This window comes from Magnetospirillum gryphiswaldense MSR-1 v2, assembly GCF_000513295.1.
Lineage (GTDB): Bacteria > Pseudomonadota > Alphaproteobacteria > Rhodospirillales > Magnetospirillaceae > Magnetospirillum > Magnetospirillum gryphiswaldense.
The window spans coordinates 2,595,657-2,651,932 of the sequence record NC_023065.1 but is presented as its reverse complement, the minus strand read 5'-3'; the positions used below and the strand labels follow the sequence as shown (position 1 = coordinate 2,651,932).

The 56,276-nt window shown below is 63.1% G+C and carries 54 protein-coding genes and 1 tRNA gene (2 of these 55 cut by a window edge); 15 read left to right on the top strand and 40 right to left on the bottom strand.

What is annotated here, in order from left to right:
- Positions 1–22, top strand: the 3' end of a protein-coding gene (locus tag MGMSRV2_RS12550) for a hypothetical protein (protein WP_024080719.1). Its footprint begins 707 nt before the window's first position; only the last 22 of its 729 coding nucleotides appear in the window; the start codon falls outside the window, past its left edge; it ends in the stop codon at positions 20–22.
- A 5-nt stretch (positions 23–27) separates the two neighbouring features.
- On the opposite strand, the gene MGMSRV2_RS12545 is transcribed toward MGMSRV2_RS12550, so the two are convergent.
- From MGMSRV2_RS12545 to MGMSRV2_RS12515, 7 genes are read right to left on the bottom strand one after another with little or no spacing between them, the layout of a single operon-like run.
- Positions 28–324 carry a head-tail joining protein gene (locus MGMSRV2_RS12545; RefSeq protein WP_024080718.1) on the bottom strand — a complete coding sequence of 99 codons (297 nt, stop codon included), beginning with the start codon at positions 322–324 and terminating at the stop codon, positions 28–30.
- A gap of 2 nt (positions 325–326) precedes the next feature.
- Positions 327–1,349: a major capsid protein gene (locus tag MGMSRV2_RS12540; protein WP_024080717.1), complete on the bottom strand. Its 1,023-nt coding sequence runs from the start codon at positions 1,347–1,349 to the stop codon at positions 327–329.
- A gap of 14 nt (positions 1,350–1,363) precedes the next feature.
- The gene (locus tag MGMSRV2_RS12535; protein WP_024080716.1) at positions 1,364–1,753 is read right to left on the bottom strand and encodes a head decoration protein; all 390 of its coding nucleotides are present in this window, start codon (positions 1,751–1,753) and stop codon (positions 1,364–1,366) included.
- A gap of 12 nt (positions 1,754–1,765) precedes the next feature.
- The gene (locus MGMSRV2_RS12530; RefSeq protein ID WP_024080715.1) at positions 1,766–2,998 is read right to left on the bottom strand and encodes a S49 family peptidase; all 1,233 of its coding nucleotides are present in this window, start codon (positions 2,996–2,998) and stop codon (positions 1,766–1,768) included.
- Positions 2,999–3,006: 8 nt separating this feature from the next.
- Positions 3,007–4,437 carry a phage portal protein gene (locus MGMSRV2_RS12525; protein WP_024080714.1) on the bottom strand — a complete coding sequence of 477 codons (1,431 nt, stop codon included), beginning with the start codon at positions 4,435–4,437 and terminating at the stop codon, positions 3,007–3,009.
- Positions 4,438–4,439: 2 nt separating this feature from the next.
- Entirely contained in the window at positions 4,440–4,649 is a 210-nt protein-coding gene (locus MGMSRV2_RS12520; protein ID WP_024080713.1) for a phage head-tail joining protein, read from the bottom strand.
- Between the two features lie 2 nt (positions 4,650–4,651).
- A complete protein-coding gene (locus tag MGMSRV2_RS12515; protein WP_024080712.1) occupies positions 4,652–6,571 on the bottom strand; it encodes a phage terminase large subunit family protein in 1,920 nt (639 codons plus the stop codon).
- Between the two features lie 39 nt (positions 6,572–6,610).
- On the opposite strand from MGMSRV2_RS12515, the gene MGMSRV2_RS12510 reads away from it, so the two are divergent.
- The 4 genes from MGMSRV2_RS12510 to MGMSRV2_RS21715 all read left to right on the top strand — a co-directional run bounded on the left by MGMSRV2_RS12510 (position 6,611) and on the right by MGMSRV2_RS21715 (position 10,799).
- Positions 6,611–7,015, top strand: a complete 405-nt coding sequence (locus tag MGMSRV2_RS12510; RefSeq protein ID WP_008617245.1) for a hypothetical protein — start codon at positions 6,611–6,613, stop codon at positions 7,013–7,015.
- Positions 7,016–7,109: 94 nt separating this feature from the next.
- Positions 7,110–7,355 carry a hypothetical protein gene (locus tag MGMSRV2_RS12505; RefSeq protein WP_008615258.1) on the top strand — a complete coding sequence of 82 codons (246 nt, stop codon included), beginning with the start codon at positions 7,110–7,112 and terminating at the stop codon, positions 7,353–7,355.
- Between the two features lie 125 nt (positions 7,356–7,480).
- Positions 7,481–7,648 carry a hypothetical protein gene (locus MGMSRV2_RS21455; RefSeq protein WP_024080711.1) on the top strand — a complete coding sequence of 56 codons (168 nt, stop codon included), beginning with the start codon at positions 7,481–7,483 and terminating at the stop codon, positions 7,646–7,648.
- Positions 7,649–7,979: 331 nt separating this feature from the next.
- Positions 7,980–10,799: an EAL domain-containing protein gene (locus tag MGMSRV2_RS21715; protein WP_242410764.1), complete on the top strand. Its 2,820-nt coding sequence runs from the start codon at positions 7,980–7,982 to the stop codon at positions 10,797–10,799.
- A 138-nt stretch (positions 10,800–10,937) separates the two neighbouring features.
- Here the strand turns inward: MGMSRV2_RS21715 and MGMSRV2_RS12495 are convergent, their stop codons facing one another.
- Positions 10,938–11,846, bottom strand: coding sequence for a GGDEF domain-containing protein (locus MGMSRV2_RS12495; RefSeq protein ID WP_052588968.1), 909 nt, complete (start codon positions 11,844–11,846; stop codon positions 10,938–10,940).
- Positions 11,847–12,086: 240 nt separating this feature from the next.
- Positions 12,087–13,244: a GGDEF domain-containing protein gene (locus tag MGMSRV2_RS12490; RefSeq protein WP_024080708.1), complete on the bottom strand. Its 1,158-nt coding sequence runs from the start codon at positions 13,242–13,244 to the stop codon at positions 12,087–12,089.
- Positions 13,245–13,432: 188 nt separating this feature from the next.
- On the opposite strand from MGMSRV2_RS12490, the gene MGMSRV2_RS12485 reads away from it, so the two are divergent.
- Genes MGMSRV2_RS12485 through MGMSRV2_RS12475 form a run of 3 tightly spaced genes read left to right on the top strand, consistent with a single transcriptional unit; the run spans position 13,433 to position 17,007 of the window.
- On the top strand, positions 13,433–15,577 hold the full coding sequence (locus tag MGMSRV2_RS12485; protein WP_052588967.1) for a PAS domain-containing hybrid sensor histidine kinase/response regulator: 2,145 nt from the start codon (positions 13,433–13,435) through the stop codon (positions 15,575–15,577).
- Complete coding sequence (locus MGMSRV2_RS12480) at positions 15,570–16,628, top strand: HD domain-containing phosphohydrolase (RefSeq protein ID WP_041633605.1); 1,059 nt, start codon at positions 15,570–15,572, stop codon at positions 16,626–16,628. Before MGMSRV2_RS12485 ends, MGMSRV2_RS12480 begins: the two co-directional genes overlap by 8 nt.
- Positions 16,618–17,007: a response regulator gene (locus MGMSRV2_RS12475; RefSeq protein ID WP_024080704.1), complete on the top strand. Its 390-nt coding sequence runs from the start codon at positions 16,618–16,620 to the stop codon at positions 17,005–17,007. Before MGMSRV2_RS12480 ends, MGMSRV2_RS12475 begins: the two co-directional genes overlap by 11 nt.
- A 319-nt stretch (positions 17,008–17,326) precedes the next feature.
- On the opposite strand, the gene MGMSRV2_RS12470 is transcribed toward MGMSRV2_RS12475, so the two are convergent.
- Both MGMSRV2_RS12470 and MGMSRV2_RS12465 read right to left on the bottom strand, forming a co-directional pair.
- A tRNA-Ser gene (locus tag MGMSRV2_RS12470) sits at positions 17,327–17,419 on the bottom strand.
- 76 nt (positions 17,420–17,495) lie between these two features.
- The gene (locus MGMSRV2_RS12465) at positions 17,496–18,113 is read right to left on the bottom strand and encodes a glutathione S-transferase N-terminal domain-containing protein (protein ID WP_024080702.1); all 618 of its coding nucleotides are present in this window, start codon (positions 18,111–18,113) and stop codon (positions 17,496–17,498) included.
- Between the two features lie 369 nt (positions 18,114–18,482).
- Here MGMSRV2_RS12465 and leuA point away from each other — a divergent pair, with 369 nt between their 5' ends.
- Positions 18,483–20,141, top strand: coding sequence for a 2-isopropylmalate synthase (leuA, locus tag MGMSRV2_RS12460; protein ID WP_024080701.1), 1,659 nt, complete (start codon positions 18,483–18,485; stop codon positions 20,139–20,141).
- 49 nt (positions 20,142–20,190) lie between these two features.
- Here the strand turns inward: leuA and MGMSRV2_RS12455 are convergent, their stop codons facing one another.
- The 7 genes from MGMSRV2_RS12455 to gatC all read right to left on the bottom strand — a co-directional run bounded on the left by MGMSRV2_RS12455 (position 20,191) and on the right by gatC (position 25,954).
- Positions 20,191–21,192, bottom strand: a complete 1,002-nt coding sequence (locus MGMSRV2_RS12455; protein ID WP_024080700.1) for an inorganic phosphate transporter — start codon at positions 21,190–21,192, stop codon at positions 20,191–20,193.
- Positions 21,192–21,836, bottom strand: a complete 645-nt coding sequence (locus tag MGMSRV2_RS12450; protein WP_024080699.1) for a DUF47 domain-containing protein — start codon at positions 21,834–21,836, stop codon at positions 21,192–21,194. Before MGMSRV2_RS12450 ends, MGMSRV2_RS12455 begins: the two co-directional genes overlap by 1 nt.
- Before the next feature lie 63 nt (positions 21,837–21,899).
- Positions 21,900–22,325 (bottom strand): NUDIX hydrolase, encoded by a 426-nt coding sequence (locus MGMSRV2_RS12445; RefSeq protein WP_024080698.1) that lies wholly within the window; start codon positions 22,323–22,325, stop codon positions 21,900–21,902.
- A gap of 147 nt (positions 22,326–22,472) precedes the next feature.
- Entirely contained in the window at positions 22,473–22,613 is a 141-nt protein-coding gene (locus MGMSRV2_RS21765) for a hypothetical protein (RefSeq protein WP_158699576.1), read from the bottom strand.
- A gap of 130 nt (positions 22,614–22,743) precedes the next feature.
- A complete protein-coding gene (gatB, locus tag MGMSRV2_RS12440) occupies positions 22,744–24,195 on the bottom strand; it encodes an Asp-tRNA(Asn)/Glu-tRNA(Gln) amidotransferase subunit GatB (protein ID WP_024080696.1) in 1,452 nt (483 codons plus the stop codon).
- Complete coding sequence (gatA, locus tag MGMSRV2_RS12435) at positions 24,195–25,667, bottom strand: Asp-tRNA(Asn)/Glu-tRNA(Gln) amidotransferase subunit GatA (protein WP_024080695.1); 1,473 nt, start codon at positions 25,665–25,667, stop codon at positions 24,195–24,197. The genes gatB and gatA overlap by 1 nt, the downstream gene beginning before the upstream one ends.
- Positions 25,667–25,954, bottom strand: coding sequence for an Asp-tRNA(Asn)/Glu-tRNA(Gln) amidotransferase subunit GatC (gene gatC / locus MGMSRV2_RS12430; RefSeq protein WP_024080694.1), 288 nt, complete (start codon positions 25,952–25,954; stop codon positions 25,667–25,669). The genes gatA and gatC overlap by 1 nt, the downstream gene beginning before the upstream one ends.
- A 113-nt stretch (positions 25,955–26,067) precedes the next feature.
- Between gatC and MGMSRV2_RS12425 the strand changes: the two genes are divergently transcribed.
- Together MGMSRV2_RS12425 and cowN are read left to right on the top strand one after the other, a co-directional pair.
- Positions 26,068–26,763, top strand: a complete 696-nt coding sequence (locus MGMSRV2_RS12425) for a PAS domain-containing transcriptional regulator (protein ID WP_041634456.1) — start codon at positions 26,068–26,070, stop codon at positions 26,761–26,763.
- A gap of 126 nt (positions 26,764–26,889) precedes the next feature.
- Entirely contained in the window at positions 26,890–27,186 is a 297-nt protein-coding gene (gene cowN / locus MGMSRV2_RS12420; protein ID WP_041634455.1) for a N(2)-fixation sustaining protein CowN, read from the top strand.
- Here the strand turns inward: cowN and MGMSRV2_RS12415 are convergent.
- Together MGMSRV2_RS12415 and MGMSRV2_RS12410 are read right to left on the bottom strand one after the other, a co-directional pair.
- Complete coding sequence (locus MGMSRV2_RS12415; protein ID WP_024080691.1) at positions 27,183–29,393, bottom strand: DAHL domain-containing protein; 2,211 nt, start codon at positions 29,391–29,393, stop codon at positions 27,183–27,185. The two genes, cowN and MGMSRV2_RS12415, sit on opposite strands and share 4 nt — an antisense overlap.
- Positions 29,390–30,331, bottom strand: coding sequence for a cytochrome-c peroxidase (locus tag MGMSRV2_RS12410; protein ID WP_041633603.1), 942 nt, complete (start codon positions 30,329–30,331; stop codon positions 29,390–29,392). Before MGMSRV2_RS12410 ends, MGMSRV2_RS12415 begins: the two co-directional genes overlap by 4 nt.
- A 174-nt stretch (positions 30,332–30,505) precedes the next feature.
- Between MGMSRV2_RS12410 and ruvX the strand changes: the two genes are divergently transcribed.
- On the top strand, positions 30,506–30,997 hold the full coding sequence (ruvX, locus tag MGMSRV2_RS12405; protein ID WP_024080689.1) for a Holliday junction resolvase RuvX: 492 nt from the start codon (positions 30,506–30,508) through the stop codon (positions 30,995–30,997).
- Here the strand turns inward: ruvX and MGMSRV2_RS12400 are convergent.
- Positions 30,979–31,434: a hydrogenase maturation protease gene (locus tag MGMSRV2_RS12400; protein ID WP_024080688.1), complete on the bottom strand. Its 456-nt coding sequence runs from the start codon at positions 31,432–31,434 to the stop codon at positions 30,979–30,981. The two genes, ruvX and MGMSRV2_RS12400, sit on opposite strands and share 19 nt — an antisense overlap.
- Positions 31,435–31,695: 261 nt before the next feature.
- Between MGMSRV2_RS12400 and MGMSRV2_RS12395 the strand changes: the two genes are divergently transcribed.
- From MGMSRV2_RS12395 to MGMSRV2_RS12385, 3 genes are all read left to right on the top strand, one after another.
- The gene (locus MGMSRV2_RS12395) at positions 31,696–32,109 is read left to right on the top strand and encodes a bacteriohemerythrin (RefSeq protein ID WP_024080686.1); all 414 of its coding nucleotides are present in this window, start codon (positions 31,696–31,698) and stop codon (positions 32,107–32,109) included.
- Between the two features lie 44 nt (positions 32,110–32,153).
- Positions 32,154–33,326: an EAL domain-containing protein gene (locus MGMSRV2_RS12390; protein WP_024080685.1), complete on the top strand. Its 1,173-nt coding sequence runs from the start codon at positions 32,154–32,156 to the stop codon at positions 33,324–33,326.
- A gap of 73 nt (positions 33,327–33,399) precedes the next feature.
- Positions 33,400–34,251, top strand: coding sequence for a hypothetical protein (locus tag MGMSRV2_RS12385; RefSeq protein ID WP_024080684.1), 852 nt, complete (start codon positions 33,400–33,402; stop codon positions 34,249–34,251).
- 12 nt (positions 34,252–34,263) lie between these two features.
- On the opposite strand, the gene recN is transcribed toward MGMSRV2_RS12385, so the two are convergent.
- The 19 genes from recN to mraZ all read right to left on the bottom strand — a co-directional run.
- The gene (recN, locus tag MGMSRV2_RS12380; RefSeq protein WP_024080683.1) at positions 34,264–35,931 is read right to left on the bottom strand and encodes a DNA repair protein RecN; all 1,668 of its coding nucleotides are present in this window, start codon (positions 35,929–35,931) and stop codon (positions 34,264–34,266) included.
- Between the two features lie 7 nt (positions 35,932–35,938).
- On the bottom strand, positions 35,939–36,754 hold the full coding sequence (locus MGMSRV2_RS12375) for an outer membrane protein assembly factor BamD (RefSeq protein ID WP_024080682.1): 816 nt from the start codon (positions 36,752–36,754) through the stop codon (positions 35,939–35,941).
- A gap of 158 nt (positions 36,755–36,912) precedes the next feature.
- Positions 36,913–37,845, bottom strand: coding sequence for a UDP-3-O-acyl-N-acetylglucosamine deacetylase (gene lpxC, locus MGMSRV2_RS12370; protein ID WP_041634451.1), 933 nt, complete (start codon positions 37,843–37,845; stop codon positions 36,913–36,915).
- A 307-nt stretch (positions 37,846–38,152) separates the two neighbouring features.
- Positions 38,153–39,841: a cell division protein FtsZ gene (ftsZ, locus tag MGMSRV2_RS12365; RefSeq protein WP_024080680.1), complete on the bottom strand. Its 1,689-nt coding sequence runs from the start codon at positions 39,839–39,841 to the stop codon at positions 38,153–38,155.
- Positions 39,842–39,882: 41 nt separating this feature from the next.
- A complete protein-coding gene (ftsA, locus tag MGMSRV2_RS12360) occupies positions 39,883–41,127 on the bottom strand; it encodes a cell division protein FtsA (protein ID WP_041633602.1) in 1,245 nt (414 codons plus the stop codon).
- The gene (locus tag MGMSRV2_RS12355) at positions 41,127–42,116 is read right to left on the bottom strand and encodes a cell division protein FtsQ/DivIB (protein WP_024080678.1); all 990 of its coding nucleotides are present in this window, start codon (positions 42,114–42,116) and stop codon (positions 41,127–41,129) included. Before MGMSRV2_RS12355 ends, ftsA begins: the two co-directional genes overlap by 1 nt.
- The gene (locus MGMSRV2_RS12350; RefSeq protein WP_024080677.1) at positions 42,113–43,033 is read right to left on the bottom strand and encodes a D-alanine--D-alanine ligase; all 921 of its coding nucleotides are present in this window, start codon (positions 43,031–43,033) and stop codon (positions 42,113–42,115) included. Before MGMSRV2_RS12350 ends, MGMSRV2_RS12355 begins: the two co-directional genes overlap by 4 nt.
- Positions 43,030–43,953: a UDP-N-acetylmuramate dehydrogenase gene (gene murB / locus MGMSRV2_RS12345; protein ID WP_422612277.1), complete on the bottom strand. Its 924-nt coding sequence runs from the start codon at positions 43,951–43,953 to the stop codon at positions 43,030–43,032. The genes MGMSRV2_RS12350 and murB overlap by 4 nt, the downstream gene beginning before the upstream one ends.
- On the bottom strand, positions 43,953–45,377 hold the full coding sequence (gene murC / locus MGMSRV2_RS12340; RefSeq protein ID WP_024080675.1) for a UDP-N-acetylmuramate--L-alanine ligase: 1,425 nt from the start codon (positions 45,375–45,377) through the stop codon (positions 43,953–43,955). Before murC ends, murB begins: the two co-directional genes overlap by 1 nt.
- Entirely contained in the window at positions 45,374–46,486 is a 1,113-nt protein-coding gene (murG, locus tag MGMSRV2_RS12335) for an undecaprenyldiphospho-muramoylpentapeptide beta-N-acetylglucosaminyltransferase (protein WP_024080674.1), read from the bottom strand. Before murG ends, murC begins: the two co-directional genes overlap by 4 nt.
- Positions 46,483–47,607: an FtsW/RodA/SpoVE family cell cycle protein gene (locus MGMSRV2_RS12330; RefSeq protein WP_024080673.1), complete on the bottom strand. Its 1,125-nt coding sequence runs from the start codon at positions 47,605–47,607 to the stop codon at positions 46,483–46,485. Before MGMSRV2_RS12330 ends, murG begins: the two co-directional genes overlap by 4 nt.
- Positions 47,604–48,995, bottom strand: coding sequence for a UDP-N-acetylmuramoyl-L-alanine--D-glutamate ligase (gene murD / locus MGMSRV2_RS12325; RefSeq protein WP_024080672.1), 1,392 nt, complete (start codon positions 48,993–48,995; stop codon positions 47,604–47,606). Before murD ends, MGMSRV2_RS12330 begins: the two co-directional genes overlap by 4 nt.
- Positions 48,996–49,000: 5 nt before the next feature.
- A complete protein-coding gene (gene mraY, locus MGMSRV2_RS12320) occupies positions 49,001–50,089 on the bottom strand; it encodes a phospho-N-acetylmuramoyl-pentapeptide-transferase (protein ID WP_024080671.1) in 1,089 nt (362 codons plus the stop codon).
- A 10-nt stretch (positions 50,090–50,099) separates the two neighbouring features.
- The gene (locus tag MGMSRV2_RS12315; protein WP_024080670.1) at positions 50,100–51,488 is read right to left on the bottom strand and encodes a UDP-N-acetylmuramoylalanyl-D-glutamyl-2,6-diaminopimelate--D-alanyl-D-alanine ligase; all 1,389 of its coding nucleotides are present in this window, start codon (positions 51,486–51,488) and stop codon (positions 50,100–50,102) included.
- The gene (locus MGMSRV2_RS12310) at positions 51,485–52,915 is read right to left on the bottom strand and encodes a UDP-N-acetylmuramoyl-L-alanyl-D-glutamate--2,6-diaminopimelate ligase (RefSeq protein ID WP_024080669.1); all 1,431 of its coding nucleotides are present in this window, start codon (positions 52,913–52,915) and stop codon (positions 51,485–51,487) included. The genes MGMSRV2_RS12315 and MGMSRV2_RS12310 overlap by 4 nt, the downstream gene beginning before the upstream one ends.
- Entirely contained in the window at positions 52,899–54,659 is a 1,761-nt protein-coding gene (locus MGMSRV2_RS12305; RefSeq protein ID WP_024080668.1) for a peptidoglycan D,D-transpeptidase FtsI family protein, read from the bottom strand. Before MGMSRV2_RS12305 ends, MGMSRV2_RS12310 begins: the two co-directional genes overlap by 17 nt.
- Entirely contained in the window at positions 54,656–55,036 is a 381-nt protein-coding gene (ftsL, locus tag MGMSRV2_RS12300; RefSeq protein WP_024080667.1) for a cell division protein FtsL, read from the bottom strand. The genes MGMSRV2_RS12305 and ftsL overlap by 4 nt, the downstream gene beginning before the upstream one ends.
- Positions 55,033–56,019 carry a 16S rRNA (cytosine(1402)-N(4))-methyltransferase RsmH gene (gene rsmH, locus MGMSRV2_RS12295; RefSeq protein ID WP_024080666.1) on the bottom strand — a complete coding sequence of 329 codons (987 nt, stop codon included), beginning with the start codon at positions 56,017–56,019 and terminating at the stop codon, positions 55,033–55,035. Before rsmH ends, ftsL begins: the two co-directional genes overlap by 4 nt.
- Positions 56,016–56,276: the 3' portion of a division/cell wall cluster transcriptional repressor MraZ gene (gene mraZ / locus MGMSRV2_RS12290; protein WP_024080665.1), read on the bottom strand. It continues 219 nt past the right edge of the window; the window shows 261 of its 480 coding nt (coding positions 220–480); the start codon falls outside the window, past its right edge; the stop codon is at positions 56,016–56,018. Before mraZ ends, rsmH begins: the two co-directional genes overlap by 4 nt.

The following is a 56,276-nucleotide window of genomic DNA, read 5'->3' as shown; positions in this document are numbered from 1 at the left end:
TCGGATCGAGTTGATACCCTGAATGATTCACCCCGGCCTCGTGTCCAAGGTCCACACCAGCCGTTCGGCATCCAGGCGGGGTTCGCCCTGGACGACGAAACTGCCGCCGTCGTCGATGATCATGTCCCCCGCTTGGGGAGCCGGAACATCCCGTCGCCGGATCTCGAACACCGCCGTGCTGGTCTGCACAGTGATGGCCGAGAATTCCGCTTCGCGGTCGGGCCGCCGCACCAGGGCGCGCACGGGATGGCCCTGGTAGCTGACGGCGACGGCCATGTTCGGGTCGGCGAACAGGTCGTCGATGGCAGCGGCGAAGGCCGTCACGGTCAGTTACCCGAGAACAACCGCACCGCCAGACGCGGGCGCTTGTTGACCGGCAGGATGGACGCCTCGGTCTTGACGTCGATGGCGCTGCCGTCCTGGCGGGCCAACTGGCGGGCATACATGGGCACGCCCAGGGTGTTGACCGTCTCGATCAGGTTGGCCGGGGCGCCATAGGTGACGAAGGTGTCCATGGTGCCGAGCGGGAAGGCGATGCCCTCGCCGGCCGGGATCAGGGTTTCCGTCTCACCGGTGGAAAGAGTGACGGTGGCGCTGTATTCCTCGAACACCATGCCGGCGAAGGGGAAGCGGCGGCGGACGTCCTCCCTGAGCGGCTGGGCGCCGGTCGAGGAATAATACTGGTAGGCCTGCTCGACCTTGGCGTGGCCGATCAGCTTGTCGAAGAATTCCGGGCTGACCAGGGCCAGAACGCTGGTCATGGTCTCGCCCTTCAGTTCGGTCTCCACCTTGCGCAACACGTCGCGGATCTTGGCCTGGACATTGGTGGTGGCGGTGCCCAGGGTGAAATCCACCTGCTGACGGCTCAGGGCGAATTCACTGAAATAGTCGTAGAGGGTGGACCCGGAGCCGTCGCGGATGATGCCGCGGAGCGCATTGACCTCCATGAACTCGCGGGTCTGGGCATGTTTCGAGCGCATGCGAGTCAGCTTGCGCTCCATCACCGTGGCCAGAGGATCGGCGGCATCGGCGACACCGAAGCCGCGCACGCCCTGGACGTCCTGGGGCGTGATGGAATCATCGTGGGGAATCCACGGCACCGTGAACGAGCGCATGCTCCGGGCATCGCGGTTGGCGACGGTGGCGGGGCCGCCCAGGGGCACGGTCGGCAGCAGGTTGAGGACACCCTCGGCCTGCTCGATGATGACGCTGCGCTGGGTCACGCCCTCGAAGCGGAACAGCCCCATCTGGCCGAGCCGGGTGTAGAGGTTGGGCAGGATGTTGATGGCCTGGGTCATCTCGGCGAGCGAATAGCCGCCCGCGTCGAAGGGGTTGATGATGGCGTTCATGGGAAAGGCTCCGATCAGACGGTGGCGCGGGCAACCAGACCCACAGTGGCAAGCTGGACAATTTTGGCGGCCCGTTCGGCGGGCTGGTCGACCGAGGCTTCGAAAATCAGAGCGCCATCGGCCAGGATGACCGGGCCACGGGCGGCGATCAGGCCGGTGGCCACGCCATCGGTGGCGTCCACCGCTTCCAACAGCACGGCGATGGCGGTTTCCGCCCCTTGGTCACCGACCACCTCGGCGGCGGGCGACAGGCGGTATTCGCCGCTGGCGGTGATGCGGCCCAGCACGGAGCCGAGGCGATAGGACGTGCCCGCCTTCAAGGTGACGGTCTCGCGGGTGTAGCTGGCGTTCAGTTCGAACTTCAGCAGATCGCCCAGGGTGGGCGAAGCGGTCAGCACAGGCATGGCAGCGTGTCCTTATTTCCGGGCGGCGGCTTCGCGGGCACGCCGGACGATGGGGCTTTCGGTTTCGGACTTGGGGGCGGCTCCCGCCGGAGCGGCGGCCACCACGTCGGTGGCCTCGGAGCGCTCGGCCAGTTGCTCCAGCACGGTGCGACGCAGCGCCTCGGGGCGGATGCCCTTGGCCATGGCCTCGGCGGGATCGATGGTCACGCCCAGGCGGGCTGCCTGGGCGGCGATGGCGCTGATTTCGGAATATTCGGCGCGCAGGCGCTGTTCCACCTGGGCGGTTACTGCGCCGGGCACCGGAACAATGGCTCCCGGAGTGGAGCGTTCGGTTTCGATGACGGGGATGTCCCCCGCTTGCTCGGACATGGTGGTCTCCTTGGGTTTGGACAGGACGGGGGAACGGATAGAGGAACGCGCCAGGGTGGCGCCGAGATCGGCGAGGGCGACGCGGAGCGTGCCGACCTTGTCGGCCAGCCCGGCGGCCACTGCCTGATCGCCGCGATAGACGGTGGCCTCGGTGGAGCGGATCGCCTCGGGCGGCTGCTTGCGGCATTTGGCCACCAGGGCGACGAACTTCCCGTAGAGGGCATCCACATCGGCCTGAAGACCGGCACGGGCAGAGTCGGACAGCGGCTGGTGGGGATTGCCATCCACCTTGCAGGCCCCGGCATGGACGAAACTCCAGGCCAGCCCCGCCTGGGCATCTGCCCCCGATTCGTCGCGGTGGACAGCTACCACGCCGATGGAGCCGACCTCGCCGGTCTGGGTGACGTAGAGGCGGTCGGCGGTGCAGGCGATGGCATAGGCCGCCGATAGCGCCGCCTCGTCCGCCACCGCCCAGATCGGCTTGCCGCACTGGCTGCGGATGGCCTGGATGTGGTCGACCAGATCGAACAACCCGCCCACCTCGCCACCGGAGGAGTCCACGTCCAGCAGAATGGCGCGAACGCCGGGATCGGTGGCTGCCGCCTCGATGGCATCGGCGATGTCGCCATAACCGGTCAAGCCGCTGGCGGCGCCGAGATAGCCGGAGCGGGCCACCAGGGTTCCCACCACCGGCACGATGGCGATGCCGTCGGGCGTCACCGCCACATCGGCGGATGGAGCCGTATCACCGTCGAAGGAGATGGACTGCCCAGCCAGCCGGGGGCCGAGAGCACCCAGGATCACATCCAGCTTACTGCGGGCGACCAGCAGCGGCGTCCCGTACAGACGAGCCGCGAGATGGGGCAAATCGTGCATGTCCGTCCTTACGATGTCGGTGGGGGCAACAAGAGCGGTGGCGGATCGGAACCGAAGGTCAGCCCCAACCGCTGTTCCCGTTCCCGGTCGGTGGCAATCTCGGCATCGACCTGTTCGGCGTCGTAGCCACGCTCGGCCAGTGCTTGCGTCCTGCTTTTCAGACCCGCCCCGATCTGCTCGATCTCGGCCTTGGCGTCCTTCAGCGGATCGACCCAGTCCCATTTCGGCGGCAGCCAGGAGCAGGCGATGAAGCTGGCGCGTTTGCGCTCGTAGCCGGGAATGTCGAGCGCCCCGGACAGCACCGCCACATCCAGCCAGCGCTGCCACACTTTCCTGCACATCTGGTGGACCATCACCGAGTGCTGCCATGCCTCGACCCGGCGGCGGAATTCCAGCAGCGCCATGCGCGAGTTGGAGTAGTTGGCCTTCAGCATGTCGTTGGACAAATAGGCGTAAGGGATGCCGGTGGCGGCCGAGATCTGCAGCAGCGTCCGATACTCGAATGGCTCATACGATCCGCCCACATCGGCGGGGGCCGAGGTCTGGATCTGCTCGCCCGGCTCCAAGGGCACCACCTGGCCGGGCTGGACCTCGACGATGCGGTCGCCGGAACCATCGTCGGCTGGGGTCACATCGATAATATCGGTTGGTGCCGGCGAGATGACGAACATCGCGTACATGGCCGCGATCTTCTTGCGCTCAAGTTCTGCGTCATCGTACTGGTCGAGCAGGAACAGCTTGACGATGGCCGGGGCCAGCCGGGACACGCCCCGAAGCTGGCCGGATTCCACCGGGTCGATGACATGGATGATTTCGGCGGCCGGAACACGCACCATTTCGCCGACCATGCCGGGATCGGTGAGATCGCCGGGATGGCGGCGCAGGAACCAATATGCCGCCCGCCGCCCGATGCGATCAAACTCGATGCCCTGACGGATCACGTTGCCGTTGGGAAGAACCTCGGTTCGGGTCAGGGGCAGCATCTCGGACGGCAGCATCTGAAGCTGCAACGGCACCGTCAGGCCGTCTTCCGGGCGACGCGGGCGTAGGCGGAAGAACACTTCCCCGGCGATAAACACCTCGCGGGCGGCCCGGCGCTGCTGGCCGAAGAAATCGGTCAGCTCCTCGGCATCGGATTCGTCGGTCCAGGCCAGCCAAAGCTGCTGCACCAGGGTCTTCAGATCCTTGTCAGCGATCAGGGACGACGGCTTGATGCCGGTACCGACGGCGTTTCCGGTCCAGCTCTCAGCGGCATTGAGGGCATAGCCGTTGTTGCGCACCAAATAGCGGGCTCGCGCCGTGATGTCGGAACCGGCAGCAGCGATCAGGGTGTTGACGTGGGCGCGGCTGGGCTGGAAGCCCTTGAGCCGGCGGCTGCCCTGGGCGGCCTCGAAGCCGCCGATCAGGGCGCCGAGGCGACGGCGGAAACTCCCCAGCATGGTCACAGCCCCTTGGTGGCGACGGCGAGGATGCGCCGACGGGGCTTCCTGCCCTCCAGCATGGCGATACGGCGGTCGAGATCGGCCAGAACATGGTTGGCCTGGGTCAGGTCGTATTGGACGGTGCGGTCGCCGACGGTGACGCGAGCCACCAGTGAGTTACGCCGCGCCAGCACCCGCTCGCGCTCAGCCTTCATCTCGTCGAGAGTCATGATCAGTTCAGTCCACTGAATTTGATGATCCGCCGGGGTCGGCGAGCGATCCGGCGGATCTGCCCGGCCTCCGGGTCACTGGCAGAGGCAAAGTCCGTGGCCGCCACCTGCTTCTCGAGATCCCGCCATTTAGCCTCTGACCAGCGATCGGCACCGACGATCCAGGCGGCGGCGCGGGCATAGACCCGACAATCCAGCGCCTCGTTGCGCTCGCGCAGCTTCTGCCATTCCAGCTTGGTGAAGCCGCGCCGGTTTTTGACCGTCACCAGTTGCTCGGCGACGAACTGCTTGCACCACTCCGAGTCTGCCCACGATGGCAGATGCACCGTTCCGGCCGGGAAACGGATTCCCTCGGCCAGTTCCTCGTCGGTGGGCCGCTCCAGGCGCAAGTACCGGTAGGTCTCCGACTTGAAGGTGGACACCGCCACCGTCCAGAGGCGGGCACCACGGCGAATCTTCTTGCCGCCCTCGGTGGCGTCCACATAAGTCGGGCCGGAGACCGGGCTGGAGCGGTTGAAGCCCTCGACGCCCTTGACCGGCGACACGCTGGCGACGCCCATTTTGCGGCCCCAGGTGTAGACCGCCGAAGCCTCGTAGCCGGAGTCGATGGCGAGACGGGCGATCTTCAGGGCGGCACCGTTGGCATGTTGCCAGGTCTTCGCCAGCACCTGCTCCAACGCAGTCCAGGTTTCGGCCTTCTCGGGACCGCCGTCGATGACGATGTGGTCTACCAGCCAGCTTTCCAGGTTGCGGCCCCAGGCCCAGACATCGATCTCGACGCGGTCCTTCTGGACATCGGCCCCGGCGGTGAGGAACAGGGCGCCTTCCGGCACACTGCCATTGGCCCAGGTTTCGCGACGATCGTAGAGCCGCTGCCAGTCGGGGGCCTCGCCGGATTCGGTCCAGGTTTCGCCGAGCACGGTGTTCTTGAACACCCGCAGCGCATCGTCATTTCCTTGTGCCGCTTCCCACAGGCGGACGATGTCGCGCCACGACTGCCAGCCCGGCGGCGAATACAGCGCCGAGATGTGAAAGCCGATGGTACCGGGATCAGTGCCCGTGGCCGTCGCCCGCCAAACGCCTGCTGCCAGCATGGCGCCTTTGTGGTGCTCGGCGATCTCCTGGTCACAGGATTCGCAGTGATAGCGCACCGTCTCGGGGCGGCCCTTGTCCCAGCGTAGCCGCTCGAATTTCAGCCACTGCATGGTCCCGCAATGGGGGCACGGCACGAAGAAGCGGCGTTGGTCGCTGGCCTCGTATTCCCGCTCGATGCGCGACATGCCCCGGATGGTCGGGGTCGAGGCCAGGAACACTTTTCGGCGATGGGCGAAGGTCAGCGAGCGGGCCTCGGCCAGACCGACCGGATCGCCTTCGTCGTCGGCGGAAGCCGGATAGGCGTCGACCTCGTCGAGGAACAGGTAACGGGCCGGCATGGAGCGCAGGCCCACCGCGCTGTTGGCCCCGGTCAGCACCAGGGTGCCGCCGGGAAAATCCTTCGACAGCATGGTATTGCCCGCGTCACGCGACCGGGCCGGTTTGACCCGATCGCGGATAGCCGGGCTTTCCTCGATCAGCGGGTCGATGCGCTGGCGAGACGCCCGTTTCGCCATCTCCACTGTCGGCTGGACGCACAGCATTGGCCCCGGCGCATGGTGGATGACGAAACCGATGAAGCAGCACCCGGCTTCGGTCGCCCCCACCTGGGCCGCCTTCATGAACACCACCCGCTGTACCGGATTGGTAGGCGACAGCGCGTCCATGATGTCGCGCATATAGGGCGTGCGAGCGGTTCGGTACCGGCCCGGTTCGGCCGAGGCCCGGCTCGACAGCATGCGGTGCTGATCGGCCCATTCCGAGACGGTCAGGGCCGGATCGGGACGCAATCCATCGCGCCACGCCTGGAGCAGGACGGCCAGCGTCATCGCCGACATCACCGCCCAGACTGGCGACAGGAGCGCGGCATGACCGCCGACATCCGGATCGACACCCTGACCATCCGTGTGCCGCTGACTCTGCGGCGATATGGCGGCCGCAAGCTGGTGATCGTGCCTGAGGGCGACGGCGTGCCGGTGCGCGCCAAACCCACCCCCGACGACACGCTGCTGAAGGCGCTGGCCCGTGCCCACCGCTGGAAGCGCATGCTTGAATCCGGGAAGGTGGCATCCCTGAACGAATTGTCCGAAGCCGAGAAGATCAATCCGTCTTACCTGACACGCATCTACCGCCTGACCTTGCTGGCCCCCGACATCGTCGAAACCATCCTCGATGGACGCCAGCCGCGGACAATCCAGCTTGCCAACCTGATGGACGACATGCCGGTGGAATGGGACCGGCAGCGGGAAAGGTACGGGATCACGGCGCGGTGACCGGGGGCGCGAATCCCGGCGCGACCATGCATATTGACAAAAGAACGAAATAGAAACACCCTGCGGTAGTCGCCCTTGCCGCAGGAATACCGCCATGGCCCTCGAAACCTTGTTCATCTGCCAGCCGTACATCCTCGGCAAAAGGGGTGGACTGAAACCTCAGCCCCCCATTTCCTACAAGACCGAGCCACAGGCCCTGCAACGCGCCAGCCGCATGATGGAGGGTGGCAGCGTTGCCGGCGTGGATGTCGTCCGTCAGACCGCCGACCCTGAAATGGGCGATTACGACGAGCCTGAATTTCTGCAGCGTCTGGGGTCTGTGCCGAAGGCCGAAAACTGAATTGTGCTTGGCCATCCTGGCTTTGTCGGCTGGGTAGTAATTGTGTGCAAATGTTCACGGACGAGCGGGCGGATGCGGTGTAGACATCAGCCGTCGTCAAGAATAGCAGACCTTGGGAGGGGCAAATGCGGGCGCAAGACTTCGGGCTTGATCGGTGGATATGGGAGCCGTCGCTGGACGATCTCCTCGACGATCCAACCATGCATGCCTTTCTGCGGCGGGATCGCCTTTCCGTCGATCATGTGCGGACCCTCGTCAGGGAAGTCAGGCAGCGTCTCGCCCGCGCGGCGTGAAGGCGGCCGGGGTGTAAGCCATGCCCGGCGACCGGCAGATGCGGGCCGTGCAACTGGCCGACCTGATGGACGACATGCCGGTGGAATGGAACCAGCAGCGGGAGATGTTCGGGGTGGCACGTTGAGCTTCTTCCTGGCGTCGGTCTCGAAGTGCCGGACATGATCCACAGTCGGCATGGCAGACGTTGCCGATGACTGGCGGCTGCCGGGGGCACAGCGGCCACCCACCGCGCCCCACCCAACCGGCCCTTTGTGACCCACTGCGGCCCCACAAGAGCCATTCCAATGAAATAGCCAGTCGGCTATCATTTGTGGATAATTTTTGTTGGACATGCGTGTCGACAAATCGCGCACCACATCTCAAGCAGGCGATGCCATGATCCATGTAAATAGCCAATTGGAAGCGATACGCAGCCGTTTGACAGACAACATCCTAATGATATTGGCGATTTTTGCGCCAATTACCACTGCAGCGAGCGTTTCGAGGTTTACTATAATTGGATTTTTGCCCGTAATGATGCTGCAGATTATTTTGTCTACGTACTTGTGTGCACTATATTATTTTAGAAATAAATTATCAGCAATGACAAAAGCGCTTTCAATGTCATTGGTACTAATAATGGTTGGACTTGGAAGTGTTCTGCAATTTGGCATTCTATCTCCGGCATATACCTTTTTTAATACAGGAGTCTGCATTGCGGCAATTATGATAGGAATGCGAACGGGCTTGATATTGCTGTCATTTGTTGTCTTGTCACTATTTGGCGCTGGCATAAGCATGTATGCCTTTGGCACGGCTCCATCGTTTGATGTCGCAGCCTATCTAATTGCGCCCCAAACTTGGCTTACGGTGGCCCTTGCAGTTGCGATGTGCGTTGGTTTAATGCTTTATGCCATCCAGGCCTATAATAGATCTATTGTAGAGGCGTTAGACTTAGCCATTAATACGGAAACAATTCTCCTTAAGAGAACTTCTGAACTTGAAGAAATGCAGGTAGATAGAGATCTGGTCTTTGCGGACTTACAGAGTAGTGAAGAGTTCAAAACAGTCATTTTAAATTCTGTGCAATCAGAAATTGCTGTGCTTGATGGTCATGGCATCATTGTATCTGTTAATGAAGCTTGGCGAAAATTTGCATTGGAAAATACTTGCGAGGGCGAGCAGCCTCTGCCTAATGCTGGAATTGGGGCCAGCTATTTGGGTATCTGCCGGGCGGGGGACGGCTCAGAAAAGGAGGGTGCTTTAGAAGCGCATAACGGCATCATGGCCGTTTTGAGTGGCAGCTTGCCGATATTCAGTATGGAATATCCCTGCCACTCAAATACGGAGCAGCGTTGGTTCGCGATGACGGTAGCCCCTCTGTGGCACAGAAAGATAAGAGGTGTCGTTATTACGCACACCAATATCACTAATCTAAGGCAAGCCATTTCTGATAGAGAGCAGGCTTTTTCTGACATTCAAATAAGCGAAGCACGCTTGAGAACCATCTTTGACGCAAGTCCAGATGCACTGCTAATTAGCGATGCGCAGGGGGCAATTACCATGGCCAATAGCCGCGTTGAAGAGGTGTTGGGCTATATGGCGGAGGACTTAATCGGCCAATCGATTGAGGCTCTGGTTCCCAAGAGTGTCAACAGCGCCCACTCGGAACATCGGTCTGCTTATATAGAGGCTCCAGATAGAAGGCTTATGTTGGGAGGCCGCACAATTAAGGCTTTACGAAAGGATGGATCAGAATGTGAAGTAGAAATAAATTTAAGCCGGGTTGATACAGATCAAGGAGTAATGATTGCGAGTGCATTGCGCGATATCAGTGAGCGTCGGAGAGCAGAAGGGAAGATTGCTGAATTATCGTTCTTTGACCACTTGACCGGCCTACCAAATCGCACATTGCTGATGGACCGGATGAAGTTGGCAATGACGGCCAGTTATCGCGATGGCAAACATTGTGCCCTGCTTTTCATTGACCTCGATAACTTCAAGGCACTTAACGAAACGCTTGGCCATGAGATCGGCGACCAATTACTGAGAGACATAGCGCCTAGGCTTGTAGCAAGTGTTCGTGAAGACGATACAGTGGCCCGGCTTGGTGGAGATGAGTTTTTGGTGCTGTTGGTTGATCTGGCCAGAACAGAATCTGAAGCTGCCAATCAGGTTGAAGCCATAGGTTTAAAAATTATAGAAGCCCTGAGCCAGCCATACTCCCTCAACAATCAGCACTATGTATGTACACCGAGTATCGGTGCCACATTGTTTTTTGGGCATGTGGTGGCCGATGATCTTTTGAAGCAGTCAGACCTTGCCATGTATAAGGCTAAAGCTGAGGGCGGGGCATCAATTCACTTTTTTGACCCAAAAATGGAAGAAGCCGTTATCAAGAGGGCGAAGATCGAAGCCGACCTTCGTCAGGGCTTAATTAAAAAGCAATTCCTGCTGCACTATCAACCTCAGATTTTTTCCAATGGGCGAATGACTGGCGTTGAAGCGCTGGTGCGGTGGCGGCATCCCGTACGAGGATTGGTGCCCCCTTCAGATTTCATTCCTTTGGCTGAAGAAACGGGCTTGATCCTACAATTAGGGAATTGGGTTTTAGAGGCCGCCTGTAAGCAATTGGCGGAATGGGCGACACGCCCTGAATTGGCCGATCTTACTGTTGCCGTTAATGTCAGCGTACAGCAGTTTCATCAGCCTGAATTTGTTGATCATATTCAAGAAGTTATTAGAGTAACTGGCGCAAATCCTGAGCGACTAAAGCTTGAATTGACTGAAAGTATGCTGGCTGAAAATGTGCAAGACATTATCAAAAAAATGTTTGCCCTGAAGGCTGATGGTATTGGATTTTCTCTTGATGACTTTGGTACAGGCTATTCATCGTTGTCATACCTGAAGCAGCTTCCGCTGGATCAGTTAAAAATTGACCAATCGTTTGTCCGCGATGTGCTAACAGACCCAAGTGATGCGACCATCGCCAAGACCATTGTCAATCTGGCCCAAAGCCTTGGCTTGAGCGTCATAGCCGAGGGCGTTGAAACAGAAGCGCAGAGAAATTTCTTGGAAACATCTGGCTGCCATTCCTGTCAGGGCTATTTCTTTAGTCGCCCATTGCCAATAGAGGAGTTTGAGGAATATGCGAGACGTTGCTGGTCTTAATGGCTGGTTTTGGCACAACGGGAGCGCAGAAACCGTTCTCGCCGAATGGCGGGTATATGGGGGCAAGCGGTCAGCCTCAGCACCGGGGCCAACCTGCCGAGGCTGAGCCAATTCTGTCAATGGGCGGGACAGGAATACTCAGAGGCTGGCGCCCGCAGCCGTCGCGTTGCTGAACCCGCCTCGTCCATTAGCCTTTGCGGCGTACATTGCCTTGTCCGCCTGTTGGATCAAGGTGTCGGGATCGGTGCCGTCGCCTGGAAATACCGCCACGCCGATGCTGGCGCCAATTTCGATTTGTTGATCCTCGATCGTGTAGGGCAGGCCGATAGCGGTAATGATGTTGTCGGCGACCATGGCGGTGGACTCCGGGGATGAGACTGCTTCAAGCACCACCAGAAACTCGTCGCCGCCAAGCCGGGCGACAACATCCGAACCTCTAACACAAGATTTCAGGCGGACGGCGACCTCAACCAGGAGCCGATCGCCGATTTGGTGCCCAAGAGTGTCGTTGACGGGTTTGAAGTGGTCCAAATCGACGAACAACACTGCCAGCTGCCGCCGCTCCTCCGAGGCTTTCTCAATTATCCGTTCAAGTTTGTGAATGAGGTGGCGGCGGTTGGGCAGGTCTGTCAGCGGATCAAAATTGGCCTCGCGGCTAACCTCAGCCATCTGGGCCGACGAGGGCAGGCCGATCGCCTTGGGCACTAACCTGATCAGAATGATCAGGGCCGGTAGTGACGCCGCCGCTGTAACCGCCTTGAGAAGCCCCTGCTCGACGTAGACGGGACGCCACAGCACGACAATGTCGACGATGTGGGTCAGTCCACACAGAAAAAAGACCACGAACAGAGCATTAAATAGGGCGGCAGACCCCATGTCAGGGCGGCGTCTGCCGAATTGGAATATTAAAAAGCCGACTGCCATGTAGCAAACGCCCGTGACTGCGTCTGAAACGGCATGGAGCTCCAACAACCCAGGCGCCCACGACAAGCAGAAGCCATGAGGAGCAAAACTCGACGGATCGAACCATCCTGAGAAGACGCCCATCGCCAGAAACCCCGTCAGATTATCGGGTCCAGTCTGGCATCGGCGCTACAATTAGACCAATGGTAATTGCTGGGTCGATCTGATCGACGAAGACTGTCGCCATCGACGGAATTTGGCACAAGTGGGACGACGGATATCTATCTAAGGGTAGAGCGGTCAGGCAGCACCAGAGTCAATCCGCTGGAACTGACCCATCGCTGACGGTCAATGTTCTGTCGAAGACTGCGGGCCATGTAGCATTTAGTTTGGAATGATCACCTCGTCCGCACCCATGATACCACGGGCCTTTCCGCTCATCTTGGCTTGATACATGCGGGCGTCGGCAAGCTCAATCAGTGCAGGCCAGTCTTGGGCGCTGTCAGCGATGCGTTCGGCGACGCCGATGCTCGCCGTAACTGGGCCGCCGTCCGGGCGGGTGCCTAGCCACTCGTTTACAATTCGCTGGATGGCGATTCGCTGGCCTTCGGCGGAGGCGCTACCTAGGATAACCACAAACTCCTCGCCGCCCCAACGGATGATGGCGTCCGAGCTACGCAGCAGCCGGGTAAGGTTGGTGACCGCGTTCTTGAGCACCCAGTCCCCGGCCTCATGACCATGGGCATCGTTCACGCTCTTGAAGTTGTCTAGATCGATGAAGGCCACGGCGAAAGGAGCGTCCCGCTGGCACGACAGTCGGAAATGCGTGTCGACGATCTCGTTGCCGCTGTGGCGCGTGAAGACATTGGTGAGCGGATCGTGGCTGGCGCGCTGGAGTAGGCTGATCATGTAGTGGAGCTGGATCATGCTCTCCAGAAGATAGACTCCCAAGATCATGCCCAGCACCCACATGGTGGACAACTGACCAACCCAGTCGATCCCGTTGGCCAGAACCGGGCCGAGCGTCGCCGCCACGATCACAGGCAGTGCGTATGACAGTCCCTCGGCAACGGTCAGGGGCATTACCCCCAGACCGGCGACGATGATGATCGGCAGGGCGGCATAGAGGCGCGCATCGATTGCGGCCGCATCATCAAGCGGCAGTCCCGACAGCGAGAACTGCGCCGCCAGAAAAAGAGCCAACGGCAACGCCAGAAGAACCCCCAGCAATGACAAGGCCCGCGCCAGCGTCACTCCGCGATGGGCTGCGACGGCGAGTACGATGAACACGAGCGAAGCGACCAACCTCAACCCGGCCAGCCAGCCCCAGCTTGGCCAAGGCAACACAAGTCTATCGAGGGCGATCCATGCCAGGGTCAGAAGGGAGAAGGCGCCAGCAACTATTCGAATACGTGAGGCAATGGTCTCGGCTCGATGGCGCGTCAGGTAAGGAGGATGGTCAGATGAAATGATCAATTGCCTGACACGGGCGAAACCGATGTCGCGGATTATTGAGGAAAGGCGCTGGCGGAGATTGATCATCCGAGCAGCCTACGCGAGCCTCGTTTTACGATCAATGGAATGGCAAGGGGGGGCGAGGGCGGAAGGTTGCCGTAGCCAAATTAGTCCAAAGAGGCTTGTCTTGCCACTGTCAGAGACTATTTTCTGATTGCTAAGGATCGCAAATTTTCCGCCCTGTAAATCGGAAGAGTTTTGTAGTGAGCTGCAATATGAAAACAAAAGCTGTTCTCGAGACAGAAAATTTGGTGCTGATTAAGGAGATCGATGCGCTGCGTCTTCTGCTTGCTCAAAGCGGGTCATCGCCTAAAGGTGGCGACGATGAGATTCTGCACGACCTACAAGTCCATCAGGAAGAGCTGCGATCCCAAAACGAAGAGCTCCAACAGGCTCAAGAACGCATTGAAGGGATTAGCGCGCAAAATCGCGACCTCTTCGATTACTCACCTGTTGGATATTTTGTCATCAACGAAGGCTTTGCTGTGATTGATGCAAATATTTCCGGCATGAAAATGCTCAATAAGGACAAGGCTAGAGTCGCCGGAAAGCCATTTATGCTCTTCGTTGATAAAAAAAGTCGCAAGGAACTCGATAGCCATTTTCTGCGGACAAAAATTACCGGACGATCATTGACTGAGATATGGCTTTCCCCAGATCAGCGCCCTGCGTTCCCTGTAATTCTGGAAAGCGTCAAGCTTGGAAATGAATGGGGAAGTGGGTGGCGATGCCTGACCATAGCCTTGGACATCACGGAACGGAAGAAGGCAGAGGTTGCCGAAAAGAGCCATTCCTTTGACCTGGAAAGGGCGCGGGATCGGCTCGCTCTCATCATAGACTGTATGTCACAGCATATTGCCGTTCTGGATTGCCAAGGACGCATTGCCATGGTCAACAAGGCATGGCGCAATTTCTCAGTGGCTAATAATGGGCCGCACAACTTCTGCATTGGTGACTTTTACGGATCGGTGTGTGGAGGAGAGGATTCTAGTGAATGCCCTACTGAGCTGACGCCTCAAGCAATTTTGGACGTTATAAATGGGCTTTCGTTAGGAATTTCTCTGGAATACCCATGTCACTCTCCAACTGAAAAGCGTTGGTTCAGGCTGGACATTTCCCCAATTACAGGCCCAGAGCCCGGGGCTGTCGTTTCTCATGCAAATATTACAGCCAGAAAGTTGACGGAAATCCAATTGCAAGAAAGCAAGCTTGCCGCCGAAGCCGCGAACCGGGCTAAGTCGGATTTCCTGTCCAACATGAGTCACGAGCTGCGGACGCCCTTGAACGCCGTCCTTGGTTTCGCAGAGGTGTTGCTCGCGGGTTATGGCTCACCCTTGACCGACAAGCAGCGAGGATACGTTGATCACATCCTGGCTGGCGGCTCCCATCTGCTCGACCTCATCAACGAAGTGCTCGATCTGGCTAAGGTTGAGGCCGGGGCCATGACGCAGGAGGTGACGGCAGTCCATCTTGGGTCGGTGATCGATGAATGCGTGTCACTTTCGACCCCCATCTTTGCCAAATACGAGGTTACACCGGTCAATGAGGCCGCTGAGTGTAATGCGACGATCCTGGCCGATCCTCAGCGTACCAAGCAATTGATCCTCAACCTGCTCTCCAATGCCGCCAAGTACAACCGACGTGGTGGCACGGTGACCATCTCGTGCGAAACCATCGAGGACGGCTTTCACAGGTTGATCATCGCCGATACCGGCAAGGGTATTCCCGACAATATGCAGGATCAGATGTTCAAGCCTTTCAATCGGCTTGGGGCCGATGCAACCGCGACTGAGGGCACTGGTATCGGCCTCGCCTTAACCAAAAGCATCATTGAGGCCATGGGCGGGCGCATTGGCTTTTCCAGCGTGGCTGATAAAGGCTCGTGCTTCTGGTTGGACTTCCCGTTGTGTGACGACAAGGTAGAGCCCCCCCCCGCCGCCGATAGCGGGCCAAATCTCCATTACTGCTTCGAGGATCGTCTCGTTCTCTACATCGAGGATAATGTGTTCAATATGCGCCTGATGGAGGCCCTGTTCGAGCAACTCGCCCCCATGCGGTTGATCACCGCCACCAATGCGGAAGATGGACTGATCCTGGCACGTAGCAGTCAGCCCGATGTGATTCTACTCGACATCAATCTCCCTGGCATAAACGGCTTTGAGGCCGTCGCCCGGCTCAAGCATGATGCCTTGATCCGCCATATCCCCGTGGTTGGCCTCAGCGCCGATGCCACCAGCGCAACCGCCGAGCGGGCGCTGAACAGCGGTTTTGTCGATTACCTCACCAAGCCGGTCAATCTATCCGAGCTTATCCGCACCTTGTCCCGTGCGATGGAGGCCAAGTTTGTCACTCATGAATGATGTCCTTCAAGCCTCCCGCATCCTGATCGTCGATGACGAACCGGCCAATGTGGCGGTTCTGCAAGCCATGCTGGTTGGGGAAGGCTACACCAATCTGATTTCCACCGGTGATCCACGTGAGGTGGTCGGCCTCCACCAGTCCCACGACTTCGATATCATCCTGCTTGATGTTCGCATGCCGCATATGAGCGGCATCGAAGTGTTGGAGAAACTCGCCGCCACTTTGGAGGAGGGCGACTGGCTCCCGGTACTGGTGCTGACCGCCCAGACCGACGATGAGACAAGGTTCCAGGCGCTGACGGCTGGGGCCCGTGACTTCGTCAACAAGCCGTTCAAGCGGTGGGAGGTGATGCTGCGAATCCGCAACATGCTAGAGACACGGCATTTCTTCAAGCGGCAGCGGCTACGTGCTGACGAGTTGGAGGAGATCGTCCACGAGCGCACAAGAGATGTGCGCGTGGCCCAGCTACAGATCATTGAACGCCTCGGTCTGGCTGGGGAGTACCGCGACGAAGAAACGGGTATGCATGTGATGCGCATGAGTCACTCGTGCAAAATGCTGGCATTGGCTGCTGGTATGGGGGCTGCGCGGGCGGAGTTGATCCTTTACGCAACGCCGATGCACGATGTCGGTAAGATCGGTATCCCCGACAAAATTCTACTCAAGCCCGGTCGGCATGACCCCGACGAACGAAAGATTATGGAGACGCATGTTTCGATAGGAGCCAAAATTATTGGCGAGCACAAATCTGAATTACTCATGATGGCCCGCAATGTGGCGTTGTGCCATCACGAGAAATGGGATGGCAGCGGCTATCCTCAGGGTCTCAAGGGTGAGGATATCCCCATAGAGGCCCGTATTGCCGCCATCTGCGACGTGTTCGACGCCCTGACTTCGTCAAGACCCTACAAGGAAGCCTGGCCGCTGGAAAAGGCGGTTGCCCTAGTAAAGGATCAGTCCGGCAAGCACTTTGATCCAAGGCTCGTAGAGATGTTTCTCGGCATATTGCCCGAAATCGTTGCACTAAGGGAGCAGTTTCATGAAGGTTAAGCCCAGGCGCGCTGTTATCGTCGAGGATAATGCCCAGATGAGAGAACTGATCCATATGGTTTTAGGGGCTCTCGGCATTACGGAGATCGTCTCGGCTGCCAATGGTGCCGAGGCCATTTCCGCCCTCCAGGCTGGCGGGGCAGACATCGTCTTCATGGACTGGCAGATGGATGTAATGGACGGACTGGAATGCACCCGTCGAATCCGAGCAGGTGTAGACGGGATCGATCCGAAAACGGTTATCGTTCTGGTAACTGGGATGGTCGGTGAGAAGAATGCCGAGACGGCTTATGCTGCGGGAGTCGATCTATTTCTCGAGAAGCCAGTCTCCGTGAAAATTCTGCACACTGGCGTGGAGAAGGTGCTTGGCCGTGCCTGATGCGGATGGCTCTTTCTGGGCCAGGACGGCTGTTGACCGTCCATTCCACTCCCAGACTCCAGCCCGCGCCAATAATAACAGCGAAAAGGTCAACAGCTTTTGGCGTCACAACGCCTTGAATTACTTGCAACTTTAAATCCCGTACCGTTTGGCGGCAGTCAACAGCTTCCAGAGAAACAGGGCGGGAGAGAAGATAAAATTGGTTAAAAATGCGCCGTCATAAGACCAGAAGGTCAACAGCTACTGGCCGCAAACGGCGCAGAGCCTTGGGCTTTCGCCCAAGGCTCTATGCGTCAGAGAATCTATTCTTTGAAAGTAGTGGCGGAGGGAGCGGGATTCGAACCCGCGCTAAGGGTTAACCCCCTAGGACGGTTTAGCAAACCGTTGGTTTCAGCCACTCACCCATCCCTCCGCAGGAATGATTCTCAGTGGGGTCGCTAACACCCCCGTGGCTGAAGGCACGTTTCTAGCGACTTGTGACGCTTTGGTCAACCGGGAACCGACATCCCTCTTTCAACAGCCGGGCGTTCACTCATGGTTTCCATCCAACGGGCGACGTGCGGGAACGCGTTCAGGTCGATGCCCTGCCAGTCGGCACGTTGGCACCACGGGTAGATGGCCATGTCGGCGATGGAATATTCACCGGCCACGAAGTCGCTTTGCCCCAGCCGCGTGTTCAGCACGCCGTACAGTCGTTTGGTTTCCTTGGAATAGCGTTCGATGGCATAGGGGATCGGTTCGGGGGCGAATTTGCGGAAATGGTGGGTTTGGCCGAACATCGGGCCGATGCCGCCCATCTGGAACATCAGCCATTGCAGGGTTTCAGAGCGCCCACGCGCATCGGCGGGCAGGAACCTGCCGGTCTTTCCCGCCAGATAGATCAGGATCGCCCCCGATTCAAACAGCGAGAACGGGGTGCCGCCGGGGCCGTCCTGGTCGATGATCGCCGGGATCTTGGAATTGGGATTGATGGCGATGAAATCCGGGCTGAACTGGTCGCCCTTCATGATGTCGATGGGGTGGACGCGATATGGCAGGCCGCATTCTTCCAGCATGATGGAAACCTTGCGGCCATTGGGCGTGCCCCAGGTGTACAGGTCGATCATCTTCGTCTCCGCTGTGGTCGCCTCCTTACATAGGGTGACGGATGGGTGTTGACGAGCCCCGGTCGGCTCTGGCATCGTCGTTGTCATGATTACTCGGACTTTCGCCCTGCTGCTGCTTACCGGCCCGGTGTCGTAACTCGACGCCGGGATACGTGTTGGCTGTTGTGCATTTGGGTTTTTCCGAGGGTGTCATGTCTTCCAGCTTCTCCATCATCCGTGTGACCGAAACCGCCTGGGCGGTGCAGGGCGCCTTGCGACTAATGGGCGGTCGTCGGCACTGATCGCGCCCGCGCGCGCTCCGGCGACCGTGACTTGTTCCGCGCTCCACCCCATATCCCTATCCGTGTTTCGCCAAAGGATGATCCGGCCATGAAGACCGCCGCTTCCGACAAGTACCGCCCCTATCCGACCATGAAATTGGCCGCCCGCCGCTGGCCCGATGCCGTCATTGCCGCCGCGCCGCAATGGTGCAGCGTCGATTTGCGCGATGGCAATCAGGCGCTGATCGATCCCATGGACAGCCATCGCAAGATGCGGCTGTGGAACACCTTGGTGGCCATGGGCTTCAAGCAGATCGAGGTGGGCTTTCCCGCCGCCTCGCAGACCGATTACGACTTCATCCGTCATCTGATCGAGGGTGGCCATATCCCCGATGACGTCACCATCCAGATCCTGACCCAGGCGCGCGAGGATTTGATCCGAAAAAGCTTCGAGGCGTTGGAAGGGGCCAACAAGGTCATCGTCCACCTGTACAATTCCACCTCGGAAGTGCAGCGCCGGGTGGTGTTCGGCTTTGACCGCCAGGGCTGCATCGATCTGGCCCTGGCCGGGACCCGGCTGGTGCGCGAGATGTCGGCTCAGCGCAAGGGTGGCGAGGTCACCTTTCAGTACAGCCCGGAAAGCTTCACCGGCACCGAGCCCGATTTCGCCGTCGCCATCGTCGAGGCGGTGGCGGCCGAATGGGGCGCCACACCGGAACGCAAGATGATCGTCAATCTGCCGGCGACGGTGGAGATGAGTACGCCCAACATCTATGCCGACGTCATCGAATGGTTCTGCGCCACTGTGAAGAACCGCGACAGTCTGGTCGTCTCGGTCCATCCGCACAACGACCGCGGTACCGGTGTGGCGGCGGCGGAGCTGGCGGTGATGGCCGGGGCCGACCGGGTTGAGGGCACCTTGTTCGGCAATGGCGAGCGCACCGGCAATGTGGATGTCTGCACCTTGGCCTTGAATCTGTTCACCCAGGGAATCGACCCCCAATTGGATTTGTCGGATATCGATGCCATCCGCCGGGTGGCGGAGGAATGTACCGGCCTGCCGGTGCACCAACGTCACCCCTATGCCGGTGAACTGGTCTACACGGCGTTTTCCGGTTCGCACCAAGATGCCATCAACAAGGGCTTCAAGGCCCGCGACAAGGCCAATTCGCCGGTATGGGAAGTGCCTTATCTGCCCATCGATCCGGCCGATGTGGGCCGCAGCTATGAAGCGGTGATCCGCATCAACAGCCAGTCGGGCAAGGGCGGCGTCGCCTTTGTGCTGGAACGCGACCACGGCCTGGAATTGCCCAAGCCCTTCCAGGCGGAATTCGCCCGCGTGGTGCAGGATCACGCCGACCGCGAGGGGCGTGAATTGGCGCCTGAGGAAATCTGGCTGTTCTTCCAGCGCACCTATCTGGCCGATGGTCGCATCCAGGTTGTCGATTACTCCACCGTGCCGGTGTCCAAGGGCCAGCGCGCCTTGACCGCCACACTGGTGGTCGATGGTAAGGAGCGGATCGTCCAGGGTATCGGCGCCGGCCCGGTGGATGCCTTCGTCCATGCCTTGGAAAAGGATCTGGGCGTGATGGTTAAGATCAAGGATTACCACGAACACGCCATCGGCCAGGGCTCCGAGGCCCAGGCGGCGTCCTATGTGGCGGTGGCGGGCGCTGATGGCGCGGTGGTGCATGGGGCGGCGCTGGATGCGTCGGTTACCATGGCGGCGTTGAAGGCCATCGCTTCGGCCTTGAACCGGGCGAGGTAGGGGTAAGAAGAAAGCGAAGGGGCTTGGCCCCTTCGCGCATCCCATTGGGTTACAGGGCGCTGACCAGCCAATAGCAGCCGGCACTGATGATGCCGGCGGCGGGGATGGTGAAGATCCAGGCCCAGACGATGGTGCCGGCCAAGCCCCAGCGTACCGCCGATTGCCGCTTGACCGCGCCGACACCGACGATGGAGCCGGTGATGGTGTGGGTGGTTGACACCGGAATGCCCAAAGCGGTGGCGCCGAACAGGGTGATGGCCCCGGCGGTTTCGGCGCAGAAACCCTGGAACGGCTTCAAATCGGTGATCTTCGAGCCCATGGTCTTGACGATGCGCCAGCCGCCCATCATGGTGCCCAGGCCCATGGCGGTCTGGGCGGCGATCACCACCCAGAACGGCACATAGAAGGTGTCACCCAGATAGCCCTGGCTGAACAGCAGCACGGCGATGATGCCCATGGTCTTTTGCGCGTCGTTGCCGCCATGGCCCAGCGAATACAAGGCCGCCGACACCAATTGCAGATGGCGGAAGCCGCGATCGACCAGGAACGGCGTCGCCTTGCGCAAGGCCCAGGACAGGCCGATCATGATGGTGACCGCCAGGAAAAAGCCGAACAGCGGCGAGCCGACGATGGCCAGGGCGGTCTTGGTGAAGCCGGCGGTGGCCAGCCCGCCCAGTCCGGCCTTGGCAATGGCCGCACCGGCCAAGCCGCCGATCAGGGCATGAGATGACGACGACGGCAGGCCGAGATACCAAGTGATCAGATTCCACGAAATGGCGCCGATCAGGGCGGCGACGATGACGTAAGGGTCGATCACATGGGGCTGGACGATGCCGGTGCCCACCGTCTTGGCCACGTGCAGGCCGAAGAACAGGAAGGCGATGAAGTTGAAGAAGGCCGCCCACAGCACCGCCCATTTGGGCGGCAGCACCCGGGTAGAGACCACGGTGGCGATGGAATTGGCGGCGTCGTGCAGGCCGTTGATGAAATCGAAGAACAGCGCGATGGCGATGATCGCCACCAAAGCCGGCAGGGCGATCGTCGCTTCCATCACACGTGATCCAGCACGATGCCTTCGATCAGATCGGCGACGTCGTCGCAACGGTCGGTGACCGTTTCAAGCAGGTCATAGACCTCTTTCTTGCCGATGAAGCCGATGGTGTCGGGCTTTTCGGCGATCAGTTCCGACAGCGCCAGACGCAGCACGCGGTCGCCCTCGCTTTCCAGCTTGCCGACCTGTTCGCACAGGGAATTGATCTGGCTGACATTGCGGTTGATGTCGGTGAGCAGCGGGATCAACTGCACCAGCAGCAGGGCGCTTTTCTCGATCATCGCCGCGAATTCCAGCATGCGCGGACCGAAGGTGTCGATCTTGTAAAGCGTGGCGTGCTGGGCCACGTCCTCGATCAGGTCGACGGCGTCGTCCAGCGCGGTGGTCAGCGCATGGATGTCGGAACGGTCGAACGGCGTGATGAAGGCGCGATGCAAAGCGACCAGGGTTTCCTTGGCGATGCCGTCGGCCTTGCTTTCGATGGCGCACACCTTGGTGAAGCAGGCTTCACGTTCAGCGGTGGGGGCTTGCATCATGGCGGCCAGGGCGACGGCGGCATCGGCGATACATTGTGCGTGGGCGGCAAAATGCTCGATGAAGCGCTCTTCCTTGGGCATGAGCGCGCGCAGGAACTTCAAAGCCATGGAAACCCCATCTGCTGTAACGGAAGTGTCATACACTGGGGATACGGCAAGAGTCCATGGGGCTCAAAGCCACTTGGCGCCGAAATCCAGCAATGTTCTGATCAGGCCGGCTTCGGTGGCGACCATGGCCGCTTCGCCGGGGCTGAACCAACGGCGTTCGCGCTCCGATTTTTCCGGCCACGCGTCCAGCACCTTTTTCACCTTCAGCACATAGACCTTGATGGTGCAGGGCAGTTCGGTGCCGTTCTTCAGCCGCTTGGTGCTGGCGAACATGGTCATGGCGTCCTTGTCGACGCTGCCCATGATGCCGGCTTCTTCGTAGGCCTCGGCGGCGGCGACCTCATAGGGCTTCAGCCGCTTTTCCGGCTGACCCTTGGGCAAAATCCACCGCTTGGTCTCGCGCGAGGTGACCAGCATCACTTCCACATGGCCGTCCACCACCCGATATGGTAGGGCGGCATATTGAATGATGGATTTGGGATGGCTCACGGGCTGATGCCCCAAAGGGAAACGAAGGGAGCTTTTGTTACATTTTTATGACATCCGTCAACAGAAATGGCGGGCCGAGGCCCGCCATCACCGTGAAATTAGTATGAATCCATATTGCCCGTGGGGCAATCCTTCAAAGGGCGGGGATTAAAGCCCCAGCACCCAGGCACCCAGGCCGATGGAACCGATCACCGCCACGGTGCCGGCGCACAGCAGGCCCAATCCAACGACAAGGGCGGTCAGGTCGGAACGGAAGGAAGAAGCGGCAACGGTCATCATAGTCTCCATCGGCGGAATATCCGTGATGGGGGGTATGATGACCGCCCGAACGGGTGGCCGCTTTGACCTTGGTCAGGTCTATTCCGTTAGCCGTGAAAAAGTCCCTCGGCTTTGCCTCGGTGTACTTTTCCCCGAGTACCTATTCCTGGAACTTCTTGACGATCAACTCATTGAGCATGCCGGGATTGGCTTTGCCCTGGGTCGCCTTCATCACTTGGCCGACGAACCAGCCGATCAGCTTGTCCTTGCCGGCCTTGACCTCGGCCACCTTGTCGGGGTTGGCGGCCATCACCTCGGCGATGGCTTTTTCGATGGCCCCGGTGTCGGTGACCTGCTTCAGGCCTTTTTCCTCGACGATGATCGCGGGGTCTTTGCCCGATTCGAGCATGAAGATGAACACGTCCTTGGCCAGACGGGTGGAAATGGTGCCGTCCTTGATCAGGTCGATCATCTTGCCCAAATTCTGGGCCGAAACCGGCGGCTTTTCCCACGAATAATCGCCCGAATTCATGGCGGCGAAGAAATCGCCCATGATCCAGTTGGCGGCCATCTTGGCATCACGCCCGGCGGCGACGGCTTCAAAGAAATCGGCGCTGGCGCGTTCGGCCACCAACACCCCGGCATCATAGGCGTTCAGGCCGAAATCGGCCATGAAACGGGCCTTCTTGTCGTCGGGCAGTTCGGGCAAGGTGGCCTGGATGCCGTCGACGAAATCTTGGGCCACCACCAAGGGCAGCAGATCGGGATCGGGGAAATAGCGGTAATCATGCGCATGTTCCTTGCTGCGCATGGAGCGGGTTTCGCCCTTGACCGAATCGAACAGGCGGGTTTCCTGCTTGATCTCGCCACCGTTCTCGTAGACGTCGATGTGGCGCCGGGCCTCGTATTCGATGGCCTGCTGGACGAAGCGGATGGAATTGACGTTCTTGATCTCGCAGCGGGTACGCAATTCGGTGCTGCCCACCGGGCGGACCGAGACGTTGGCGTCGCAGCGCATGCTGCCTTCCTGCATGTTGCCGTCGCAGGTTTCCAGGTAACGCAGGATGGTGCGCAGCTTGGTCAGATAGGCGCCGGCCTCTTCCGGGCTGCGCATATCGGGCTTGGAGACGATTTCCATCAACGCCACGCCCGACCGGTTCAAGTCGATATACGACTTGGATGGATGCATGTCGTGGATGGACTTGCCGGCGTCCTGTTCCAGATGCAGGCGCTCGATGCCGATGGCGCGGCTGGACCCGTCGGCCAGATCGATCAGCAGCGTGCCTTCGCCGACGATGGGCAGGTCGTACTGGCTGATCTGATAACCCTGCGGCAGGTCGGCGTAGAAATAGTTCTTGCGGGCGAAGACCGAGGTCAGGTTGATCTTGGCCTTCAGGCCCAGACCGGTGCGCACCGCCTGTTCCACGCATTTTTCATTGATCACCGGCAGCATGCCGGGGAAGCCGGCATCGACGAAGCTGACCTGATCGTTGGGCTCGGCGCCGAAATCGGTGGCGGCGCCGGAAAACAGCTTGGACTTGGAAATGACCTGGGCGTGCACTTCCAGACCGATGACGATTTCCCAATCGCCGGTGTCGCCTTGAATAATCATCACACACCCTCCGGAACGGCGGTGAACTGGGCGGCGGATTCCATCACGCCGGCCACCTTGAACACGGTTTCCTCGTCGAACGGACGGCCGATCAGTTGCAGGCCCAAGGGCAGACCGCTGGCATTGAGGCCAGCGGGCAACGACAGGCCGGGCAGGCCGGCAAGGCTGGTGGGGATGGTGAACACGTCGTTCAGCCACATGGTCACCGGATCATCGGAGTTCTCGTCCATACCGAACGCCGCCGACGGTGCCGTCGGGGTCAGGATGACGTCGACCTGCTGGAACGCCTTGGTGAAATCCTCGGCGATCAGGCGGCGCACCTTCTGCGCCTTGGAATAATAGGCGTCGTAATAGCCGGCGGAGAGAACATAGGTGCCGATCATGATGCGGCGGCGCACCTCGGCGCCGAAACCGGCGGCGCGGGTCTTCTTGTACATGTCGTCCAGGGTCTTGCCCTCGACCCGAAGGCCGAAGCGCAGGCCATCATAGCGGGCCAGATTGCTGGACGCTTCCGCCGGGGCGACGATGTAATAGGTGGGAAGCGCGTATTTGGTGTGCGGCAGGCTGATCTCCACCGGGGTGGCGCCGGCCTCCTTCAACCACTGGATACCTTGTTCCCACACCGCCTGGATTTCATCCGACAAACCATCGGGGCGGTATTCCTTGGGGATGCCGACCTTGAGGCCACGAATGTCGCCGGTGAGCGCCGCCTCGAAATTGGGCACGGGCATGGGGGCCGAGGTGGAATCCTTGGGGTCATGCCCGGCCATGGCGCCCAGCATGATGGCGCAATCGCGCACATCGCGGGCCATGGGGCCGGCCTGATCGAGCGAGCTGGCGAAGGCGACGATGCCCCAGCGCGAGCAGCGGCCATAGGTCGGCTTGATGCCGGTGATGCCGCAGAAGGCGGCGGGCTGGCGGATCGAGCCGCCGGTATCGGTGCCGGTGGCGCCCATGGCGATGCGGGCGGCGACGGCTGCCGCCGATCCGCCCGAGGAACCGCCGGGGACCAATTGCTTGGCCGGTTCCGATTTGGATTTCCACGGATTGGTGACCTTGCCGTAAGCGCTGGTCATGTTGGACGAACCCATGGCGAATTCGTCCAGGTTGAGCTTGCCCAAGGTGACGGCGCCGGCATCGAGCAGCTTGCCCGACACGGTGCTTTCATAAGGTGGCTTGAAGCCTTGCAGGATGCGGCTGGCGGCGGTGGTCTGGACCCCCTTGGTGCAGAACAGATCCTTGATGCCCAGCGGAATGCCTTCCAGGGCGCCAGCCTTGCCGGCTTGGCGGCGCAGATCCGAGGCCTTGGCCTGCTCGCGCGCCAGATCGGCGGTTTCGGTGATATAGGCGTTCAGGTCGCGCTTGGCTTCCATGGCCCGGATATGGGCCTCGGTCAGCTCGGACGCGGTGAAGGCGCCCTTGGCCATCTGATCGCGGGCCTGGGCGATGGTCAGCTTGGTGAGCTCGGTCATTATTCCACCACCTTGGGAACGGTGAAGAAGCCATCATCGGCAGCGGGGGCGTTGGCCAGCACGGCAGCCACCTGGCCGCCATCGGTGACCTCGTCCTTGCGCATGGGCAAGGTCAGGTCGGCCACCGACGACATGGGGGCGATGCCGGTGGTGTCGACCTCGGCCAATTGCTCGACGAAGTGCAGGATGCCGGAAAGTTCGCCGGCCAGATGATCGAGTTCCTCGTCCGCCACTTCGATGCGGGCCAACTCGGCGATGGCGCGGACGGCTGCTTTGTCCAGGGACATGCGGTGATGTTCTCCGTAAGCCAGAGCAAGATATCTTGCATTTGGATGAAGTTGGCCGGACGTTAGCATTCGCACCCGCCAATCGCAACCCCGCCAAGGCCAAGGCCTCCGTCATGAGCAGCTTCGAATACCGTTTGCAGCGCGTCCCGCAAGGCGTGGTCATCCTGGATCGGGACCGCCGTGTGGTGTCGGCCAACCGGCTGGCCCGGCGCATGCTGGAAACCCAGGGCGGCACCCACGGCGTGGCGGTGATCGGCACCCCCATTCTGGATTTGCACCCGCCCATGGTCCGGCCCAAGGTGCAATGGCTGCTCGATCTGGCCCTGGCCCAGCCGGACGAGCCGGCTTCCATGGCCATGACCCTGCCCCTGGGCACCCTGGTCGCCCGGGTGTCGCTGGTGGAAGGGGCCGATGGTCCCGGCTATTGCCTGGTGTTCCATCTGGTCGAGGCCTTGCCCCAGGCCCCGGTCGAACCGCTGCTGAAGCTGCCGCTCGATGCCCGTCACGGCGTCCGTCTGCTGGATGTGGCCCTGGCGGCGGCCTTGCGGGCCGAGCGGCATTATTCCCGTATCATCGCCACCGACGGCAGCCAGCACCCCTGCACCATGGGTTTCGCCGAGTTGAGCGGGCGGCTGGACCCGGTCACCTTCCTGCAGGTGCATCGGTCGTGGATCGTCAATCTGCGCCGGGCCAAGGCGGTGGAGCGGGCCGACGGCCAGTGGCGCATCGTCCTGGATGTGCCGGGGGCCGAGCCGGTGCCGGTCAGCCGCGGCAAGGTCGAGGTGCTGCGGCAGCGTCTGGCGGTGTGACGCATTTGGGGTGCTCCCGATGCATTTGGGGAAAGCCCCAGTGCCGTTGGCGGGGCCGTGGTTGAGCCGAGGACCGGGCATGGTCATGGTGGCGGTGCTGCCGCCCCACAGCCAAGGTTGAACGTCATGACCAGCATCACTCCGCCCGACCGCTATGTCAGCTTTGGCGGCATCGACTGCGAAGGCCACGCCAAGACGGTGATCGAGCACGTCTTGGCCATCATCGCCGATCCGGCCAAGTCCAACGCGCTTTGGGACCGTTTCGTCGTCCGTCTGGCCGAGGCCGGCAAGGTCGGTTTCCGCAAGGCCGACGAACTGTGTCTGGCGTGCAGTCATACCTATTACATCGAGGAATTGTTCGAGGAACACGGCGACGAGATCGGCCTGAACGCTTTGCGCATGCTGGAAGACGAGTGCTGCTAGGCGTTCTCCGCCGCCGGCAGCCAAACATGCACGGTGGTGCCTTGCCCCGGGATCGAGTCCAGCCACAACCGACCGCCATGAGCCTTGGCGATCTTGTCGCATGATGCCAGCCCCATGCCGGCACCGGGATACTGGGCGCGCGGATGCAGGCGGGCGAACGGTTTGGTCACCTTGTCCAAATAGGCGGCCTCGATGCCGATGCCGTTATCGGTCACATCGATGCGCCAGCCGCTGCCGTCGCGTTCGGCGCTGACCGTGATTTTCGCCGGTACGGCGGGGCGGGCGAACTTGATGGCGTTGGCGAACAGGTTGTGGAACAGCATGACCAGCAGGACCGGGTCGCCGCTGATCACCGGCAGGGTGGTCCAGTGCACCCCCAGGATAGGGGGGGCGCCCAGGGTGTTCTTGCATTCGCTCCATGCCGCCTCGGCGGCTTTGGCGCAATCCACCGGGACGAAGGCGGCCATGGGCCGACCGGATCGGCTGTAGGCGGACAATCCCGACACCAGCAAGCTGATCTGGCGCGCCCCATCGGCAATGGTGCGCATGCTGTCGCGGGCCGCCGCCCCCAGTTCCGCCGGGATTTCCCGTTCCAGTTTCTGGCAATAGATCTGAATCGAGCGCACCGGCTCTTGCAGATCGTGCGAGGTGGCGAACAGCATGCGCTCGATATCGGCATTGGCGTCGAGCAGCAGGTCGGCGTTGCGCTTTTGCTGGGTGATGTCTTCCTTCAAGGCGATGTAATGGGTGATGCGCCCGGCATGGTCGCGGACCGGGGAAATCACCGTGCTTTCCCAGAACAATTCGCCGTTCTTCTTGCGGTTGACCAGATCGCCGCGCCAGGTCAGCCCCGAGGACAGGGTCTTCCACATCTCGCGATAGGTGGCGATATCGACCTCGCCCGATTTCAGCAGGCGCGGGTTTTTGCCGATCACGTCGGCCAGAGTATAGCCGGTGAGCGCCAGGAAGGCCGGGTTGACGTATTCGATGGCGGCGTCGGCATCGGTGATGACCACCGCCACCGGGCTTTGCTCGACCGCCGCCGTCAGCTTGCGCAATTCGATCTCGTTGCGCTTGTCGTCGGTCAGGTCGGTGAACAGGCAGACCAGCCCGCCGGCAGAGGTTTGGCGGCTACGAAACAGATACCAGCGCCCGGTCTGGCGGTCGCGCAACAGCAATTCCTGGGCATGATCGGTGTCGGTGGGGATGACCGGGCGGTTGACCGCCTCCAGCCGTGTTCCCATGGTCCGCATCAATTGGTCGAACGTGCCGATGGGGGCCGGGGTGTCGAGCAGATGATCGTAGCCGTGGTTGGACAGCACCAGATGGCGCTTGTTGTCGAACAGGGCGAAGGCCTCGGACAGCGAGGTTACCGCGTCGATCAACTGGGCGCGGGCGACAAGGGTGGCGTCGTGGGCCTTGGCCTGGCGGTGGATGGCCCAGCCGAGCGCCACGAACAGCAGCACGGTGGAGATTTGCAGCAGGCGGCTCAGGGTCGCGGTGCGATCCTGGCGGATGGCGAAGGCGGCCATGTAATCGTGGCGCGCCGCTTCCATGGTCGCTTGGCTGGGGATGGCGAAATAGGTGTCGATGGCTTGGCGCAGCACGTCCTGCTGTTCCGACAAGGTGCGCATGTGCAAGGCGATGGAGCGCAATTCTTCGTCGGGACTGGCGGCAAAGCGTTCGATCTCGATCGTCAGGCCGGCGGATTGGCTGGTGTCGCCACGGCTTTCGGTGTCAAGGGCGATCAGCGCCGCCTGCACGCGCCGCGCGGTGTCGGGGGCGGCGTGGGCGGCGAAGCCGGTGACGGCGAAGGGCAGGTAGCTGATCTCGCGCCGGACGAAGGCGCTCACCGCCTTGATCTGCTCGGCCGCCTGCATCTTGTCGGTCACATGCTGGCGATAGAGCGCCAGTTGGCCGGTAGGGATGTCACCATGCGGGTTGCCCACTTCCAACGCGTCGAGGCCGTCGCGCAATTGGCGCTCGTAGGCCAACATGGTGTCGTAATGGGGCAGCAAGCCGGCCACCACCCGCAACAGATCGCGGTCGAAATTGGCCTCGATCCGGGATTGGGTATCGAAGCTGGTGACCACCTGGGCATGACGCTCGCTGTCGACGGTGTTGCGGGCGGCGAAGACGATCATCACCCCGGCCATGGCGGCGGCGGCGGCAAAGGCCAGCACCGCCGGGCGCAGCAACGTTCTCATGATCCACCCGGCAGCGTATCGGGCGGCAAGGTGCCCAGGAACTTGACGATCAGGGCGATGTCGGCATCGGGGATGTCGCGCCCCAATTGGTAACGGCCCATGATGCGGATGGCTTCGTCCAGGCTGGCCACCGAACCGTCATGGAAATAAGGCGGTGTCAGCACGGCCAGGCGCAGACTGGGAACCTTGAACACATGGCGGTCCGAGTCGCGACCGGTGACGTTGAAGCGACCCAGGTCGGCAGCGGTCACCGGGCCGCCGCGATCCTTGAACCAGTTGCCGAAAAAACCCAGCTTCTGGAACAGGTTGCCGCCCACATTGGCGCCCTGGTGGCACGAGGCGCAGCCATAGGACTTGAACAGGGCATAGCCTTTCTTCTCGTCGGCCCCCAGTGCCGTTGCCTCGCCCCCCAGCCAGCGGTCGAAACGCGATCCGGTGGCCACCAAAGAACGCTCGAAACCGGCCAGGGCGCGGCGTACCAGTTCGGGGCTGGGGTCGGCGCCGTAGAGGGCGCGAAAGCGCGGGGCATAGTCGCTGCGGCGCAAGCGGGCGATGGTCTCGGGCCAGTCGGAGCCCATTTCCACCGGGTTTTGCAAGGGGCCGTCCACCTGCTGTTCCAGCGTGACGGTGCGACCGTCCCAGAATTGGGCGATGTTGTGGGCGGCGTTGAAGACGGTGGGGGCGTTGACGCTGCCCTTGGCCCCGCCGATCCCGACGGACACCACCATGTTGTCGCTGCCGCCCCGGTCCAGCGGATGGCAAGAGGCGCACGACAACGATCCGTCGCGCGACAGCAAGGCGTCGTGGAACAAGGCGCGGCCCAGCATGATCTCGGCAGGGTCGAGACGCGCTACCGCCGCCAGCGGGCGGATCGGTTCTTGTTGCGCCTGGGCCGGAATCACCGTCGCCATCAGGACCACGGCGACGACAGCCCCCATGTTTCCCAGGCGGTGCGATCTCCGATTTTGTCGATATCCCATGTGTCTCCCCACACCTTTGGGATTTTCTATTGTGCACAGGATGCGCCCGCAGAGCCGGAGTATGCACAGGTTTTTTGTCATGGCGGTGTCGCGTTTGTTGCGCGACGGCGCCGGGCGTGGTGGACTGAGGGCATGCCCATATTGCCCATCGCTGAACTGAAAACCGCCCTGCCGCGCCATGCGCGGCTGATGGGCCTGGATCTGGGGACCAAGACTATCGGTCTGGCCTTGTCGGACGTGCGCTTGTCCATCGCCAGTCCCTTCGACACCATCCGTCGCACCAAGTTCACCAAGGACGCCGAAGCCCTGTTCGCCGCCCTCGACAAGCACGAAGCCGCCGGCATCGTCTTGGGCCTGCCGGTGGAAATGGACGGCACCGAAGGGGCGCGTTGCCAATCCACCCGCGCCTTCGCCCGCAATCTGCTGGGCCTGCGCGACCTGCCTATCGTCTTCTGGGACGAGCGGCTGTCGACGGCGGCGGTCACTCGCACCCTGCTGGAGGCGGATTCCAGCCGGGCCCGGCGGGCGGAAGTGGTCGATAAGATGGCGGCCGCCTATATCCTGCAAGGTGCCCTGGATTTTCTGGGCGGGGACTTCCTGGCCGGTCAGACGGCGGGAGCCTGACTCATCCCCCATTGACGCCACAGCATGGCGCTGGCGGTTTCCACCGCCGCCGCCACCAGAGGCGTCAGCCCGGCGGAAAATGGCACCTGCAACGCCGCCACCGCCCCCAGGATTTCGGTTTTCGGCGGTTTTTGCATCAGCCGGCGCATGGCGGCGACGATGCTGGCCGGACCAGCCCCCAGCGGCCCTTGCGGATCGGCGGGAATCTCTGCCTCGGTCAGCAACAACACCTGCCCCGGCGCCCCCAATCGGCTGGAGAGGGCCGTGATCAGCACCGCTTGGCGGCACTGGTGCAAGATGTCCAACACTCCGCCTTCACTGCCGTCATGCAGGCACACGTGACGGGGCCACGGGCGGGTGGCCAAGCGCCGGTGGACGGCGGTGCCGAAGCCATCGTCGGCATGCAGGGAATTGCCAAGGCAGATCAGACCGATCACGGCGGCTCCATCGGTGTTTGCGCCAGTTTAGGCATTAATGATGCTGCTGGCGAGTGTCAATACTAAGGATATATTTTTGGGCAAAGTGACGATCGTCACTAAAACATTAGTGTAAGATATGTGCGTATTGACTTGATTCCAGTCCAGCTCTCGGTCTAGGGTTTTCTCCATCAAGACCGTCCACCGCTTTGGGGTGTGGCGGCTTTTTTTTTGGCCGGCTACGTCCGGCGGAAACGACCGTGGCAACGGGGGAACAGGGACATGCTGGCCTGGGAACAGGGCTACAAGATCGGGCAATGGGAGATGGATGCCGAGCATCTGATCCTGTTTTCGCTGCTCAATCAGTTGGACATCAACATCAACGCCGATCTGGCGGAGGAATGCGTCCACGATGTGTTGGCGGCGCTCGACGCCTATATCGACTATCACTTCGCCCATGAAGAGGCGCTGATGAAGGCCTGGGGCTATCCCGGCCTGGACCAGCATTCTGCCTTGCATCATCAGTTCATGAACGAGGTGGGGCGCCTGCGCGAAGCGGTCAAGACCGGCGACACGGTCAGGGCGGCGCTGAAGGTCCGTGGTTTCGTGCTGGAATGGTTGCTGAACCACATCATGGAAACCGACGCCGAGTACGCCCGCTTCATCGCTGAAAAGTCGAAGAAGTCCAGCGCCTGACCTGGGTCGGGTTTGCATAAGCATCAGCCAAGGGGTCTGTCGCCATGCGTGTGACGGAAATGGAACGTGCTTTCCTGCACGAATTGCATGCCATCAAGAAGGATCCGCTGGGAAAGCGGGTGATTCACTTCTGTGTCTCGGCCGGGCCGGCGCAAACCGATCAGGCCCGGCGCATTGAAAGTGCCAAGCATTTCATCGGCAAAAGCTTTGCCCGTTCGCCTTATTGCAAGGTGTTCAGCGCCCATAACGGCGATTTGTTCGTCGCCTATTCCCACGTCACCGTATCGGAAGTGCTGGGAATGTGCGCCAAGGTGGAAAAGCTGTTCCTGGACGACGAACCGTTCAGCCGGCGCAATGCTTACGGTGAATATTCGTTCTACAAGATCGCCGATGCGACCAAGGATCTGGACGTGGTCTTCCAGGCCTTCAAGGGCATCATCGCCGTGCAGCCCGAGGCGGCGCGGGCGTTGAAAAAGCCCATGAACGCGGAAAACCTGCACCAATTATCGGAGAAAATCCGCAATCTCGACCTGCGGCACTGCATCTTCAACCAGCCGGTCTATTTCATCGGCGAACAGGTGCCGTCCATCGAATTCCTTGAATTCTTCGTTTCCACCAAGCAGATCGAGGAAAACTTCCTGCCCGAGGCCAGTCTGACCGGATCGCCCTGGCTGTTCCACGCGCTGAAGGAGGATCTGGACCGGGCCACCCTTCGCACCATGGCCAAGGAAATCGCCGAGTACCGGCACAAGGCGTTCAGCGTCAACCTGACCCTGGCCACGGCGAGCTCGAAGGAATTCGAGCAGTTCAACAATGCGTTGCCGGGCCGCCTGGCCGGACGCATCGTCGTCGAGGTACACAAGACCGATGTGGTTCAGCACATGGACCTGTACCGCGACGTGCGCAAATCCACCGCCAAGATGGGGTTGAAACTGTGTATCGATGGCCTGGAATGGCAGGATTTCGACATGCTGTCTCTGGGCCGGCTGCGTCCTGATTTCATCAAGATCGGCTGGAACGAAAGCATGCTGGCGCCGTCGACGGAGGGGCTGCAAGCCCTGGTCGGCGGCCTGAAGGAATTGAACGGTCATGGCCAGGCGGTGCTGGCGCGCTGCGACAATCCCAAGGCCTTTCCCTTTGCCCGCGGGTTGGGTATCCGTTACGTCCAGGGACGACTGGCCGACCAATTCTTCAAGACCGGTATGAAACTGCAATAAATTCCCCCGTGCCGGAAGGTTGCCCCCGGGCGCGCCACCGCGTAATGTGCGCCAAGGGTGTGAAGGGGATTCTATGCGTCACGCTTGGACTTTTCTGATCGGATTGTTCTTTGCCGGCTTCGTCATGATGTGGTCGGCGCCCATAGGCATTGCGGTGGCGGTGTTGGCCGGATTGGGCGGTCAGATCAACCTGTTTCACGCCTTTTCCGGCGAATCGGTGTTCGGCGTCCGCGATGTGGGTGGCCGGTTGCAGGGCCGCATGGTCAATGTCAGCTTCCGCCCGACCATGGTGCCGGTGATTGGCGAGCCGCGACCGCGCCGTCTGTTGCTGCGTCTGGAAGTGATCGATGTGGATGTCTTCGACGGCTCGAACGGTCTGGGCCGGGTCCGCCTGGACGCCTGGCCGCTGGATGGTGCCGTCGATGTGTTGCAGCCGCCGCTTTACACGGTGGTGGCGCCGGGGCGCAAGGCAATCATCGATGACGAAAACGTGCTCAGCGTGGAAAACGGCAATCGCCGCAGCGCCTATTCCCTGGCCACCGGCGAGTGGCTGTACGATGCCGACGGTGCCGTTGTCACCTATACCACCGAAGGCGATCGGCGCCGATTGCTGGCGGCGGCGGCGGCCGATGACGAAATGCCGCCGGGCTCGGTGGCGGTGGTGACCCTGGCCAGTCCGCAAGGGGTGTTGAAGCGCCTGCTGATCGCCGCTTCCGATCCGACCCGCGCCCGGCTGTTGCGCACCTCGGTGTCGCTGATTCGCGCCGGCATCCGGTCCGAACCCGCCGGCCTGCGCTGGGTCGATCTGGCCATGCCCGCCGGCACCATCCGGGTGCCCTTGAGCGGCGACGTTCTCGACCTTGCTCGGGCGGAAGTGCCGGTGGGGCTGAAAATCAGCGAATTCAAGGCGTGGCCGCAGCGGTAAGCGCGGCGGCTTCTATCCGACGATCAGGGCGGCGGCGGCGGCGCGGGCGTGGTCGGTGACGTTCTCGCCAGACAGCATGCGGGCGATTTCCTCGGTCCGGGCGCTTGCCGGCAAGGCGTCGACGCTGGTCAGCACCCGGCCCGGCTCGACCTCGGTCTTGGCGACACGATAATGCGAGGCGCCACGGGCCGCCACCTGGGGCGAGTGGGTGACCACCAGAACCTGCACATCCTTGCCCAAACGGCCCAGCCGTTCGCCGACGGCCGCCGCGACGGCGCCACCGATGCCGGAATCCACCTCGTCGAACACCATGGTCGGCGTGCTCGAGCTTTGCGCCAGCACCACCTTCAAGGCCAGCATGAAGCGCGACAATTCACCGCCCGAGGCAACCTTGCCCAAGGCGGCGGGCGGGGCGCCGGGATTGGTGGCGACCAGGAAGGCCACCTTGTCCAGGCCGTCCGGCCCCCAGTCATTTTCATCGCCCGGCTGCACCTGGGTGGTGAAGCGGGCCTTATCCAGCTTCAACGGCGGCAATTCCGCCGCCACCGCCCGATCCAGGCGGGCGGCGCCCTCGGTCCGGGATTTGGACAGGGCGCGGGCAGCTTCCACATAGGCGGTGCGGGCGGCCTGTTCGGCCTTGGCCAGCTTGGTCAAATCGTTGCCGCCGCCGTCCAACGCCGCCAGTTGCGCCCCCAGACGGTCGCGCAAGCCGGCCAGACCATCGACGTCGATTCCGTGCTTGCGGGCGGCAGCGCGTAGGGCGAACAGCCGTTCCTCGGCTTTTTCCAGGGCGCGCGGGTCCAGATCGATTTCCGACGAGACCCGTTCCAACTGGCCGATGGCCTCGGCTGCTTCGTCGGCGGCGCGGTCGAGGGCGGCGATCACAGGGTTCAGCTTGCCTTCGGCCTTCTCGGCGACCCGTTCGAGGATGCGCTGGGCCGAGCGCAACGAGGCCTCGACGTCGCCCTTTTGCGTCAAGGCCGTCTGTGCCGCGTTCATGGCCTCGATCAGCTTTTCGCTGTGTTGCATGACCGCACGCTTGGCCGCCAACTCGCTTTCCTCGCCCGGCTTGGGCGCCAGGGCATGCAACTCATCATGGGCGTGGCGCAGGGAGTCTTCTTCGGCGCGGGCTTGCTTCAGCGCCGCTTCGGCCGCGGCCCTGGCCTTGGCGGCTTCGCGCCAGACGGTCCAGGCGGCGCGCACGGAACCTCGGCTTTGTCCCAATCCGGCAAAGGCATCCAGCACCGGCAGGTGGGTGGTTTCATCCAGCAGACCGTGGCTTTCGAACTGGCCGTGGATTTCCACCAATTCGTCGCCGACCTTGCGCAGCAGACCGACGCTGACCGCCTGATCGTTGACATAGGCGCGCGAGCGTCCATCGGCGGTGACCACCCGGCGCAGCACCAGGGGGCCGTCCTGGGCATCCATGTCCTGGGCGGCCAACAGCACGCGGGCCGGATGAAAGGGCGGTGGGTCGAATTCGGCGATGACGGTCAATTGCGGGGCGCCGTGGCGCACCAGCCCGGAATCGGCCCTGGCCCCCAGGGTCAGGGACAGGGAATCCAGCAAGATGGACTTGCCGGCACCGGTTTCGCCGGTAAACACCGACAGGCCGCCGGCGAAACTCAGGTCCAGCTTTTCGATCAGGACGACGTCGCGGATCGACAGCGAAGCCAGCATGGCGTGCCTACCACATCCAGCCGAACCAGCCGGAATCCTTCTTTTCCGCCTGGGTGGCGGACTGGCCGGTATTGACCATGGAGAAGGTATCCTCGTACCAGTCGCTGCCGGGGAAGTTATGACCGATGACCGCCGCCGTCTTCTTGGCTTCCTCGGTCAGGCCCAGCGTCAGATAGATTTCCACCATGCGGTGCAGCGCCTCGGGGACGTGGCTGGTGGTCTGGTACTGCTCGACCACGATCTTGTAACGGTTCAGCGCCGCCAGCCATTGGTCGCGCTTTTGGTAATAGCGGGCGATGTTCATTTCCTTGCCGGCAAGGTGGTCGCGGGTCAAATCCACCTTCAGCTTGGCGTCGCGGGCGTAGGAACTGGCGGGATAGCGGTCCACCACCTCTTGCAGCGACTTCAGCGCCATTTCGGTCATCTTCTGGTCGCGGGCGACGTCGGTGACCTGTTCGTAATAGCAAAGCCCCTTCAGGTAATAGGCGTAGGGCGCGTCCTTGTTGCCGGGATGCAACTGGATGAAGCGGTCCAAGGCCACCAGGGCGTCGGGGTATTTGTTGCGCTCGTACAGCACATAGGCGTTCATCAACTGCGCCTTGGTCGCCCATACCGAATAGGGATGCTGGCGGTCCACTTCGTCGAAAGCCAGGGCGGCTTTGTAATATTCGCCCTTTTCGACCAGATCCATGGCCTCGTTGTACAATTCCTCGACCGGGCGCTCGACGTATTCATCCTTTTTGTCCGAGCAGGCGGACAGCAGGAGAGCGGCGGCGATCAGGGTGGCACCGGCAAGGCGGCGGGAGCGGGCGAGGCGAATCATGGAATCCCTTGGGCCTTAAACTGTTGCGCCGGACTATAGCACGCCGCCGGCCCAGGGGAAGAGGGCTGGGAAGCGCCGGGGCATGAAAAAACCCCCGCAGTGCCTTGCGGGCTGCGGGGGTGGAAGGTGTTCGTCCTACGGAAAATCGGCAGAGAGGGTCAGCCGTTGACCACCAGCTTGTCCGGAGCGGCCAGGGCGAGACCCTGGGCGGCGGCGGAACCGGCGGCGATGGTGGTGTAAGCCCAGGCGGTTTGGTCGGCGAACAAGGCGCGCAGCAATTGGTTGTTGAGCGCATGGCCGGAACGAACGCCGTCATAGACGCCCAAGAGCGGGGCGCCGGCCAGGAACAGATCGCCCGCCGCGTCCAAAATCTTGTGGCGGACGAATTCGTCGCCGTAGCGCAGGCCGTCATCATTGAGCACGCGGGTGCCGGTGCTGTCGATGACCACGGCATTGTCGAGCGAGCCGCCACGGGCCAAGCCGTTGGCGCGCAGGTAAGCGACCTCGTGCTCGAAGCCGAAGGTGCGGGCACGGCTGATCTCGGCCTTGAAGGTGCCGCGATTGAGGGCGACGGAAAAGCTTTGCTGGCCGATGGCGGCAGAGGCGAAATCGATGTGGAAGTTGAGGCGGAAGCCGCCGGCGGCGGGGCTCAAGGTGGCGGTCTTGTCGCCGTCGGTGACCGAAACCCGCTTCAACACGCGGATGGCGCGGCGCGGTTCGGTTTGCTCGATGGTGCCGGCGCATTCGATCAGGAACAGGAAGGGAGCGGCGGAACCGTCCATCACCGGCACTTCCGGACCGTTGATCTCGATGACGCAATTGTCGATGCCCGAGCCGGCCAGGGCCGACAGCAGGTGCTCGACGGTGCCGACATGGATGCCGTCCTGATTGGTCAGGCAGGTGTTCATGCGGGTGTCGCCGACGTTCGACCACAAAGCGGGAACATAGGCGCCACGCCCGGCGATGTCGGTGCGGCGGAAGACGATGCCGCTGTCGGCGGCGGCGGGGTGCAGCACCATGGTGACCTTGGCGCCGGAATGCAGGCCAACGCCCGAGCAGCCGATGGCCGTCTTCAAGGTACGCTGGCGAATGACGTTGGTTTCAACGGAAGCCTTGGCTTCGGCAGAAGATTTGAAGGTGGTAACCACGTCGGTCTTGTTGATCTTCACGACTAAACCCCTTCCTCGTCGGACGCCCCTTGGTGAAGTACTCACCAATCTTCCCGGCATCCGGCCCAATTCGATGGTTATCTTCTACTCCCCGGCTCTCAAGCCCTCAAATCAATCATTATTTCGGTTTGTTACATCCGCTTCGGCGGTGCGGTAACTAAGAAAAAGGGGGTCCGGTCCAGCCGGACCGGACCCCAAGGAGATAAACAGCGCGATAACAAACCCGGACTTAATTGGCCTGACGGCGCAAGAAGGCGGGAATGTCCAGATCCTCACCGGCACGGGCCACGCTGGGCTCGCTGCGGGTGGCCATGTTGCCCATGCGGGCCGGTTCCTGGCGCGGTTGCTGCGCCATGGGGGCCGGTTCGTGACGCTGCGGCTGCGGCGCCGGCTGGGCGGCGGCAGGCCGACGCAGCAGGCCGAACAGGCCTCCGCTGCGACGGGCTTCCGGCTCGGGCTGGCGCTGCGGCTGCGGCGCCTGCTGACGCTGGATTTCCGGCTGACGCTGCGGTTGCGGCGCGGCCTGAGCGGTTTCGGCGATGTGCGACACCGCCTGGCTGAGATGACCCATGTCGGGATCGGCGCGGAAATCCGCTTGCAGCGAGGTGGTGGCGGGAACCGGACGCTCCAGCACCGGGTCCAGGCGCAGTTGCGGATCGGGGCGGAAGGTCTCGGCCATGGGCTGCTGGGCCGGACGGGCAGCCGCCGGCTGCACCCGCACCTGAGCGGTGACGACGGGTTGATGCGCCGGTTGCGGGGCCGGCTGGGCGACGGTGCGGGCCTCCATCTGCGGCTGCGCCTGGGCGACGGCGACAGCGGCGGCCGGGGCCGCCTGGGCGGTGACCACGGCGGGGCGGAAGCCGGCGCCGGCAGTGCCGCCGGCGGCGACGCGGGGTTGCGGCTGGGCCTGCGGGGTGTTGAGCGACACCACGGTCGGCTTGGGCTGGGCGGCGGCTTCGCTGGCGATGCCGGTGGCGACCACCGACACGCGCATCTTGCCGTTCAGCTTTTCGTCGAAGGTCGAGCCGAAGATGATGTTGGCTTCCGGGTCGACTTCGTCGCGGATGCGGTTGGCGGCTTCATCGACCTCGAACAAGGTCATGTCCATGCCGCCGGTGATGTTGATGAGCACGCCCTTGGCGCCCTTCATCGAGGTGTCGTCCAACAGCGGGTTGGAGATGGCGGCTTCGGCGGCTTCAATGGCGCGCTTGTCGCCCTCGGCCTCGCCGGTGCCCATCATCGCCTTGCCCATTTCGCTCATCACGGTGCGGATGTCGGCGAAATCCAGATTGATCAGGCCGGGCATGATCATCAGGTCGGTGACGCCGCGCACGCCCGAATACAGCACGTCGTCGGCCATCTTGAAGGCGTCGGCGAAGGTGGTGCGTTCGGTGGCGACGCGGAACAGGTTCTGGTTGGGGATGATGATCAAGGTGTCGACGTATTGCGACAGTTCCTCGATGGCACCCTCGGCGGTGCGCATACGGTGCGCGCCTTCGAAGTGGAACGGCTTGGTCACCACGCCCACGGTCAGGATGCCGTGGTCGCGGGCGGCCCGCGCGATGACCGGGGCGGCGCCGGAACCGGTGCCGCCGCCCATGCCGGCGGTGATGAACACCATGTTGGCGCCGGCGATCTGGCCGATCACCTCTTCCAGGCTTTCCTCGGCGGCGGCGCGGCCGATCTCGGGACGCGATCCGGCACCCAACCCCTGGGCGACGGTGGTGCCCAACTGGACGCGACGCTCGGTGCGCGACTGGTTGATGGCCTGGGCATCGGTGTTGGCGACGATAAATTCAACGCCCTCAAGACGCGACGCGATCATGTTGTTGACCGCGTTGCCGCCGGCTCCACCGACCCCGATGACGGTGATTTTCGGCTTTAGATCCTGGGGGTTCCCCGGAAGAAAGTTAAGCATCTGGTACCTCCGCGCTGTATGGCCGTTTCGGCCTTTTGAACCTAGAAATTTCGCTTCAACCACGATCCGATACGGCCCCAACCGCCCGGACTTTCTTGCTCTTGGATCGCTTTGCGACCGCTTTTGGCCACTGGCTGATGGGCCATGGCATATCGGATCAGGCCGGCGCAGGTGGAAAACGCCGGACCGTTGGTGGATTCGGGCAGACCGTGCAGACCAACCGGACGGCCCAGGCGGACCTGTTTGTCCAGCACCAGTCCGGCCAGATCGCGCACGCCCTGCATCTGGCTGGCGCCGCCGGTGAGGACCACCCGGCGCCCGGCCATCTTGTCGAAGCCGCTTTTCTCCAGGTGCGAGCGCACCAGTTCCAGGGTCTCCTCCAACCGCGGTTGGATGATCTGGATCAGCATGGAGCGCGGCACCTGATTGGAGGCGCCGTCCTCGTCCTCGCCCACCAGCGGCACCTTCAGCATTTCGCGGTCGTCGGACGGCGACGGGATGGCGCTGCCGTACAGCGTCTTCATGCGTTCGGCATAAGACAGCGGCGTCGACAGGCCGCGGGCGATGTCGTTGGTGACGTGGTGGCCGCCCACCGGGATGACGTCGGTGTGCACCAACTGGCCGGCGACGAACACGGCGATCGAGGTGGTGCCGCCGCCCATGTCGATGCAGGTGACGCCCAGTTCCTTTTCGTCGTCGACCAGACAGGCCAGACCGGCGGCGAAGGGGCTGACCACGCGGGCCTCGATGTCCAGATGGCAGCGATGGACCACGGTCATCAGGTTGCGCACCGGCCCGGTGGCGGCGGAAATGACGTGGATGGCCACGCCCAGGCGCTCGCCGTACATGCCGCGCGGATCGCGGATGCCTTCGTTGCCGTCGATGGTGTAATCCACCGGAATGGCATGGATCAGGTCGCGTTCGGCGTTTTCATGATGGGCGCGGCCATGGTCGAGCATGCGGCGGATATCGGCCTCGTTGACCGCATGGCCGTTCATGGACACTTCCACCTTGACGTTGGTGGAGCCCGGGGCGCCGCCCGACAGATTGACCACCACGGCGCGCACCCGTTCATTGGCCATGTCCTCGGCGGCGTCGACGGCGGCGCGGATGGAATGTTCCAGTTCCTCAAGATCGACCACGGCGCCGGCGCGCATGCCGCGCGCCACCTGATGGCCGATGCCGACGATACGGGGCATGCCGTCGTCCTGGACGCGCGCCAGGAAGCAGCACACCTTGGTGCTTCCCACATCCAGCGCTGCGATCAGTCCGTTACGCATGCTCATCAGGCTCCATTATCCTTGCGGCGGGTGGCATCTGGCGGCGTCGCCGCGCGCTCGGTCTTCAGGATCATGCGGTCGGGGACGCGCAGATCGACCATGCGCACCTGACGATTGGTTAGGCCCTGGCTGTTCTCCAACTCGGCCAGTCGCTTCCAGGCGGCGGCGGCCTCGTCTTCCGGCAGGCGCACTTCCAGACCGTCATGGGCATCGTCCAGCATCAGGTTCCAGCGGCGGTTGCCGACGCGGATGGCGGCCTTGACCCGAGGCGCCAGCTTGGGTTCGGTGGCCAGCATGGCCAGCAATTCGCTGGCGCGGCTACCGGCGCCGTCGCCCACCACCATGGGCAGGCCTTCATACCCGGCGACGGAACCGGGAATGACATGGCCGTCCTTATCCACCAGCATGTGGGTGCCGTTGTTTTGCCAGACGGCGATGGGCTGGCGTTCGATGATGGCGATGTGCAATGTGTCGGGCAGACGGCGTTCCACCGCCGCCTGACGCACCGACGGCAAGGCTTCCAGCCGGTCCTTGGCCTGCTCCAGATTGAGCGACAGGATCGGGCTGCCGTGGCCGCTGCCCAAGGCGGCGGCCAGTTGGTCCATGGTGGTGCGGCTGCGTCCGGCCACGGTGATTTCATCGACGCGGAAGCCGGCGTGGGCGGTGGCCTGCATCACCTGGGTGATCATGGTCTGGGTGGTGCGCTGGATGATGCCGGAATACCAGATGACCGCGCCGCCCACCACCAAGGTGGTCATGGCGATGCCCGCCGCCGACAGCTTTTGCAACGGCGTGAAGTTGAGGCGCGGAAACGGGATGCGGCGGCGCAGCTTGCCCTTGGGCTTGGTCTCGGGCCGGCCTTCGCCGCGCACTTCGCGCTTTTCCTTTTGCGCGGCGCGGCGCGGGCGCGACAGGCGCGGCAAGGGCACGGTGTCGGCGGTGGTCGACGGCCTGATGCGGTCTTCGGCGCTGATGATGATGTCGCTGTCGCTCATCCGTCACACTCCGCTTGCTCGACCATCCAGCGCACCAACTCGGGGAAGCTGATGCCGCAATAAGACGCGATGTCGGGGACCAGCGAGGTGGCGGTCATCCCCGGCTGGGTGTTGACTTCCAACACGATCAGACGCGGCTTTTGCCCGGGCTTGGTGTCGTCGTAACGCAGATCGGCGCGCGACACGCCGCGGCAGCCCAGCACGCGATGGGCTTCCACCGCCAGCCGGCAGGCTTCGGCGTAATCTTCCGCCGGGATGGGGGCGGGCATGATGTGCTTCGAGCCGCCCGGCGCATATTTGGCGTCATAATCGTAGAAGCCGCGTTCCGAGGTGATTTCCAGACAGCCCAGGGCGCGGTCGCCCATCACCGCCACGGTCAGCTCGCGCCCGGGGACGAATTCTTCCACCAGCACGCGGTCGGACTCGAACGGCCAATCGGCCAGGGGGGCGCGGTTGTCGCCCGGCTTCATCACATAGACGCCGACGGACGAGCCCTCGTTGATGGGCTTGACCACGAACGGACGCTTCATGGGGTCGGCGCCGCCATCGGTCTTTTCCACCACCACGCCATGGGCCACCGGGATGCCGGCCTGCTGGAACACTTGGCGCGAAAACGCCTTGTCCATGGCGGCGGCCGAGGCCAACAGGCCGGAATGGGTATAGGGGATGCCCAGCAGATTGAGCAGACCCTGGACGCAGCCATCCTCGCCGAAACGGCCATGCAGCGCGTTGAACACCACGTCGGGACGGCTGGCGGTGATGGCCTGGGCCAAGGCCGTCACATCGCGCCCGGCATCGATGGTGGCAACGGTGAAGCCGGCCTGTTCCAGAGCGGCGGCGGCGGCGGCGCCCGAGCGCAACGACACGTCGCGTTCGGCGGAGGCTCCGCCCATCAGCACGGTGACGCGGCGGCTCATGCGTGTTCTCCCTTGTCACCGATGCGGCGGATTTCCCATTCCAGCTCGATTCCGCTGGTTTCCAGCACCCGGCGGCGCACTTCGTCGCCCAGATTTTCGATGTCGGCGGCGCTGGCCTCGCCCAGGTTGAGCAGGAAATTGCAGTGCTTTTCCGATACCTGGGCGCCGCCCATGACCAGACCGCGGCAGCCGGCCTTGTCGATCAGCTCCCACGCCTTTTGCCCCGGCGGATTGGCGAAGGTGGATCCGCCGGTGCGCACCCGGGTCGGCTGGCTGTCTTCGCGCGCGGTCTTGATCTCGGCCATCTTGGCCGCGATGGCCGCCGGCTGGCCGCGCTTGCCCTGCAACGTCGCCGACAGGAAGATGTATTCATCCGGGCAGCCGCAATGGCGATAGCTCATGTCCAGGTCGGGCAGGGTCAGCAATTGGGTGGTGCCGGCGCGGTCGATGGCGGTGGCCGAAAGCGTGATGTCCTTCATCTCGCCGCCGAAGGCGCCGGCATTCATGCGCAGCGCGCCGCCGATGGTGCCGGGCACGCCGGACAGGAATTCCATGCCGGTCAGGCCGGCTTCCTCGGCGGTCAGGGCAACGGTCAGGTCCAGGGCGGCGGCCCCGGCGGTGATGATGTCGCCCATGACGTCGATATGGCCGAACGATCCGGCCAGACGTACGACAACGCCCGACACGCCGCCGTCGCGCACCAACAGGTTGGAGCCGACGCCGATGACGGTGACCGGGATGTCCAGCGGCAATTGCATCAGGAATTCGGCCAGATCGTCCACGTCGGCGGGACGGAACAGAACTTCGGCATTGCCGCCGACGCGGAACCAGGTCAGCCCGCCCAACGGCGCGTCCACGGTCAGGCGACCGCGCGTCTTGGGCAGCGACTTGATCCAGGCTTTCCGCGCGGCAGCGTTCATCATTCGGCCCCCTTGTCGGTGGGCAGGGATTCCAACTGAGCGGGAAGCGCGTGCGCCCATTGGGTGATGTTGCCGGCGCCCAGGCACACCACCATGTCGCCGGATTTGGCCAAGCCATCGACGATGCCGGCCAGGGCGGACGCCTCGGGCAGGGCGATGACGTGACGGTGGCCGTGTTCCTGCAAGCCCATCACCAGATGATCGCGGTCGGCGCCGTCGATGGGCTGTTCGCCGGCGGCATAGACATCGGCGACGATCACCGTGTCGGCGTCGTTGAAGCAGGTGCAGAACTCAGGGAACAGGCTGGACAGGCGCGAATAGCGATGGGGCTGGACCACGGCGATGACATTGCCGGTGGTGGCGCTGCGCGCAGCCTTCAGCACCGCGTTGATCTCCACCGGATGATGGCCGTAATCGTCGATCACGGTGATGCCCTTGGCCTCGCCGGTCTTGGTGAAACGGCGTTTGACACCGGAAAAACCGCCCAGCGCCTTGCGCACGACGTCGTTGGTCAGGCCCAGTTCGTTGGCGCAGGCGATGGCGGCCAGCGAGTTCAAGACGTTGTGTTCGCCGTACATGGGCAGGCGGACATCGTCGATGATGCGGGTGGCGCCGGTGACGCGGTCGGTGATGACCACGTCGTAGCGGGCGCCGCCGGGGCCGATCTTGACATTGGTGGCGCGGATCAGCGCCTGCGGCGAGAAGCCATAGGTGACGATCTTGCGGTCGGGGACGCGGGCGATCAGCGCCTGGACTTCCGGGTGGTCGATGCAGCAGGCGGCGAAGCCGTAGAACGGGATGTTCTCGACGAAGGTGCGGAAGGCGTCGCGCAATTTGTCGAACGAGCCGTAATAATCCATGTGCTCGGGGTCGATATTGGTGACGACGACGCAGGTGGCCGGCAGCTTGGTGAAGGTGCCGTCGGATTCGTCGGCTTCCACCACCATCCAGTCATTGGCGCCCAGCCGCGCATTGGTGCCATAGGCGTTGATGATGCCGCCATTGATGATGGTCGGGTCCATGCCCGCCGCGTCCAGCATGGCCGAGACCAGCGAGGTGGTGGTGGTCTTGCCGTGGGTGCCGCCGATGGCGATGGCCGATTTCAGCCGCATCAGCTCGGCCAGCATTTCGGCGCGGCGGACGACGGGAACCATCTTCGAGCGCGCCGCCACCACTTCCGGGTTGTCGGACTTGACCGCCGACGACACCACGACGACGCGGGCTTGGTCCAGATTTTCCGCCTTGTGGCCGATATGGACGGTGACCCCCAACTTGCGCAGGCGCTCGACGTTGTAATTGTCGGCGATGTCCGAGCCCTGGACGGTATAGCCGAGATTGACCAGAATCTCGGCGATGCCCGACATGCCGATGCCGCCGATGCCGACGAAATGGATGGCGCCGATGGAAAGCGGCATGGTTCTCATGAGCGGGACTCCTGCAAATTCGCGGTTTCGGCCACCAGATCGGCCAGCCGGGCGGCGGCGTCGGGACGGCCGGCGGCCAGCGCGCATTCAGCGGCACGGGCCAAGGTGCCGGGTTGGGTGAGAAGCGCGGTCAGGCGCGCCGCCAGGGTTTCGGCGTTGAAGCCGGTCTGCGGCATCAGCCAGCCGCCGCCGGCTTCGTCCAGCGCCCGGGCATTGGCGGTCTGGTGGTCGTCGACGGCATGGGGATAGGGCACCAGGATGGCCGGGCGGCCCAGATAGGTCAGCTCGGCCATGGTCGAGGCGCCGGAACGGGCGATGACCAGATGGGCCGCTGCCATGCGTTCGGGGATGTCGCTGAAGAAGCTGTCCAGGCTGGCCTTGATCGGGCTTCCCGCATAAAGGCCGCGCACCGCCTCGATATCTTCGGGGCGGCATTGCTGGGAAATCTCGATACGCGCCTGCAACGCTGCCGGTAAAGCCAGCAATGCGGCGGGAATCACCTCTGACAGCACCCGCGCGCCCTGGCTGCCGCCCAGCACCAGCAGGCGGATGGGGCCGGCATCGTCGAGCGCCGGATAGGGCGTGCCGCGCAAGGCGGCGATGGCCGGGCGCACCGGCATACCGGTGTGGCGCAGCTTGGTTTTCCATTCCTCCGCCACATGGGCGACATGGGCATAGGACACGGCGATGGCGCGGGCCTTGCCGGCCAGCAGACGGTTGGCCCGGCCCAGCACGCCGTTTTGTTCATGCATCATCGTCGGGATGCCCAACAGGCCGCCGGCGACCATGGCCGGCACGCTGGCATAGCCGCCGAAGCCGACGATGATTGCGGGGCGTTCGCGTTTGAGGATGGCGCGGGCCTGGACGATGCCCAGGGCCAATTCGGCCATGGCGCCCATGCGGGCAGCCAGACCGCGCCCGGCGATGCCGCCGGCACGGATGCGGAAGGTTTGCAGCGAACCCAGGGTGCCGCCATAGGTCTGGCCGCGCCGGTCGGTGACCAGTCCCAGGCGCCAGCCGCGCCCGATCAGTTCGGCGGCCAGGGCTTCGGCCGGGAAGACGTGGCCACCGGTGCCACCGGCGGCAAGCAGGGCGAAGGGCTTGCTCATTGTTCAAGCTCCTCGTCGCCATAGCGCTTGCGGGTCAGCGCCAGCACCATGCCCATGCCGAGCGCCAGGGCCAGCATGGACGAACCGCCATAAGAGATGAACGGCAGGGTCATGCCCTTGGTCGGCATCAGCCGCAAGGTGGAGGCCATGTTGATGATGGCCTGCAAGCCGAACTGCACCAACAGGCCGGCACTGGCCAGCACCACGAACAGGTTTTCGTCCTTCATCAGCCGGGCGAAACCGCGCAGGACGATGAAGGCGAACAGCAGCAGCACGAACAGGCACAGGGCAACGCCGAATTCCTCGCCGCCGACGGCCAGGATGAAATCGGTATGGGCGTCGGGCAGCACCAGCTTGATCCGGCCCTCGCCGGGGCCGCGGCCCAACAGCCCGCCCGACTTGAAGGCGTTCAGCGCCGTGGTCACCTGATAGGCACCGTCGCCGGACGGATCGAGGAAACGATCGACGCGGGTCTGCACGTGGCCGAAGATGAAATAGGCGCCGACGCCGCCGAGCACCGCCAGCACACCGCCCACCACCACCAGCAGCATGGGCAGCCCGGCCAGGAAGAACTGGACGGCGAAGATGGCGGTGATCACCAGAGTCTGGCCGACATCAGGCTGTTTCAGCAGCAGGCCGGCGACCATGGCGTACAGAAAGCAGGCGATGGCCCGACCGGGGAAGCCCGGGTTCAGCCGGCCTTCGGCGAACATCCAGGCGGCGATGATGGCAAAGGTCGGCTTGGCGAATTCGCTGGGCTGGATGGTGATGCCGGCCAGGCTCAGCCAGCGGGTCGAGCCCTTGATCTCGGGCGCGAACAACAACACGGCGACCAGCAGCAGCACGGACGCGCAATAGCCCAGTACGCCCAAGCGACGCACCTGCTTGGGGTTCAGCAGCGACACCCCCAGCATGACCAGAACCGCCGGTACCAGAAAGACGAACTGGCGACGGATGAAATGGAAGGAATCGGTGCCGATGCGGTCGGCCACCGCCGGGCTGGCGGCCATGGTCAGCAGCACGCCGATGGCGATCAGGGCGAAGATGGCGGCGATGGTCCAGCGGTCGACGGTCCACCACCAGCGGCCAATGGTCGAGGTATCGGTGCGGCCCAGGCTCATTGGGGCCTCCCCGCCGTCTGTGACGGCGCCGCGTCTTCGACACGAGGCAGCGCCTCCACCAACTGGCGGAAGATTTCGCCGCGATGCTCGAAGCTTTTGAACTGGTCCCACGAGGCGCAGGCCGGCGACAGCAGCACCACTTCACCCGCTTGGGCGTTGGCGGCAGCTGCGGTCACGGCGCGGTCCAAGCTGCCGCATTGGGTGAAGGCGACCTTGCCGGCCAGTGTCTCGGCGAAGGCCGGGGCGGCATCGCCGATCAGATAAGCGTGTTTGATGCGGTGGAAGTGACGTTCCAGGCTGGCGATGCCGCCTTCCTTGGCCTGGCCGCCGATGATCCAGTGAATCGCGTCATAGCAGACCAGGGCCACTTCCGCCGCTTCGGCGTTGGTGGCCTTGGAATCGTTGATGAAGCGCACGCCCGCCTTGGTGCCGACCAATTGCTGGCGATGGGCCAGACCGGGATAGCTGGCGATGCCGGCGGCGATGGCGGTGGACGGTACGCCCACGGCGCTGACCAGGGCGAAAGCGGCGCAGGCGTTTTGCCAGTTGTGGCGACCGGGCAGGGTGGCGATGGCGGTCAGGTCGAAGATTTCGACGCCGTCCTGGCGCAAGATGCCGTCGGGGGCGCTGATGCCGTGGTCCAGCACCTGCTTGACCGAAATGGCGGTGTGCCGGTGACCGGCGCCCAACAGCCAGTCGGCGATGCCGCGCGTCGGCGCGTCGTCGAGACCGATGACCGAGACGCCGTCGGCAGCGATGAAGTCGTACAACCGGCGTTTGGCGGCGATATAGCCATCCATGCCGCCATGGCGTCCCAGATGGTCGGGGGTGATGTTCAACAGCACGCCGGCCCGCGCCCGCAAGCTTCGGGTCAGTTCCAACTGATAGGACGACAGTTCCAGCACATAGATGCCGTCGGCATCCAGATCGGGCAGGTCAAGGGCGGCTGTGCCCAGATTGCCGCCGGCGGCATTGGCGATGCCGGCACTGGTGAGGATATGGGCGACCAGGGTGGTGGTGGTCGACTTGCCGTTGGTGCCGGTGATCAGCACGAATTTGGCGTCGGGCTTGGCGATCGCCAGCAATTCAATATCGCAGACCAGCGGAATGTCGGCGGCCCGCGCCGCCTCGGCCAACGGATGCGGTTGCGGGAAGGTGTGGGGGATGCCCGGGCTCCACACGATCATGTCGACCTCTGACAGATCAAGGGCCAGCGGATCGGCCAGGGGGATGCCGGCGGCTTGGGCCGCATCGCGGGCGGCTTGATTGTCGTCCCAGCCGGTGACCCGCGCGCCGCTTTCGACCAAGGCGCGCAAGGTGGCGCTGCCGGACTTGCCCAGGCCCAGCACCACCACACGCTTATCGGTCAGGAAGGGGACGCGGATCATGATCTCTACCTCAGCTTCAGGGTCGACAGGCCGACCAGGGCCAGGATGCCGGCGATGATCCAAAAGCGGATGACCACGGTGGGTTCGGCCCAGCCCTTCTTCTCGAAGTGATGGTGCAACGGCGCCATGCGGAAGACCCGCTTGCCGGTCAGCTTGAAGCTGGCCACCTGGACGATGACCGACACGGTTTCCAGCACGAACAGGCCGCCGACGATGGCCAAGACCAGCTCATGCTTGGTCACCACCGAGATGGCGCCCAAGGCCCCGCCCAAGGACAGCGAGCCGGTATCGCCCATGAACACCATGGCCGGCGGCGCGTTGAACCACAGGAAACCCAAGCCGGCACCGACCAGTGCACCGCAGAACACCGCCAACTCGCCCGAGCCGGGGACGTAGTGGATTTGCAGGTAATTGGCGAAGACGGCGTGGCCGACCAGATAGGAGATCAGGGCGAAGACGCCGGCGGCGATCATGACGGGCACGATGGCCAGCCCGTCCAGGCCATCGGTCAGGTTGACGGCATTGGAGGCGCCGATGATGACGAAGACGGCGAAGGGGACGAAGAACCAGCCCAACTGGATCAGCAGGCTTTTCAGGAAGGGGACGGCCAAGGTGCCGGCCAAGGGCTCGCGCTGGATGGCATAGACCCACAAGGCGGCGATCAGGGCGATGGCGATCTGGCCGGCCAGCTTCAGCTTGCCGGGCAGGCCCTTGGGGTTCTTCTTCGACACTTTGAGGAAATCGTCCAAGAAGCCCAGCAGGCCATAGCCCAAGGTGACCATCAGCACGATCCAGACGTAATGGCTGCGCAGATCGGCCCACAACAGCGTGGCGACGGCGAGCGCGATCAGGATCAGGAAGCCGCCCATGGTGGGCGTTCCCTTCTTGGTCAGCAGATGGCTTTCCGGGCCGTCGGCGCGGATGGGCTGGCCCTGCTTTTGCCATTGGCGCAGCCAGCGGATCAGGCCGGGGCCGATGACGAAGGCGACGACCAGCGCCGTCAGCACCGCGCCGCCGGTGCGGAAGGTCAGGTATTTGAAGAGGTTGAACACGGCAACCTCGTCGGCAAGGGGATAGAGCAAGTTGTAGAGCATGTTTTCCCCGTCACCCTTCCAGCAAGGCTTTGACCACCTGGGCCATGCGCGACCCGGCGGAACCTTTGACCACCACCACGTCGCCGGGCTTGATCACGGTTTTGATGAGACCCGCCAATTCCGTCGAATTGGCGGCATGGATACCGCGCCGCGTTGCCGGCAGCGCCTGATGCAGGTGGGCCATCAACGGGCCTGCGGTGCACACCAGATCGGTGTTCCACAGCGCTGCCGCCTCGGCCAGATGGGTGTGCAGCGCCGGGGCCGAATCGCCCAGTTCCAGCATGTCGCCCAGCACCGCGATACGGCGTCCGCCCTTGCCCGGACGGGCGGCGGCCAAGGTGGCGATGGCCGCCTTCATGGACACCGGGCTGGCGTTGTAGCTTTCGTCGATGACTTCGATGCTGCCGCCCTTCCAGGCCACCACATGGCGCTCGCCCCGGCCTTTCGGCGGGCACATGGCGGCCAGTGATTGCGAGGCTTTTTCGGCGTTGCCGCCCAAGGCCTCCACCGCCAGCAGCACGGCCAGGGCGTTCATGCCCCAATGCAGGCCGGGGACGCCGACGCGGAAGGCCAGGGCATGGTCGCGCAGCAGGGCGAACACCGCCGTGTCGTCGGGATCGACGGCGCAATCGAGCATGCGGGCATCGGCATCGATATGACTGCCGAAGCTTTGACGGTGGCTGATGCCGGCGGTCTTGGCGGCGGCGGCGAGACGGCGGAAATGACGGTTGTCGCGCGGCAGGATGACGGTGCCGCCGGCTTCGACGCCCAGGAAGATTTCCGCCTTGGCGTCGGCGATGTCCTCGGTAGTGGCGAAAAAGGCCGAATGCACCGCCTCGATGGTGGTGATCAGGGCCACATGGGGGCGAACCATTTTGGTCAACGGGATCAACTCGCCCGCATGGTTCATGCCCAGTTCGAACACGGCGAAGACGCAATCGGCGGGCATGCGGGCCAAGGACAGCGGCACGCCCCAATGATTGTTGAAGCTGCCGACCGAATAATGGGTCTTGCCCTGGCGCGACAGGGCCAGGGCCAGCATTTCCTTGGTCCCGGTCTTGCCGACCGAACCGGTGACGGCGACGATACGGGCATTCGAGCGGGCGCGGGCGGCACCGGCCAGATTCTGCAAACCGGTCATGGTGTCGGTGACCAGCACCAGCGGCAGGCCGTCGCAGCCTTCCGGCACCTTGTGGACCAGGGCGGCGACGGCGCCGGCCTCGATGGCGGCCTTGACGTGGTCGTGGCCGTCGTGGTTGGGACCGGAAAGCGCGATGAACAGATCGCCGGCAGCGATAGAGCGCGAATCGATGGACACGCCCTCGGCGGTCCAGTCACTGGCCCCCATCAGGGTGCCGTGGGTGGCGGCCTGCGTCTCGGCGGCTTTCCATAAGCTCATGCCGCGCCTCCCGCCGCCTGGCGGCATTCCTCGGCATCATCGAAGGGCAAGGTGTGGGCGCCGACGATCTGGCCGCTTTCGTGGCCCTTGCCGGCGACCACCAGCACGTCGCCTTGACGCAGCAGCGATACGGCGTGGCGGATGGCGGTGCGGCGGTCGGCGATTTCCATCGCACCCTTGGCGGCGGCCATGATGGCGGCGCGGATCAGGCCCGCGTCTTCCGAACGCGGGTTGTCGTCGGTGACCAGGATGATGTCGGCCAGCCGGGCGGCGATTTCGCCCATTTGCGGGCGCTTGCCGGGGTCGCGGTCGCCGCCGCAGCCGAACACCACCAGCAATCGGCCCGTGGCATGGGGGCGCAACGCCGTCAGCACGGTTTCCAGGGCATCGGGGGTGTGGGCGTAATCGACAAAAATGGGGGCGCTGTCCTTGTCCGCCACCTTTTGCAGGCGACCAGGGATTTCCGTCAGGGATTCCAGGGCATTGATGGCGGCCAAGGCATTGCCGCCGCAGCCGATGACCAGTCCCAGGGCGGCCAAAGCGTTGGCCGCCTGGAAGGTGCCGGCCAAGGGCAGGCGGATGGTGGCGCTGTGGCCCAGCACGTCCAGATCCAGCACTTGGCCATGGGAATCGGGGCGAATGTCCTTCAGCGCCAGTTCGGTGCCGGCACGGCCAAAGCGCAGCACGCGACGGGGACCGGCGGCCTGGGCCACCTGCGCCGCCACCGGGCAATCGGCGTTGATGACGGCGACACCGTCCTCGGGCAGCAGATCGGTGAACAGGCGCAGCTTGGCGGCCAGATAGGCCTGCATGTCGCCGTGATAATCCAGGTGGTCGCGGGTCAGGTTGGTGAAGCCGGCGGCCTGTAGTTTGACCCCGTCCAGGCGGAACTGGTCAAGGCCGTGGCTGGAGGCTTCCATGGCCGCATGGGTGATGCTGTTCTCGGCCAGTTCAGCCAGGGCTTCATGCAGGTCGGCGGGATCGGGGGTGGTCAGGCTGGGGCGGCTGGGCCAGCCATCGGCGATGATGCCCAAGGTGCCGAGCGAGGCGGCGCGATGGCCCAGGCTGGTCCACATCTGGCGGGTGAAGTTGACGCACGAGGTCTTGCCGTTGGTGCCGGTGATGGCGGCCATGACCTCGGGCTGGCGGCCATGGAAGCGGGCAGCGGCCAGGGCATAGGCGCGGCGCGGATTGTCCACCGTGACCAGCAAGGCGGTGCCGGTATCGGCTTGGGTGCCGGTCTCGGCGACGATGACGACAGCGCCCTGGGCGACGGCCTGGGGGATGAAGGCGCGGCCATCGGCCTTGCTGCCCGACAGGGCGAAGAACAGGGTGCCGGGGCCGACCTTGCGCGAATCGCAGGTGATCGCGGTGATCAGCGGATTGGCCGTGTGATTGCCGGGGATCAGGTCAGCGAGATTGCGCAAGGTCGCCTCCCTTGCTGACTGGCGGCTTGGCGGCGGCGCTGGCTTCGGGCAGGGCCTTCGGCGCGATCCCCAGCATGGGGGCGATCTGGGCGATGATGCGGCCCGCCGCCGGCGCGGCGGTCCAGCCGGCGGTGATATAGCCGTAGGTTTCTTTGGTGCCCTGCGGTTCGTCGATCATGGCGATGACCACGTAACGCGGGTTGTCCATGGGGAAGGCGGCGACGAACGACGACAGCACCGCCTTTTTGCGATAGCCGCCATGGGCGGCCTTCTCCGCCGTGCCGGTCTTGCCGCCAACCTCGTAACCGGGCACGTCGGCCTTTTTGCCGGTGCCTTCGGTCACCACCATGCGCATCAGATTGCGCATATGGGCCGAGGTTTTCTGCTTCAGCACGATCTCGCCGGGAACCGGGGTGCCGTCGGGGCGGTGGGTCAGGGTGAGCGGATGAAAAATGCCGCCATTGACCAAGGCGACGGTGCCCGCCATCAACTGGGCCGGGGTCACCGACAGGCCATGCCCGAAGGAAATGGTGATGGTGTTGATCTCGCGCCATGGACTGGGCACCTGGGGGGCGCCCACTTCCGGCAGTTCCAGGGTGGGGGAATCCAGCATGCCCAAGCGGCCCATGAAGCGGCGCTGGAAATCGCTGCCGGCTTCCAGGGCCATGCGGGCCGAGCCGATATTGGACGAATGGATCAGGATTTCCGGCACGCTCATCCAGCGGTTCTGGGCGTGGTCGTCGTGGATGGTATGGCTGCCGAACTTCAACGGTTTGGTGGCGTCGAAGCTGGAATTGATGTTCACCCGCCCGCTTTCCAGCGCCATGGCGGTGTTGAACAGCTTGAAGGTCGAGCCCATCTCGTAGGCGCCCTTGGTGGCGCGGTTGAACATGGCCTCGTTGGTGCCGGCGGGCGGGTCGTTGGGATCGAAATCGGGCAGGCTGACCATGGCCAGCATCTCGCCGGTCTGAACGTCGGCGACCATGCCGGTGGCGCCCAGGGCGTTGAATTGCTGCACCGACTTTTGCAGTTCGGTGCGCACCACGTTTTGCACGCCCACATCCAAGGATAGGGCCAAGGGGGCGGAATCCTCGGTCAGTCGCCGATCGAAGAAACGCTCGATACCGGCGATGCCCTTGTTGTCGATATCGGTCATGCCGACCACATGGGCGACCAGATTGCCATGGGGATAGACCCGGCGTTCGCCCTTTTCGAAATGCAGGCCAGGAATGCCCAGGGCGTTGACGTCGTATTGCTGCCGTGGCGTCAGGTTGCGGCGCAGATAGACGAAGGTTTTGGCCCCTTGGATGCGGGCGCGCACGTCGTCGGCATCCATGTCGGGCAGGGCGGCGGCCAGCTTCTTCGCCGCCTCGGCCACGTCGACACGGGCTTCGATCATGTCTTGCGGACGGGCGTACAGCGACACGGTGGGCAGGCTGGTGGCCAACACGGCGCCATCGCGGTCGGTGATGTCGGCCCGGCCCATTTCCAGGTCCTGGGTCCGGGCCTGGGGCAGCGCGCGCGGCTTGGCCGGATTGCCGTCGAGGACGGCGACATCGATCATGCGTCCGCCGATGATGCCGAAGATGGCCAGGAAAACCAGGGCGGTGACCAGCAGGCGGGTGCGGCTGGTCTCGATGGCGCGCGAGCGCACACCATCCAAGCGCAAGGCGCCGGGGTTGTTTTGCAGGTCTTCGCCCGGATGGATGCCGGGGTGATAGGGGGTGCGGGAAAACAGGCTCATCGCATGTCCCCCACGTTAGGCCTGGTTTCGGCCAAGGCCGGCGCCGGGCGGGCGGGCGGCTTGGGCATGGCGGCAACCGAAGCATGAGGCGGGGTGGCGTCGTGACGCAGGGCTTGCATGGTGGTGACCTGGGTCGGCCCCATCACCTTCATGTCCAGGTACTTTTCCGACAATTGCTTCAGGCGCGCCGGGTCGTTCAGGAAGCTCCATTCGGCCTTCAAGACGTGGATGGCTTCCTGGTTGGCGCGAATTTCCTGGTTCAGTTCGGCCAGACGGGCTTCCTGTTCCTTGACCTGATGCTTGACGTAAAACAGGCCGATGCCGACAAGGCCGGCGGCCAGGGTCAACAAGATGGTGCCGATCATGCCGCGGATCATGCCGCACCTCCCGCCACCCAAGGGGCGGCGTCGGTACGCAAGGCGGCGCGCAGCTTGGCTGAGCGCGCGCGCGGATTGGCCCGGCATTCGGCGTCGGACGGGGCGGTGGCCTTGCGCGAGATCAGCGAGAAGGTGGGGGCCGGGCCGGCGGCCTGGGCCGGCAAATGGCGCGACGGCGCCGGCATGTCGCCAGAACGCTTTTTCAGGAAGGTCTTCACCACCCGGTCTTCCAGCGAATGGAAGGTGACCACGGCCAGCCGACCGCCGGGGGCCAGCAGCCGTTCGGCCGCTTCCAGCCCGCGTTCCAGCTCGCCCAATTCGTCATTCACATGGATGCGCAGGGCCTGGAAGGTGCGGGTGGACGGGTCGATGCCGTCGCCCGATTTGCGCACGGCGCCGCGGATGACGTTGGCCAGTTGCAAGGTGCGGGTGAAGGGGGTGTCGAGGCGGGCGGCGACGATGGCACGGGCGACGCGGCGGGCGTACTTTTCCTCGCCCAGATGATAGATGATGTCGGCCAGTTCGGCTTCCGACGCGGTGTTGACCACATCCGCCGCCGACGGGCCGCTTTGTTCCATACGCATGTCCAAGGGGCCGTCCTTGGCGAAGGAAAAGCCGCGCTCGGCCTGGTCGATCTGCATGGACGACACGCCGATATCCAAGGCGATGCCGTCGACCCTGGTGATGCCGGCCTGAGGCAGCAACAGGTCCATGTCGCCATAACGACCCTCGATGACGTTCAGGCGGCCATCGGCGGCTTGGGGCAGGCGCCGGCCAGCGGCAATGGCCGACGGATCGCGGTCGATGCCGAAAACGTGGATGCGGGCGCGATCCAGCAAGGCCAAGGAATAGCCGCCGGCACCAAAGGTGCCGTCGACCATCACGTCGCCGTCTTGGGGGGCCAGGGCCTGGACCACCTCGGCCAGCAAGACCGGGATATGAGGGCGGGAGTCCGAGTCCGTGGTTTGGGCGGGGCTGGTCATTTTCCGTCTCCGACCACGGGCTTGACCGGAGCTTTCAAGGGCAGGGTCGGACGGTTTTTCAGGGCGCGGGCGCGGATTTCGGCTTCCATCGCCTTATAGGCTTCGGGCTGCCAGATCTGGAAGGTCTGGCCCTTGCCGACGAAGGCGGCGGTCTCGCTCAGGCCGGCATGTTCGATCAGGTCTTCGGGCAACAGGATGCGGCCTTCGGGATCCCAGGCCAATTGGCGGGCGTCGGCGAAGATCAGGGCCGAGATGTC

Coding starts and splice junctions, on each gene's coding strand:
- murG (WP_024080674.1), bottom strand. CDS start 46,486: ATGAGCAAGCCCTTCGCCCTGCTTGCCGCCGGTGGCACCGGTGGCCAC.
- MGMSRV2_RS12375 (WP_024080682.1), bottom strand. CDS start 36,754: ATGATTCGCCTCGCCCGCTCCCGCCGCCTTGCCGGTGCCACCCTGATC.
- MGMSRV2_RS12540 (WP_024080717.1), bottom strand. CDS start 1,349: ATGAACGCCATCATCAACCCCTTCGACGCGGGCGGCTATTCGCTCGCC.
- leuA (WP_024080701.1), top strand. CDS start 18,483: ATGAAGACCGCCGCTTCCGACAAGTACCGCCCCTATCCGACCATGAAA.
- MGMSRV2_RS12455 (WP_024080700.1), bottom strand. CDS start 21,192: ATGGAAGCGACGATCGCCCTGCCGGCTTTGGTGGCGATCATCGCCATC.
- MGMSRV2_RS12385 (WP_024080684.1), top strand. CDS start 33,400: ATGCGTCACGCTTGGACTTTTCTGATCGGATTGTTCTTTGCCGGCTTC.
- MGMSRV2_RS12475 (WP_024080704.1), top strand. CDS start 16,618: ATGAAGGTTAAGCCCAGGCGCGCTGTTATCGTCGAGGATAATGCCCAG.
- MGMSRV2_RS21715 (WP_242410764.1), top strand. CDS start 7,980: ATGCGTGTCGACAAATCGCGCACCACATCTCAAGCAGGCGATGCCATG.
- cowN (WP_041634455.1), top strand. CDS start 26,890: ATGACCAGCATCACTCCGCCCGACCGCTATGTCAGCTTTGGCGGCATC.
- MGMSRV2_RS12510 (WP_008617245.1), top strand. CDS start 6,611: ATGACCGCCGACATCCGGATCGACACCCTGACCATCCGTGTGCCGCTG.
- rsmH (WP_024080666.1), bottom strand. CDS start 56,019: ATGACCAGCCCCGCCCAAACCACGGACTCGGACTCCCGCCCTCATATC.
- ftsA (WP_041633602.1), bottom strand. CDS start 41,127: ATGAGCATGCGTAACGGACTGATCGCAGCGCTGGATGTGGGAAGCACC.
- MGMSRV2_RS12350 (WP_024080677.1), bottom strand. CDS start 43,033: ATGAGCCGCCGCGTCACCGTGCTGATGGGCGGAGCCTCCGCCGAACGC.
- gatA (WP_024080695.1), bottom strand. CDS start 25,667: ATGACCGAGCTCACCAAGCTGACCATCGCCCAGGCCCGCGATCAGATG.
- MGMSRV2_RS12525 (WP_024080714.1), bottom strand. CDS start 4,437: ATGCTGGGGAGTTTCCGCCGTCGCCTCGGCGCCCTGATCGGCGGCTTC.
- gatB (WP_024080696.1), bottom strand. CDS start 24,195: ATGATTATTCAAGGCGACACCGGCGATTGGGAAATCGTCATCGGTCTG.
- MGMSRV2_RS12415 (WP_024080691.1), bottom strand. CDS start 29,393: ATGAGAACGTTGCTGCGCCCGGCGGTGCTGGCCTTTGCCGCCGCCGCC.
- murB (WP_422612277.1), bottom strand. CDS start 43,953: ATGAACGCTGCCGCGCGGAAAGCCTGGATCAAGTCGCTGCCCAAGACG.
- MGMSRV2_RS12395 (WP_024080686.1), top strand. CDS start 31,696: ATGCTGGCCTGGGAACAGGGCTACAAGATCGGGCAATGGGAGATGGAT.
- MGMSRV2_RS12530 (WP_024080715.1), bottom strand. CDS start 2,998: ATGCACGATTTGCCCCATCTCGCGGCTCGTCTGTACGGGACGCCGCTG.
- ftsZ (WP_024080680.1), bottom strand. CDS start 39,841: ATGCTTAACTTTCTTCCGGGGAACCCCCAGGATCTAAAGCCGAAAATC.
- MGMSRV2_RS12480 (WP_041633605.1), top strand. CDS start 15,570: ATGAATGATGTCCTTCAAGCCTCCCGCATCCTGATCGTCGATGACGAA.
- mraY (WP_024080671.1), bottom strand. CDS start 50,089: ATGCTCTACAACTTGCTCTATCCCCTTGCCGACGAGGTTGCCGTGTTC.
- gatC (WP_024080694.1), bottom strand. CDS start 25,954: ATGTCCCTGGACAAAGCAGCCGTCCGCGCCATCGCCGAGTTGGCCCGC.
- murD (WP_024080672.1), bottom strand. CDS start 48,995: ATGATCCGCGTCCCCTTCCTGACCGATAAGCGTGTGGTGGTGCTGGGC.
- MGMSRV2_RS12485 (WP_052588967.1), top strand. CDS start 13,433: ATGAAAACAAAAGCTGTTCTCGAGACAGAAAATTTGGTGCTGATTAAG.
- MGMSRV2_RS12465 (WP_024080702.1), bottom strand. CDS start 18,113: ATGATCGACCTGTACACCTGGGGCACGCCCAATGGCCGCAAGGTTTCC.
- MGMSRV2_RS12535 (WP_024080716.1), bottom strand. CDS start 1,753: ATGCCTGTGCTGACCGCTTCGCCCACCCTGGGCGATCTGCTGAAGTTC.
- MGMSRV2_RS12410 (WP_041633603.1), bottom strand. CDS start 30,331: ATGGGGGCTGTCGTCGCCGTGGTCCTGATGGCGACGGTGATTCCGGCC.
- MGMSRV2_RS12505 (WP_008615258.1), top strand. CDS start 7,110: ATGGCCCTCGAAACCTTGTTCATCTGCCAGCCGTACATCCTCGGCAAA.
- MGMSRV2_RS12330 (WP_024080673.1), bottom strand. CDS start 47,607: ATGAGCCTGGGCCGCACCGATACCTCGACCATTGGCCGCTGGTGGTGG.
- MGMSRV2_RS12495 (WP_052588968.1), bottom strand. CDS start 11,846: ATGGGCGTCTTCTCAGGATGGTTCGATCCGTCGAGTTTTGCTCCTCAT.
- recN (WP_024080683.1), bottom strand. CDS start 35,931: ATGCTGGCTTCGCTGTCGATCCGCGACGTCGTCCTGATCGAAAAGCTG.
- MGMSRV2_RS12515 (WP_024080712.1), bottom strand. CDS start 6,571: ATGACGCTGGCCGTCCTGCTCCAGGCGTGGCGCGATGGATTGCGTCCC.
- ruvX (WP_024080689.1), top strand. CDS start 30,506: ATGCCCATATTGCCCATCGCTGAACTGAAAACCGCCCTGCCGCGCCAT.
- ftsL (WP_024080667.1), bottom strand. CDS start 55,036: ATGATCCGCGGCATGATCGGCACCATCTTGTTGACCCTGGCCGCCGGC.
- MGMSRV2_RS12425 (WP_041634456.1), top strand. CDS start 26,068: ATGAGCAGCTTCGAATACCGTTTGCAGCGCGTCCCGCAAGGCGTGGTC.
- MGMSRV2_RS21765 (WP_158699576.1), bottom strand. CDS start 22,613: ATGGAGACTATGATGACCGTTGCCGCTTCTTCCTTCCGTTCCGACCTG.
- MGMSRV2_RS12390 (WP_024080685.1), top strand. CDS start 32,154: ATGCGTGTGACGGAAATGGAACGTGCTTTCCTGCACGAATTGCATGCC.
- MGMSRV2_RS12520 (WP_024080713.1), bottom strand. CDS start 4,649: ATGACTCTCGACGAGATGAAGGCTGAGCGCGAGCGGGTGCTGGCGCGG.
- MGMSRV2_RS21455 (WP_024080711.1), top strand. CDS start 7,481: ATGCGGGCGCAAGACTTCGGGCTTGATCGGTGGATATGGGAGCCGTCG.
- MGMSRV2_RS12305 (WP_024080668.1), bottom strand. CDS start 54,659: ATGAGCCTGTTTTCCCGCACCCCCTATCACCCCGGCATCCATCCGGGC.
- murC (WP_024080675.1), bottom strand. CDS start 45,377: ATGAGAACCATGCCGCTTTCCATCGGCGCCATCCATTTCGTCGGCATC.
- MGMSRV2_RS12450 (WP_024080699.1), bottom strand. CDS start 21,836: ATGGCTTTGAAGTTCCTGCGCGCGCTCATGCCCAAGGAAGAGCGCTTC.
- MGMSRV2_RS12315 (WP_024080670.1), bottom strand. CDS start 51,488: ATGAGCTTATGGAAAGCCGCCGAGACGCAGGCCGCCACCCACGGCACC.
- MGMSRV2_RS12355 (WP_024080678.1), bottom strand. CDS start 42,116: ATGAGCGACAGCGACATCATCATCAGCGCCGAAGACCGCATCAGGCCG.
- MGMSRV2_RS12490 (WP_024080708.1), bottom strand. CDS start 13,244: ATGATCAATCTCCGCCAGCGCCTTTCCTCAATAATCCGCGACATCGGT.